Source organism: Bartonella phoceensis (genome assembly GCF_902825145.1).
Lineage (GTDB): Bacteria > Pseudomonadota > Alphaproteobacteria > Rhizobiales > Rhizobiaceae > Bartonella > Bartonella phoceensis.
Genome location: NZ_CADEAD010000004.1, coordinates 1 through 57,671 on the forward strand (window position 1 = coordinate 1; position 57,671 = coordinate 57,671).

Here is a 57,671-nt window from a genome sequence, read left to right on the forward strand (position 1 = left end):
ACAAAAAAAAGGTGGTTACTTGTGGACAGCCCCAGATTCAACCGCAACAAGTATTGCTGGTGTTTTTGCTGCGGGTGATGTAACAGATGAAACATTCCGCCAAGCTATAACAGCGGCGGGAAGGGGGTGTATGGCGGCGTTAGAAGCTGAGCGTTTTCTGGATTTGCAAGCATAAAACTCATTGAAAAAGTAAAAAAGTTAGAGGTAAAATTGTGACGTCACCGTTGGATTGGGATAAACTAAGGGTTTTTCATGCTGCGGCAGAAGCAGGTTCTTTTACACATGCTGCCCAAAAACTTCATTTATCCCAATCAGCTATTTCACGGCAGGTTTCAGCTTTAGAGCAGGAGGTTGGTGTATCCTTGTTTCAGCGTCATGCTCGTGGGTTAATCTTAACGGAGCAGGGTGAAATTCTTTATCGTACAACGCATGATGTTTTGATGAAACTTGAGAGTGCACGTTCACAATTAAGTGAAAGTTGTGAAAAGCCAACAGGGGATTTGCGTATTACATCAACCTTTGGAGTGGGGGCAGGGTGGCTTGTAGAGCGTATGCCAGAATTCCTGAGCCTTTATCCAGATATACGGGTTCAACTCTTGTTTGATGACAAAGAACTTGACTTGACGATGCGTCAGGCAGACTGTGCTGTTCGTTTGCATCAGCCTCAACAGCCTGACCTTATACAAAGAAAACTTTTTACAATTCATATGCATGTTTATGCTTCGGAAAATTATATTGCAAATTATGGAAAACCAGAAATATTGTCTGAGCTCGATACACACCGTATTATTTCATTTGGTGAGCCCGTTCCATCTTATTTATCTGGTTTAAATTGGTTGGAAAAAGCTGGAAGAAGTGATGGATCTTTACGTCTTTCAGCTCTACGAATCAATAATATTATTTCAATCAAGAATGCTATTATGCGTGATCTTGGTATTGCTGTGCTTCCTGATTATATCGTGAATAATGATGAGCGACTCGTGCGTCTTTTTCCTGAAATGGTCGATATTCCTTCTTTTGATACTTTTTTTTGTTATCCTTACGCTTTAAAGAATTTGGCAAAGTTAAAAGCTTTTCGAGATTATATTTTTTTAAAAGCACGTCAGTGGACCTTTTAATTATGGGGTATTTTAAGCTATGTGTTTATTGCATAGCAGATACGCTTAAGTCTTTATTGTACTTTCTCTCATAAAATGACATAGAGTGTTATCTCTTGATTATGTTGCCTCCCATTGCATTTTCTTGAGTGTTCCCTTACGAAAGTCTGCCAGATTGATTTTATCTCTGGAGATTTTCTAGATTTGCCGGGCATTTGTCCGGCTTTTTTTTACCTCTCAATATAGTATATAAAAATGTAGATGTTTTGGAAAATAAAAAAATTCAAGAGTTTTATGGATTTGCAACATTTTTAGGCACATCAAGATATAATGGATAGCTGTGAGTAATATTGGAATTATAATGATTATTATCGAACAAAAAAGGTTTGATGGAACAGCAGAGAATTTATAGGTAGCAAACTTTCTTTAATGCCACAAATTGCGTGAAGAAATGCAAATTTTACAAACGCATCAGGGTGTTTTTAGACGATGGCTATTTAATATGGCTATAAAATCAATACAATTTATACCTTAATAAGGTATGCATCAAAATAAAAGGATGATGCCTTGATTAGGGGCTTAAATAACTAAATGGTATACCTTTTAAAATAGGGGGGAGAATAGAGATGTGCTTTCTACAGATATTATTTTAAAAATTACTTGTATTTTATTGCTTTGATAGCTAAATCTCTCAATCTTGTATATAAGATATTTTTTTATGTATTTTTATCTCTATGTTTTCTCTGTAGAATCCATTTGTCTGCACTGTAACTCAATAACCAATAGGCTTTTAGATGTGCTAATGCTAATATTTGGCAACAAAAATATAACGATAGAAGATGTTTAGCATTTTAAAGAAGGCTATTACAAAAGCGATGGATACGTAAACAAGCTTCCTCAAGTAACTTTTCTGATGTTGCATAAGAAATACGAAAAGCTGGCCCAAGTCCAAAAGCAGATCCATGGACGACAGCGATCGCTTCTGTTTGGAGAAGCGCTGTTACAAAGTCTTCATCATTCGTGATAATTTGGCCATTCGATGTTTTCTTTCCAATGAGTTCTGCACAGGAAGGATAAACATAGAAGGCACCTTCCGGTGTTGGACAGTAAATGCCAGGGGCTTGGTTTAACATGGAAACGACAAGATCACGGCGTGCTTGGAAAATATTTTTATTGTGGGCGATAAAATCTTGTGGGCCATTGAGTGCTTCAACAGCCGCCCATTGTGAAATAGAACTTGGACCGGATGTTTGCTGACCTTGGATAATATCCATAGCTTTAATTAACTCTTGTGGCCCGCCTGCATAACCGATTCGCCAACCTGTCATGGCATAAGCCTTAGAAACACCATTCATGGTGAGTGTACGGTCGTAAAGCTTTGGTTCTATCTCTGCTGGAGTGACAAAGGTAAAATCTTCATATGTTAGATGTTCATATATATCATCGGTGAGGATATAAACATGAGGATGTTCTACTAAAACATCTGTTAGCTTTTTTAATTCATTATGCGTATAAGCGGCACCTGATGGATTTGAAGGTGAGTTAAATATAAACCACTTGGTTTTTGGGGTAATGGCAGCTTCTAGATCTTGCGGTTGAAGTTTATAAGAAAATTCGGCTTTAGTTTCTACAAAAATAGGTGTACCTTTGTTAAGAGTAACCATTTCTGGATAACTAACCCAATAAGGGGATGGAATAATAACTTCATCCCCTTTATTTAAAGTCGCCATCAATGCATTAAAAAGTATTTGTTTACCACCAGTACCAACAATAATTTGTTCTGGTTGGTAAGTAAGATTGTTTTCTCTTTTAAACTTTGCTGCAATTGCTTGGCGCAATTCTGGAATACCAGATATGGGGGTATATTTTGTTTCTCCACGTTGAATGGCTTCAATGGCAGCATTTTTGATATTGTCCGGTGTATCAAAATCCGGTTCTCCCGCGCTCAAAGCAATAACATTACGACCTAGTGCCTTCAAATTGCGCGCTTTTTGGGAAACAGCAATTGTTGCAGAAGGTTTAATACGAGAAAGCCTATCAGCGATAAAAGCCATAACTTCAGTCCTTATATAATACGGGAAAATGTGTATATTCGGAGCTATTCTATAAGAGATTACGCAGTATGCAATAAAAAATTGCAGGAAAATTCTTAAGTTTTGTAGATTTCAAAAAGATTTTAGATGAAGGTGGATAAGCAGTAATGTTTCATTTACAAAAAATAGGGATGTTATCAAAAAAAAATTTTACATTAAAAGTAGAGATTAGTAAAAGGCTTATGGTTTATTGAAAAAAAACTTCTAGTATTCATGTTAAAATTAGATTTTTTTTTTGTTGTTTCGTTTCAGGTAATTTATTTTTTTAAAAATATTAGTTAAATGTAAAATGTTATTTTTCTTAAATGGTGGGACAGCACATTTTAAATATTTATACATTTTGGTGTGAGACAAGGATGAGAGCATCAAGTTTTAGAAGCATTTACTAAGGACGATGTATGTGAATTTGTGATGGTTGATACCTCTTTCCTATGCTCATTCCGCTCATTTCTTTTTGCTCAAACAGAAAAGCACTATATAATTATAATAAATACATTTACAGAGAATGATATCTTACCAAACTCTTCTGCAATAAAATCAACAGTTCAGATATTTTCTCGCAATTTAATAAAAAAATCTTTTTCTTTTTTTTTCTTTTGTAGAATGTTTAAATGATGTTTTAATTCTCTTTTAGCTTAGGGGAATAGGTATATAGGGCTTAGCAAGTTTTATTTCAAATACAGAATTTATGTTGTAGTTTTTTGAAGTTTTATAGGAAAAAGCAATTCACAGTAGTTATGGAAGATTTCAAGAGGAAGGGCAGGAATATTTTGGATTATTGTACAAAGCAGAAATTTAGTGCTTTTTTATAAATAATAAATCCTCGCCTGTGAAGGCGAGGATTTTTTACTAAAACGTAAGATCATTTAAAGATTAAAGTACTGCAAGGTTTCCAGCAGCAAATTTCCCAGAACGACGATCTTGAAGAACATCATAGGAGATTTTTTGTCCTTCATTGAGATTGCTTAGACCAGAACGCTCAACAGCAGAAATATGTACAAATACGTCCGCACTTCCATCACTAGGCTGAATGAATCCGAAACCTTTTGTTGTATTAAACCACTTAACTATTCCTGTAGACATAGGAAACTCCTTAGAATATATAACTGTACTGTGTACAGAGATCAAAAAAACCTCAATACAATTTTAGATCGAAATTAGGTGGGAGAAGTTTCGTCGAAAGTGCAGAATGCACAGGAAAGAAAGTCACATAACCGAAAATTCGATAAAACCTAATATAAAAGTTTTTAGGATGAAAAGCAAGCCTTAATCGGTATTTTTGTACAAATAAAGATTGAAAGAGAATATAGAATATAAGGAGAATATGCTTTTCATGAGAGTAAAAAATTCAGGTGAAATAACTTTGTAGCGAGCGTACCTCAAGGCGCTTTTTTTTGAGTGTTTTGATAGCCTCTACGACAGCTTCGGCTCCAGCTATTGTTGTATAATAGGGAACTTTTTGTATGAGTGCTGCGTTGCGTAATGATTTGGAATCTGAGATAGCACTGGCAGTGCTGGTTGTATTAAAAATCAATTGAATTTGTCGATTACGAATGGCATCTTCAATATGGGGATGCCCTTCTAGAACTTTGTTAATTTTTTTTGCTTCAATATTATGTTCAGTAAGAAATTTGTGTGTTCCACTTGTTGCTAAAACAGAAAAGCCAAGCTCAGCTAAAATTTTTACAGGATTTAAGATACGTTTTTTGTCTTCATCTCTCACAGAAACGAATAAAGTTCCCTCCTTTGGAAGTTCAATACCAGCTCCAAGTTGGGCTTTGGCAAAAGCAAGAGAAAATTCATAATCAAGCCCCATAACTTCGCCAGTTGAACGCATTTCCGGGCCAAGAAGCGTATCGACACCTGAAAAACGAGCGAAAGGAAAAACTGCTTCTTTGACAGCGATATGTTGTTTTTGCTGCTGCGAAGGTAATCCACCATAAGCTTGAAGCGTTTTTTGGAGAGTTTCTCCTGCCATAATGCGTGCGGCAATTTTCGCAATAGGGAGACCAATTGTTTTTGCGACGAATGGAACAGTGCGTGAAGCACGCGGATTGACTTCTAACACATAAATTGTGCCATCTTTAATGGCATATTGTACATTCATTAAGCCACGAACATGAAGTGCTTGTGCTAATGCTTTAGTTTGACGCTCTAATTCAGCTACTATTTTATTTGAGAGCGTATGTACTGGTAAAGAACACGCTGAATCACCAGAATGAATACCGGCTTCTTCAATATGTTCCATAATGCCAACGACCAGAGTTTCCTCTCCATCGCATAGACAATCAACATCAACTTCAATGGCTTCTGTCAAATAAGTATCAAATAAAAGTGGATTTTTACCAAGCAATGTATTGATCTGCCCCGTTTTGTCATTGGGATAACGCGTTTTGATATCTTCTGAAACCAATTCAGGAACATTCTCAAGCAGATAATTTTGTAAGCTACGTTCATCACGGATAATTTGCATAGCACGTCCTCCTAGAACATAAGAAGGGCGTACAACTAGTGGAAATCCTAGTTTATGGGCGATAAAGCGCGCTTGTTCGATTGAATGGGCGATACCATTTTGAGGTTGTGTTAAGTTAAGTTTGAATAACAATTTTTGAAAGCGATTTCTATCTTCTGCTAAATCGATAGCATCAGGTGAAGTTCCTAGAATGGGGATATTATGTTTTTCTAATGCACTTGCCAATTTCAGTGGTGTTTGCCCACCAAATTGAACGATGACTCCAATCAATTCGCCTTTTTTCTGTTCTGTTTCTAAAATAGCGATAACATCTTCTGTTGTTAAAGATTCAAAATAAAGACGATCAGAGGTATCGTAGTCTGTCGAGACGGTTTCAGGATTGCAATTAATCATAATGGCTTCAAAGCCTGCATCACGCAGTGCAAAAGCTGCATGGCAGCAACAGTAATCAAATTCAATACCTTGCCCGATACGGTTTGGTCCTCCACCTAAAATAGCAATTTTTTTGCGTTCAGAAACTTGTGCTTCTGAATGTTCTACATCTGCAAAGGGAACTTCATAGGTCGAATACAGGTAGGCTGTCGGTGAAGAAAATTCAGCTGCACAAGTGTCAATCCGCTTGAAAACGTGCTTAACATTAAGTGCTTTGCGCAAGGCAGCAATATCATCAGGTTCTTTCCCTGTAAGGGTGGCTAGACGCGCATCTGAAAAACCCATAGCTTTTAACATACGTAGATTGTCTGCATCTTGGGGTAATCCATGGATGCGGATACGTTGTTCCATTTCAATGATAGAAGCTATTTGTGTCAAAAACCATGGATCAATTTTACTGATTTGGTGAATTTCATTTAAAGGTAAGCCCATACGCATTGCTTGGGCAATGTAGCGAAGACGATCAGGACTTGGTATTGCAATGGCAGAGCGTATTGAACTCTTTTCATCACCTTCAGCATGTTCAGGGATCGTAATTTCATCAAAACCGGTAAGGCCTGTTTCAAGTCCACGGAGAGCTTTTTGCAATGATTCCTGAAAAGTACGTCCAATTGCCATAACTTCTCCTACAGATTTCATTGCAGTTGTTAAGACAGGTGATGAACCAGGAAATTTTTCAAAGGCAAAACGAGGAATTTTGGTAACAATATAATCAATAGAAGGCTCAAACGATGCTGGTGTCGCTCCTCCGGTGATATCATTTTTTAATTCATCAAGAGTGTAACCAACGGCCAGTTTAGCTGCTACCTTAGCAATGGGAAAACCGGTTGCTTTTGAAGCAAGCGCTGAAGAGCGTGAAACACGTGGGTTCATTTCAATAACAATAAGGCGACCATTTTCAGGATTAACAGCAAATTGTACATTGGATCCTCCTGTTTCAACACCAATTTCACGTAGGACAGCAATTGAAGCATTGCGCATACATTGGTATTCTTTATCTGTTAAGGTGAGGGCAGGGGCTACGGTGATCGAATCACCGGTATGAATACCCATAGGGTCAATATTTTCAATGGAACACGCAATGATACAGTTGTCGTTCTTGTCACGAACAACTTCCATCTCATATTCTTTCCATCCCAAAACACTTTCTTCAATCAAAACTTCTGTTGTAGGAGAAGCTTCAAGTCCACGTTCAATAATTTCATAAAATTCAGAGCGATTGTAAGCGATTCCTCCGCCGGTACCACCAAGCGTGAATGAAGGACGGATAATCGCTGGAAGACCAACAATATCTAATGCTTGAACTGCTTTTGCAGTCGCATGGGCAATATAATGTTGCTTACGGTCGGCTTCTGTTTGTCGCCAGTCACGATCAAGCTCTTCTAGTGCTTGTTCGAGAGCATCACCGGAAAGTTTCGCTTTAAGTTCGTCGCGCATTTTTGTGTGTCGTTGGCGATTCTCTTCTTTAAGCTCTGTTGCATTGGCTAACATAGAGCGTGGTGTTTCCAAACCAATTTTTGCCATTGCTTTACGAAATAAAGCACGGTCTTCAGCTTTATCGATTGCACTGGCATTGGCACCTATCATTTCAACATGATAACGGTCTAAAATACCCATACGTTTTAGTGATAAAGCTGTATTGAGGGCTGTTTGTCCTCCCATAGTTGGCAAGAGAGCATCAGGGCGTTCACGAACGATAATTTGTGCAACTATTTCAGGGGTAATCGGCTCAATATAAGTTGCATCAGCTAAATCTGGATCTGTCATAATTGTGGCAGGATTAGAGTTAACCAAAATAATGCGATAACCTTCTTCTTTTAATGCTTTACAAGCTTGGGTGCCTGAATAGTCAAATTCACATGCCTGGCCAATAACAATAGGTCCTGCGCCAATGATAAGAATAGATTTTATATCTGTACGTTTAGGCATGATTGTTCCCTATAGCAAATATCTGTACACGATTGTCGCAGACAGAATAGATTTTGAGATCAAAGTAGTTTTATAGGTTAAGTGACAAAGAAAGTAAGCACTAAAATACCTTTTCCATGCTTTTTTTCATAGAGTAGAAGATAAATATATTCTTTGCGAATGTGAGAGCGTAACCTTTGATAAAAAACAAGAATGCATAGCACAGCCAGAGTATTCAAGTTCACTATGGGTAAAAAATATAAGCTATTATTTATGGAGCAGTAAAACCTCGCAGAATAAAACAAAAACATCACGTAAAATGACAAACGTGGATTATTTGCCATCATTGCTATGTTTGTCATTATAAATTTTTAAATTACAATTTTTCGTATTTTAGTTTCTATAATCATAGTTAAGTTCAATAAGATGTTGATCATAAATTGATAGAAAAGTCATGAACAAAATTTTCAAGCTTATGACCAGTACTAAACACGCTATTTTATCGATATATAAAGCTAAACGAAAAATATTTTGTTCTATTATAAAACTATAAACAACGATATTGTATCTGTATAGCTTACACAAACTCAAATATTGAGCTTAATAACTTCAGTACATATTTGGTAACGGGGGTATTTCTACCCCACTACCCCATATAGATTATTGAAAAGCTCTTAAAACAACAATTCCTGGTGTTTTTGCGACATAATCCATAAAAGGAGAGTCGACGACTTTTTTGTTTTCTTTTCGTGAAGAAGCATTGCGGAACATTGGACCATCTTCTGTCATAATAAAGAAACCCACATGGGTTACATCTAACCCAGCCAGTTCGCTATAAATACCAATGAAATCACCGGTTTTCAAATGATTTATAACCTCTTCATTAATAAAGTTACTGGGAATATATGCTACATTGCGTTTAACAACCGGTAATCCGGGAAGATAGTTTCCGCCATCAGCTTTTTCATTGAGATATTTTTCAGTGCTTACTGCATTAGGACTTATTTGAGTGGTAATATCAGTGGCCAGTTTATATTCTCTATAAGCCCAGTCAGTAAAAAAGTGCTTCCGATTTAAAAAACTAACATTCCCATCAACATAACGCGTTCGTATGACGTTATTTATGAATTCTGTTTGTGATGTTGATTTCGATAATGCTTCGATATAATCCAGATAAGTGAAACAATCTAATCCTCTAAAGTCAATGACCAGTTTTTCTGGTGTATTTTCTGAGCCATGTAACATGTTTGCTTGGTAAGGTGTCTCTAAAAAAGCTTTAGAGAGAAAGTCAATTATTTCTCCTTTCTCATGGTAATTAGCTTTCGAACGTTTTTCAAGAAGAGTGTTTAGTTTATCTAAAGTGTATGGATCTAGGTTTACTTTAATTGCTTGTTGTTGCTCCATTTTTTTTTCTGGAATATCTTTGTTTTTATCAGAGTTTTGAGCATCACATCCTGTGGCCAACGCTGAGATTAAAATTAATTGGAATATTTTTCGCATTTTATACACCATTTTTAAATGAACACTTCATTGGCTAATCATCATTGAAGGTGGCGTTTCTCCTACGCTTATTAGATTAGTGTTGAGTGAATGATAACATATAATGAGGCATAGTCTAAATCGATATGCACACGGTTTTTAAGGTTACACAAATTACACACGATATGTGTATTTTCTAAGATCGCAGAATAAAAATATTTTCTCTATTAAGCTTAGCGTTTAAAGAAAAAAATGCTCATGCGTATGAAATAAAAAGTTTCATGACTTTTATATGAATTCATATTTTATATACAAAATTTTGCATACAAAAATGTGATGTGTTTTTGGGTAAGCTCTTTTAATGATACTCCTTTAGACTTTATAGTATGTTTGTCTGAAGATGGAAAAACATTGCTAAAAGATTTTTTAAGGATTTTAGTTATCATATATGATACTTAATACCTGGAATTTTTGAAAATGGTGATATCGAAAAGAGAATGTGAACATAAAGCTAATTATGATATTTCTAAAAGTGTTGAAAGTGTTCTATAATTATTGAAATTTTGTTCGTGTTTTATGCGCAATACGGGAAATAATTTCTATGCAATTATCTTATATATTCAGTAAAATGGAACTTTATAGTGTTTCTCTCAGTTTTTCACTTTAGTTATTGTTTTATATAAGAACAATTCATAATATAGAATAACCTTGAACATAAAAGATAGTGAGGAAGCAGTGTGTGTGTGCTATGCAAGATCACAAACTTAATCCGAAGTTTGTTCAGCGTGGGTTCGTTTTAAGTTTTCATCATTTTATTGTTAGATATTATTGCTGTCGCAATTATTAGTCATGTTTTGCCTGAATATTTTGCTCAGTTAACTGGAAAAGATATAAGCGCATCTTCGGTGGCAAGAGGAAAATTACTTGTGGCTTATTCAGCGATGCAATTTTTGTTTGCTCCTATCATTAGCAATTTTTCTGATCGCTATGGTCGCCGTCCTCTTTTGTTGATCTCTATTGTCAGTTTTGCGCTGGATAATTTCATATGTGCTATAGCATGGAGCTATTCTATGTTGTTTATCGGGCGTCTTTTATCAGGCGTAAGTGGTGTTAGTTTTGCAACCTGTATGGCGTATCTTGCTGATATGTCTAATGATAAGATCCGTACACGCAATTTTGGTCTGTTGGGAATCGCATCTGGATTGGGATTTATTTTAGGTTTGTTTCTCGGTGGTTTTTTAGGTCAATTTGGTTCACGTGTTCCGTTTTATTTTGCTGTTGGTTTTTCACTCATTAATTTTAGTTTTTCGTGGATTATGCTTCCTGAAACTCTTTCTAGATGGAATCGGCGTATTTTTGATATTAAGCGTGCAAATCCTTTAGGTGCTTTTTTACAGTTTAGGAAATATCCACAAGTTCTATGGGTATTGCTAGTCTTTTTTCTTTATTGGTTTGCCGAATCTGTATGGCTCAGTATTTGGTCATTTATTGCCAAAGAACGTTATAATTGGAGCATATTGTCTATCGGGGTATCCTATACTGTTTTTGGTATAGGCCAGATTGTTGTAGTAGCGCTCGTTCTACCTTATTTTCTAAGAGATGGAATAATTGGTGTATTGCCTTGGTGGGGCTTGTATTTGCATCAATTGCTATGCTTGGTTACACGTTTGCAATGCAAGGGTGGATGGTTTATTTGGTTTTTGCATGTACAATGCTTGAATACCTTTTTCATGCACCTATACGCGCCATCGCTTCAGCACAGATGTCGGAAAATGTACAAGAGAACTCCAGGGAGCAATGATCTCTACTGTTTCATTGAGTTTAATATTTGGGCCACTTTTTTATATGCTTCTCTTCGAACGATTTACTCATGAAAGTGCGTTGTTTCATTTTTCTGGTGCTTCTTTTGTGGGAGGATTTTGTGTGCTTGCCATTACAACGATAATTTTTGCCTTACGGATACGCTAATTTTTGGGATTTTTAGCTGGTAAGAATATTCTCCAATATTAACGAAAAGACAAACAATCCTTATGAATTTTAAGCAGATCCTCTCTTTTTCTTTTGGGTTTATCAAAGTAGTTTTATGGAGCAGAATTATTATCCGTTATATTAAAAAGAAAATTTCATACATAGAAAAGAATACAATCTGAGGAAAGAAATCGAAAAGATCAAGCCGTTTGTTTATGGTTTATGATAAGGTCACAGAAGTGTTGAAAGAGGTAATGACTATCTTGTGGACCGGGGGAAGCTTCAGGGTGATATTGGACTGAAAAAACTGGTTTTCCAATGATCCGAATACCACAGTTTGAACCATCAAAAAGGGAAATATGTGTTTCTTGAACGTGTTGTGGTAAAGATGCAGCATCTACAGCAAAACCATGGTTCATTGATACAATCTCGACTTTTCCGGTGTTAAGATCTTTAACGGGGTGATTGGCGCCATGATGCCCCTGGTGCATTTTTACGGTTTTGGCGCCAACCGTTAAGGCCAGAAGTTGATGACCAAGACATATACCAAAAAGCGGTAGATTATGATCGATCAACATCTTGATTGTTGGAATGGCGTATTGTGCTGTGGCAGCTGGATCACCTGGTCCATTGGAAAGAAAAATACCATCGGGGTTCATTGCCAGAATTTTTTCTGCACTTGTATGTGCGGGTACAACAGTAATGCGTGTATCTTGTGCAGCCATAAGGCGAAGAATATTGCGCTTAATGCCATAATCAATTGCTATAATATGAAGATTATGCACACTATTTGTGCTATATCCTTTATTCCACACCCATGGTTTTTCATTCCACTGCCTTAATGATTGAGAGGTAACTTCTTTTGTAAGATCGAGATTGACAAGACCAGACCATTTTTGCGCACGTTTTTTCAACGAAGGGATATCAAAATTTCCTTGAGGATTATGCGCGATGACGGCATTTTGAGCACCTTTTTCACGGATAAGAATAGTAAGTGCGCGCGTATCAATACCACATAGTGCAATAATTTTACGTGCTTGGAGCCATTTATTAAAGTTTTTATTGGCACGGTAGTTGGAGGGATGCGTAATGTCTGCCTTAAAAACAGCACCAACCGCACCATGACAGTTAAGAGGTGTGAGATCCTCAATGTCTTCATTATTTGTACCTACATTTCCTATATGAGGAAATGTGAAATTAATGATTTGTTGCGTATATGATGGATCTGTAAGGATTTCTTCATAGCCTGTTATAGCGGTGTTGAAACACACTTCAGCTTCAGCAATGCCTGTGGCACCTGCTCCTTTACCTTCAATAACTGTTCCATCGGCTAATACTAAGAGAGCTGTAGGTTTGCTTACACTCCAAGAGTCATGAGATGGAATAGTTTGTGTCATAGCGTACACCCATAATTTATTCTCTAAAAGGCACAACAATCAACCTTACACAAAAGCACAACCGATGCTGTGTATATTTTGTTCTTATAATGTTTTGCTTAAGGTAGAGAGTATAGGTATATTCTGTGAAGAGGTAAAGTCCTGTTTTTAGATTTTCTAAGATCTGAGCATTGATTATTTTTTATCGTCCATTGCAAGACATATAAAGATTGGTCAAAAACCACTCTTCTGCTTGAGTAAAATGGTTAATTTTTTTTGCGTGGTCAGATTGATATGGCATTCAAAATGTGTTGAGGTACAGAGTAGTGTACATCTTACTTGCTTTGTTAATGGATGCTTAGAGATTGTGATATTTTTTATTATTATGAAGAAAATTTTAAAATGGATGATCATCAGATATAGTCTGTTTTTCACTAAAATACTTTAACAATGTGAAGAGACAACGCGTGTTTATAAAGAATCTTATCATCTTAGAATTAGTAGAGAGAAAACAAGCTGAGAAATGAAAGCTATTCGCAAATTTCTTCTTCATCAGTGCAATAAGAGAGAAAGTCAGCAGTACGCTTTATGGGGTTTTGCTACAAACAAGGCTGAAAGATTACGGGATATCCGTAAGGTTATTAGGGTATGGCTCAAGGAGCGTGATGCAGGATAAATGATTTTTTAAGATTTATAATAGCTTGCATGAAAAATTAAAATGAATCTTACCAGTTTGCAAAGGGTATTTGAAAATGTTTTTGATTACGAGCAACTGATCCAATATACAGTACACGAAGTGCTGATAAGCAATAATTATCTTACAAAAGTGAATGCGAATAAATATTTTGTAGTAAACACGTTATTATTTCTTTTTGCTGCAAAATGCTTAGATCATAAAAATGGCTATAAGTGCTTTAGTCCTTCTAAAAGGATTTATTGCTTGCAATACAAAAAAACTTTTAAAGGAAATAAGGCGGTTAGATAAAACTACTTGATCTGCAAATTTGTATTATATTTTCATGATTATAATAATGTAAGAGGGATTTTAAAAAGTAAAAAGATTCTCTTGATTGAGATGATTTAAAAAGCACCTGAGAAATTAAGTCTTTATTTGTAATATGCTTTTGAGATAAATCGAAAAACTCTACCTCTTTACATTGAGGTATATAAAACCAAGAAGTTGTGTATGATCAAAAAAATAGAGTATCCTTCATTTACGTTGATTTTGTTGTGTAAAGTGGTGAAGCTATAAAAAACAATTCGGTTAATAATAATGGTTTGCCTGCTAATCGCAAACGAGAACGGCGTGCCCACAGTGCATCTTGTTGTCCAATATGAATGTAATCGCGAGTCAACTTATGACTGTTAAACAAATAGTGCCCTAATGGGATAGTGCCCAAATGCATCAATGCTTGATTTTGTTCGGAGAGGGTTTCTTGTGGAATTACAGTACGTCCAAAAAGCCAAGGTTGATTATCTCCCATCAGTATGGCTTCACGGAGCCAATAACGTGCACTGTTGGGGAGATGCTCTGCTTCTTCTTGCAATTGATCCCGCGTAATGAAGCATTCACGTTGTGGCTCGACATCTATACAGGTACAGTATTTTTTCAATCGAAGCGTCATCGAGCCTGACTCCATGAGCCAATCACGGATACTGTCTGGTATGGAAGGATCTTGATCAGAAAGCCATTTTAGAGGCGGTAAGGTGGAATCTCTAGGATCAGACATCGTTTCACTCCACATCTAAAACCGTATTTTATATGCTATGCTGGATACTATAAAAAATACTCTCATTGTAATATAGAAAAGGTAGTAAGATTTTAAATGGAAAAATGTTAAAAGGAATATTTAAGAGGTATCATAAAAGCATGTTTTTGATTAAAATTTTATATACATCGTTAATAAAATTGAGAAGATAAAAGAACTCAACAGGAAAATGAATAAGATATTCTCTTTGTTTTTTTCATGAATATAAGAGAAGATTCTCTTTGTGATCTAAAAAATTCAAAAAGGGTATTGCGGGTTTCTGGTCAAACAATTTTGTTGGTGGAGTACATAGGAATTGAGTGCTACGTAAGAGAACTTTTGAGAAATATTATTGTTTCTGTAATAAGATTACAGTGGTTGTGTTGGTGTTACAGTGAGATGAGCAAAATCTAATTGTGGTCGATCATTTTACTGATCAGAGTTTTGCATATTGGTGTGGTACTGGAGCTATCAGGTATGAGAGACAATGATATTTGAGCAAAAATTGTAAAAAACTAAACCCATATTGCCGAAAATAACACCGTCACCCTTGCTGGTATCAATAGGCTATGATGTCTGAGGAGGAATGGAGCCTTGTAAAGACTATGTTCGTTTTTCGTTTAACGACACAATGATGGTGATGCAGAAAGATTGTAACTCTTAAGCATCTAACCATCATTTCACCCCAAGCTGTAATTCAAAAACTATTATGGTGGAAATATTTAAATTGTTTCATTTAGAACTAAATGGCGCCTTAAAAAAGCTCAATAGAGACTTTATGATCGTATCTTGCGTCCTATCCATATAAGAATGCAGGCGCCTATGAAACCTGAGATGAGATAACCAAGCCAACCAGCAAAGCTCACACCTAGGAGACCAAAGAGAAAGCTGGCTAATGCAGCTCCGATGATTCCTAAGATAACGTTGAGAAATACGCCTGTTTGGCTTTTCATAAGGTATTGTGCTGCCCAACCTGCAATGCCGCCGATAATGATAGCTGCGAGCCAGCCGATATTTGCATTTTCCATAATGCTCTCCTTTGCCTGAACTGTTAATTCTAAGTAGGGTAAGCTTTGTAAAGATCAAGGATCTCTTATTTTTCCTATAGAATGGTACTGCTGGTGCGAATTTTTTTAACAATTGTGCTGTGCGAATTTTCAACACACACAAATATTTTGGGCGGTGGAATATTATATCATAAAGTTACAAATACACGTAAATTTTGTATAACGCTCAAAGGTGCTGAAGTGAAAATCATTTTTTATGAAAGGAAAAAGTATCTGCATAGCTACTTTGCAAGCATAAAAAAGTATGTTTACAGGAAAACCTCCTGACAGTTTGTGTAGCAAGTTTAGAACAAATTAAATGGTGTGACTCAAGTAATCAGCAAAATAGACATTCAAAAATTTGAAAGAAAGGACCCCAATACAATATCGATGTTGTGAGAAATCGTGTTTCTCTTTAATTCTTTATAAGATATTGTGTAGGTCAAATCTGGAAAAACATTCGTATAATATCTGCAATCTCATTAATATTTGCGTTTTTCATGATACATCTTCTTCCTAGATGATATTGTGGAGGAGTGTTCTTTGTGTAAAGGCATTTGAATGTTCACAATCAATATGATCCATTTATTATTTGCATATTCTCAAAGTTAAGATTTAGCTGTTTGTTGTTCACTAGGATTGCGTAGACGAGAACTTTGAAGGAGTCCTTGTTCTTCTAAAATTGGGTAAATCATTGAAGTTAGAAGGGAGTTTATTTGTTTTAGATCGCGTACGGTATCAAGGTGAAGACTAGACGACTCTATATTTTTAAGATCACCTTCACGAAGACGTTTAAAATGCTTTAAACTCATCTCTTTTTCTAAATTTCGCAGCTGATCTTTTTTCTGCACCAATAAATGTGCTGTATGTGTATCACGTGAGACAAGAACATTAAATGCGATATGCGCATTGGCTAGAACGATAGCGTGGAAACGAAGGAGATCATTCCATCCATCGCTGCTAAATTGTAGACCTTTTTGTTGTTTCTTTTTAACCAGCATTAGCATATTATGAATGATAATGTCTCCTGCTTGGTCTAATTTTATACAAGCTCCTAAAAGTTCCTGTGTTTGAAGGGCTTCTTCATCAGATAATTTTTGTCCAGCTAATCGTGCGAGGTAAAGTTTAATTGCGATATGTTTTTTGTCCAATATCGTGTTGAGCTGGTTGAGTTCACGAATGATGTCGGAATCAGGTTTTTCATAAAGTCCCATGATTTTCTCTAGCATGATATCGACAATATCACAGATATGAATAACTTCACGCATAACATTAGAGAGTGCTAAAGTTGGACGTTCAAGAACACTATCATCAAGAGCTGTTTGATCAGATAAATTAAGTGTTTTATCGGTTTGCGTTTTTTTTGTACTTACATAGACGATTTTAGTGGTCAGTTTTAAAACCCATTTCGAAAGCGGGATTCCAGCAAGAAGAATGAAAATATTAAAAATAATATGAGCGTTGATAACTTGAGCAGAAGGGTTACTGCCAAGCCATGTGATTGATGGTTGAAAGAAGAGAAATAAAATAAGGACAAGGATCGAACCAGCCCCACGCATGAGTAAATTTCCCAATGGAACGAGGCGGATATTAGGAGAAGCGTTGCGTGTTAAAAGTGGTGCTATGAGAGAAGAACCAAAATTAACGCCAAGCACCATTATGACACACAGTTGAGCATGGATAAGATCATAGTTGGCAAAATTGACCAGTAAAATGATTCCTGCAATGGATGAATGCAGGATGTAAGTTAAGACGGCTGCTAATAAAAAAGTAGAAATAGGATCTGCTGAAAGATAACTAATGATGTTTGGTAAAATTGCGCTATCACGTAAAGGTTCTGTGGCTGTGCTGATCATTTGTAAAGATAAAATCAAAAGTCCAATACCGATGACAATACGTCCTATTTGACGCCACTCCCGTTTTTCAGTTGTCATGAAAATACAAGTGCCGATCAAAAGACACAATGGCACAATGATAGTGAGGTCGTAGGAGAGAATTTTGACAACGAATGCTGATCCTAATTCTCCCCCACGCACAGCCATCAATCCTGCTAACCCAGTGACAAAACCAGACTCAACAAAAGAAGCAACAAGGAGTGTTATTGCTGTAGAGCTTTGCAAAATCATGGCTGCAAAAAATCCAAAACTTACAGCAAACAATGGTTTAGAGATGACGTGGCGCATTTTGTATTTAAGTTTGTCACCATAGGCACGTTCAACACCTGTGCGCACCATGCGTGTGGCCCAAAGAAGTAAAGAAATAGCACCTGCAAGATGAAGGAGTACCAATGAACCATTCATGATACTTTCTCTTTCTCTGTTGTTATAAATAAGGTTAGTCTAAAAAATTAATGAATTAAGGTTCATCGTTTTACTTTGCTTTCGTTTCTAGGACATGACGAAAATCATAGCCACTTGGATTTTGAAAAATCTTTAGACCAAAACTAGGGAGAATGGAATAAAGGTGGTCAAAAATATCAGATTGAATTTGTTCATACTCTAACCAAACGGTTGTGTTGGTAAAACAATAGATTTCTAAAGGTAAACCATCGGGAGTAGGAGGTAGCTGTCGTGCCATCAGGGTCATATTTTGTTTAATGTTGAAATGATTTTTTAAATAAGCAAAAACATAAGCACGGAAAGTTCCAATGTTGGTTAAACGGCGAGTATTGGCTAACACGTCATGATTTTTATCTAGTTGCGTATTCCATTCATTGATTTCTGGTATTTTTTGTATGAAATAATTTTCTAACAAATTAAATCGGGAAAGATATTCTTGTTCTTCTTTTGTATGAAAACGGATGCTTGATTGGTCAATGAAGAGAGATCTTTTAATACGTCGTCCGCCGGCTTCCTCCATTCCACGCCAGTTCTTAAAAGGATCAGTCACCAGTTTACGAATAGGTACGGTCGTGATTGTTTTATCGAAATTTTGTACTTTAACGGTATGAAGTGCAATTTCAGTCACATCGCCATCTACATCGAGACTAGGAATTTGAATCCAATCACCTACACGTACCATGTCGGTGGATGAAATTTGGATACCCGCAATGAGAGAAAGCAATGTATCTTGGAAAATTAACATGAGAACAGCGGCCATTGCACCAAGACCAGATAAAAGAATAAGAGGTGAGCGGTCAATTAATGTGGCTACCATAAGAATTGCAGCTACAGTAAAAAGCGCAATTTTAGCGATTTGAATATAACCTTTTATTGGTTTTAACCGCGCTGTTGGACGTTGTTCATAAAGGGTATTAATAACATTTAGAAAAGAAGAAATTGCCAGAGCAACAACAAAGATAATAAAGGCGTTTGCAACATTACCTATAATAGTGCTGAGTGCGTCAGGGAGTGTTGGAATAAAATTAATACCTATTGAAAGAGTGAAGGCAGCAATAGTATTTGCTATGTATTGAATGGTATTCTCAATATTAGCAGTTGTCTCCTTAGGGAGCAAAGAAGAAAGCTGTTTTGCTCCATGAAAGAGAAGATTTTGTGCTAAAAAATTGACTAAAAATGCAATAACGATAAGAATAATCAGCCAAGCAATAGATTCTAACAACGGATATTGAACAAAAAATTTGGTCACTTTTTCACTCTCCATTTCTAAAAAATATGCGGTTGAGCCTTTGAATTTTTTTTAACCACTTAAGAGGAAGTGTTGGAATTATGCTCTAAAGTCGTTAAATATGCAAAAAAGAATTTTCAAACTTTGTGAGAGATAATGCGCTTTCCGCCTGATTTCCTTGATGAGCTTCGCACCAGATTGCCAATTTCAACAGTTATTGGGCAAAGGGTGGTGTTTGATCCCAAAAAAAGCAAACCTTCACGAGGAGATTTTTGGTGCTGTTGCCCATTTCATGGTGAGAAGACTCCAAGTTTTCATTGTGATGATCGTAAAGGCCAATATTATTGCTTTGGCTGTGGTGTAAATGGTGATATTTTCACTTTTCTTTGTGAGCTTGATGGGTTGCACTTTTCAGAAAGCGTAGAGCGTTTGGCTGATTTTGCGGGGATAAAATTACCTCTTTTTGATCCACAAAGTCATGAACGTCAACGGGAAAAGGCTGATCTTTATGACGTTATGAGAATAGCCACGGATTTTTTCCAACAGAGCTTACATGAGAGAGAAGGTATGCAGGCGCGTCGTTATCTGGATGCGCGTGGTGTAACGCCAAAACTTGCAGAACGTTTTCGGATTGGTTTTGCTCCTATGAGGCGTACAGCTTTGAAAGAAGCTTTAAGCGCGCGTGGTATTTCACTGAAACAAATGGAAGATTGTGGACTGCTTAAATCGAGTGAGGATAATGCGGTTTCCTATGATCGATTTAGAAACCGTATCATGTTTCCTATTGAAGATTTACGCGGACGTGTGGTGGCTTTTGGAGGGCGTGCGTTAGAGAAAGATGCGCTGGCAAAATACCTCAATAGCCCTGAAACAGTGCTGTTTCATAAAGGAGATATGCTTTACAATGCGGCAGCTGCTCGTAAAAATAGCCGCTTTGTTCATGATGAAAAAGTTCGTTCACTCCTTGTGGTTGAAGGTTACATGGATGTCATCGCGTTAACTAAAGCGGGTTTTGAGGGAGTGGTAGCACCTTTAGGAACAGCATTAACGGAAGCGCAAATTGGGCTTTTATGGCAGATGGGATCTGATCCCATTTTGTGTTTTGATGGAGATGATGCTGGTTTAAAAGCTGCTTTTCGTTTTGCTGATCGTGTATTGCCTCTTTTAAAGGCGGGGGTGTCTGTACGCTTTGTTTTATTGCCACAAGGTAAAGATCCAGATGAAATTATTTCTGCCGGTGGTGCGCAGCTTTTTTCTTCTTTTTTGCAAAAAGCAATTCCGTTGATTGAGCTTTTGTGGTGGCGTGCTACTTATGGAAAGAACTTTGAAACTCCAGAGGCACGAGCAACATTGGAAAAACAACTAAAACAGCAAATTTTTACGATTAAAGATGAAGATATACGGCGTTATTATTTACAGGATATAAAAAAGCGGCTTTTTGATTTTTTTCGTCCCTTTTTTTTGAAAAAAAAAGAAACAGGGCATTATCCTCAGTTCTCCCCAAATAAGGCATTGAAAGATCCATCTTTTTCTGTCCTGGCAAATTCCAATATAGTACGCAATTCTTCGCAATCTATTCCTCTGCGTGAGGCAGTTATTTTATTGATTTTAGCTTACTATCCTGAGTTGTGGTATGAAAATTTTGAAGTTCTTGCCGAATTGGAGTTACAAAACACACAATTAAGATGTTTTCATCAATCCATGTTGGAAATTCTTGGGAAGCAACAGCTTCATGGTAAAGAGACAATGGTTACACTCTTAGAAGAAAGTGGGCAAAACGCTCTATTAGAACGTATGAAACAACTTGTATATCATGTTGGTATGCGTACTGTTGTTGGTGGTAGTCCCATAGAAGATGTGCGTGTTATATTAAAACAAGCCATCTACTTGCATCTTCAAGAATACCACCTACATAAAAGGCTACAAGATATTGAAGAGCAACTTGTGGAAAATCCTAATAGTGAGGTTTTTGATTTGCTTCGTGGGATAAAAAGTGAGTTAGAACAAATGCAAGCAACAGAAGCATTAATTGAAGGATTTGGAAGTTGGTTGGATGAAAAAATAGACGGGAATAAGCAAGATACGATAAAATGATTCGCTTTTTTGATGCGAATCAGTCACCTAATGCGTAAGATGAGGAAGTTTATAGAGCGACATTTTTATAAAGAATGACGACTAGATCTGGGAAAAGCGGGAAATTGATTCTTACTTGTAGGGTGCAGAGATTATCTCAGAAAGGCTGAGAGGTGTCGGGGAAACTTCTGGAGTTTTCCTGCGTTTTTGTGTGAATGAAGGGTGTAACAAAATGTATTTTTTCAAATAGTAATCTCCTTTAGGGGGAGGTGTGTTATGAGAAACTGTTAGTACGCTTAAGTGAAAACGCAAAAAGCTGGTCACGTGGAAGCTGTCGAGTGATCAAGTGGAGTTACGGTATGGCAACAAAGGTTAAACAGAAAGATAATGTGGAAGTAACAAGCCAAGCAAGTTTGGATAGTCCTCTTCTTGATTTTTCTGATGATGCCATTAAGAAAATGGTTAAACTTGCCAAAAAAAATGGTTATGTGACGATGGATGAGCTGAACGCAGTTCTTCCTTCTGATGAGGTTACGTCCGAACAAATTGAAGATATCTTGGCGATGTTCTCCGAGATGGGTGTTAACGTTGTGGACGATGAAGATGAAGTTGAGTCTGAACGTTATGACGAAGAAGTTACCGTAGAGGGTGGTGATTTAGTAGAGGCTTCTAGTCACGCAGTTGCAACGATAACGAATAAACGTGAGGTAACGGATCGGACTGATGATCCGGTACGTATGTATTTGCGTGAGATGGGAGCTGTTGAGCTGCTTTCGCGGGAAGGCGAAATTGCTATTGCCAAGCGTATTGAAGCAGGACGTGAGACGATGATTGCGGGCCTTTGTGAGAGTCCTTTGACTTTTCAGGCTCTCATTATTTGGCGTGAAGAATTGAAAGAACAGCGTATTCTTCTTCGTGAAATTATTGATCTTGAAATGACTTATGCTGGTCCGGAAGCTAAGCAGGTTCCACTTGTTGAACGAAGTGAAATTGATAAAGAGGAAAAAATATCTTCTGGTACGCGCAATATGGAGCGGATTGCGGGAGAGAGAGGCATTGAAGATGATGAAGAAGACGAGGATGATGTTAACTTGTCTCTTGCTGCAATGGAAGATGAACTCTGTCCTCAAGTCATGGAAACATTGGATTTCATTGCTCAAACCTATGTAAAGTTGCGAAAATTACAAGATCAGCATGTTGAAAGCAGTTTAACAGAGAGTAAAGAGGGGGGTCTTTCACCTTCACAGAGAAAAAAATACATTCAATTAAAGAATGAGTTGATTCAAGCAGTAAAATCTCTCTCTTTGAATCAAAACCGTATCGAATCTTTGGTTGAGCAGCTTTATGATATCAATAAAAGGCTGATTCATAATGAGGGTAAGCTCAAACGAATCGCTAACAGTTATGGCATTGGTCATGAGGACTTTTTAAAAGAATACCAAGGGCGTGAATTAGATGCAGATTGGCTGAATTATATTGCGTCTTTGCCAGGATCCGGTTGGCAAGAGTTTTCAATGCGTGAAGCCAAAGAAATTCAAAGTTTGCGTAGTGAAATACAGAACCTTGCACAGGAAACCGCTATTTCCATTAGTGAATTTCGTAGGATTGTTACGCAGGTGCAGAAAGGTGAACGTGAATCAACAATTGCTAAGAAAGAAATGGTGGAAGCTAATCTGCGCCTCGTGATTTCAATTGCAAAAAAATATACCAATCGTGGTTTGCAGTTCCTTGATCTTATCCAAGAGGGTAATATCGGTTTGATGAAGGCTGTGGATAAGTTTGAATACCGGCGTGGATACAAATTTTCAACTTATGCAACATGGTGGATTCGTCAGGCAATTACCCGTTCAATTGCTGATCAGGCACGTACTATTCGAATTCCTGTTCATATGATTGAAACAATTAACAAAATTGTTCGCACATCGCGCCAGATTCTCCATGAAATTGGACGTGAGCCCACACCAGAAGAATTGTCTAGCAAGCTTTCTATGCCATTAGAAAAAGTGCGAAAAGTTCTTAAAATCGCGAAAGAGCCTATTTCACTCGAAACGCCTGTTGGTGATGAGGATGATTCGCATTTAGGTGATTTTATTGAGGATAGAAATGCGTTATTACCGATTGATGCTGCTATTCAGGCAAATCTACGTGATACAACAACGCGTGTCCTTGCTTCATTAACACCACGTGAAGAACGTGTTTTGCGAATGCGTTTTGGTATAGGGATGAATACTGATCATACGCTAGAAGAAGTTGGTCAACAATTTTCGGTTACAAGGGAGCGTATTCGTCAGATCGAGGCAAAGGCACTTCGTAAATTGAAGCATCCTAGCCGTTCACGAAAATTACGTAGTTTTCTTGATTCTTAATAAAGACTTATGCATTTTAAAAAGCACTTTCTTTCTTGATGAATGTAGGTGAAAAGTATATTATGTTACTATTGAAGTGCTTTTTTGAAAAAGATGCATGGGAGTCGTGAATAGTTTAGGCCAAATGTGGTTGTCCAGTATTGCTCTTAGCTTTGATGTTTGTGCTACACTCTGTAAAAACAACAGATACGCAGCGTGATATTATAGGGTGATTCTTCAAAATGAATGTGATACTTCAAGCATTATTCTGCGTGTGACAGTAAGTTTATTAAGGAGTGACGTATTTAAGGGTATCTTATGTGAAGTGCATTGATTTTTTAGTGACAAAGATGGATTTTCTTTTGTTCTATGAGGTCCATTCACACAGGCGATTTATTTCAATACGTCGAGATTTAAAGATTCCATTCAGGTTATGCTGTTATTTTGGATTGTGAAACATTTAAAGTTGCACATTTTGGCTATTTTGTATATTTTACGCAATTCTTTTTCTCCATATAAAGATAATTACTAAAGATAAAATATCCTTATTGAGTTTTTTATAAAAAGATTGTTTTGAGAAAACAGAGTGAATTTAGTCTTTTTTAAGAAACAAAAATTTATGAAATTGTAAGGATTAAATTTTGTGTAGCTTGCTTTTTTATAGATTTGTTTTTATTTTAAGAAAATGCTGCTGATTTTATGAGTAATAAAATTCCCTTTTGGAAATAAAAAAACTAGAAGGAATTTTACTTCTTGAAGTGGGAGATTCTCTGGGGTGGTTATGGGCTTTATTGTTTGCACAAAATAGAAGATGATGATACCAGTGATATTTATACAACCAGTATTGCTTGCCGCCTTTTAGGCAAAGAAATTTGTCAGTGTCGGAGTTATGTTTATCGTCAATAATTGTTCCAAATTGTATAACGTTGGATATTGCGACGATTAAGACATCTCGTTGGTTTCCAGAGAGTTGTGCTTATCGGCTGATTCATATGGGGGTAAAGATCTTTACTGGCAGCATCTATTGGTATCAGGAAATCGTCAGATGGTGCATCAAAAACAACTTTCTGCGCGCAGAAAGATAGAAATTTACGAAGATGAGTTATCATCGGAAGCAACCTACCTCTCTCATATCACTGGTCTCCTTTCTGAAGGCCAATGATATGACTGTTTTACGTAATAACTGATGGCATTGACTTTAATTTATAGCAAATACCACGGTAACATTGACGCTATAGCCCAACTCACCCCCTGAAAAATTTGTATCAGCATAACTTGCAGGTGCCGCTTTGCTCATAAGGCGGGGTCCTGGATAATAGTTATCATTATTTTCATTGATTTCAATAATGTTTCCTAATTTTAAATTTGCTGCTTGTGCTATAGTTTCAGCCTTTTCAATGGCTTCAGCAATAGCTTTTTTCCGTGCTTCTTGATAAAATGGTTTTGTATCGGCGTTGGTAAAGGTAATGCCATTGATTGAGTTAACACCAAGCGCCATTGCTTGATCGAATATTTTACCAGCATTGGAGAGATCACGGATACGCACTGTTAAAGAATTTGAAACATGATAAAATTTTTCATTATTCCTTTTTTCATGATGTTTATCTGGGGCAGATTGATAAATGGATAAGCCTGATGTTTGTAAATCATTTGCCTGTATGCCATTGTTCTTAAAAGCATTTACGATATCATTCATAGATTCATTATTTGCTGCTAATGCTTTTTGCGCAGTTTTGTCCTCTGTAACAACGGCGAGATTGATAATTGCCATATCTGGTTCTGCTTGACTTTCGCCAGTTGCAGTAACTGTAATCGTTGCATTTTTCATTTTGTTTGCTTCGGCATGTAGGGGGAGTGAACTAACGAGTAGTGTGAGTATCACCATCGCTATTTTGATTCTATAGTGATTCAACGAATGGAAAACTATCTTTATCATATCTATTCCTTTATATTTAGCAATTTACTACCTTCTCATTTCTAGGAGTTCTTGTAAAGAAATTAGAGTATTGAAAAAAAAACCAATAGAAAAGAAAAAAAGATGGATTATCATTTAGGTAAGCTCTTGTATCGTGGAGCATTTTAGTTTAGAGAGAAGCAACCTGTGTGGGGCCTGTAGCTCAATTGGTTAGAGCCAGCGGCTCATAACCGCTTGGTTGGGGGTTCGAGTCCCTCCGGGCCCACCATTATAAAATAAATAGGTTATATAGAAGATTCTAGCTTCTGTGTTTTTTGGTTTGTTTTTCTATTTGTCTTGAATGTTCTGTTGTGTGTGGTTTTTTGTCAGCTATTTAATGTCGGGAGGTGTTATGTTGTCTTCAGAAAAGCCAAGATTTTGTTTTTATTTGTGATATTATAGTATTTGCATTGGCTGGTGGGTATTGCTACCTGTTTTTTCAGTTCTAGTGCTGGTTTTCGGATTTCTGGTGTATTATATTTTTTACAAAGGGTGCAAAAAATTCCTTTGTATGTTTATTGACATTTTTTTTGCAAAGATATTTTATCCTGATATGACTAGTTTTAGATCTTTGCGTGTTCAGGCAAAATTGGAAAAAAAATTTTATTTTGATCAGTTGTTTTTTATTTTTGAACAAATAATATTATCTATTAAATTTTTTCGGATTCTCAGAGCTGTGTCATTTTGACTCAATTATAGTACTTTAAGTCTATATAAAAAATAGTCTACAAACGTTTATGTATATCGTTGGGAAAAAAATAATGACATTTGTCCCTGTTTTTTTCGAGCTGAAGAGCGGCTGTGCTTTTTGTAAATGCTTGTACAATTTGTCTACGGGTATCATTAGAGCTTGACCCGTTGTATATTTTTGAGTATCCTTACCTCTTTCACGATGGATCTCTATGTTGGTATTTCGAGGGTACTTTCAGGGGGAGGGTGGTCTTTTTGAAAGGCGTGTCACAGAGTTCTAAGCAGTGCTGTTGTTCATAAGAACTATACATATCGCATTGTAATATATTTGCTTTGCGATAGTGTTTAAAATAGGCTTTTTCGTATTTTCTCACATAGAGGCTGGCAACGTCTTCAGAGATGTCTTCACATTAATTAGTTGTTGGTAGTTAGTTGTTGGTTTGGTTCGCAAGATATGAGTCGTATTATGAGCGTTTTTGATAAAAGTGGTGATGCCAATTTTTTATAAAAAAGTTCGGACCGCGCGATGTTTTTTGTTTCACTATAGTACACAATTAACAGAATCCTATCTGATTGTATGAGACCAGTTTGTACATAATTGCTTCCATACTACCTATTGCAAATATTTTTTTCTAAGGTATGTGGTATGTATGAACGCTTTAACGTTATACAGTTTGACTACATGGAATATAGCTATGAGTAATAATGAAAAATTTGAGGCAGCTTTATCTGATATTATCGTGAAATGGGAGGCTTTGTCGACGGCTCAAAAGCAAGAGATATTGAAAATAGTAGAAAACTTTACAACTGCTGCTCAGTCAATAGAACACTTAAAGCCTCAATCTTCTTTTTATCTCCAGATGAAATCAAAGCAATGAGTTTTAAATCTTCGTCGGAAATATTAAAACCAGTTATTACATATATAGCACTAGCATTTCCAAGTATGTTAAGAATAGCCATCAATTTATCTACAGAGGGCCTTTTTCCTCCATTTATCATTTGTTGTACGTAGTTTTGCCCGCAGCCTGCAGCTTTGCTTATTTCAATCATTGTGCGTCCATCGCTTTTTATCAATTCAATTAAGCGTTGGAACCAATCTTTTTCAGTCTTTTTCATTTTTAGACCTTTACACATTTACGCTATAGCGTTAATATTACACTGCGAATCTGGAATAGATATACAAGGAGCGTAAAATATCCGTGTGTAGCTTTTCGCCTGTGGGTGATAGAGAGTTGTTTTAACAATGACAAAAATTTCCCCATGCACTTTCAGATTCGAATCAATACAAAATGGTTATTTAGTTCCACGATTGTGACAGGATAGGTGCGTATGACCCGGGATGGAAATACGCTTGGTGTGTTCATGAAATACTACCGATAATATACATAGCATCACTATAAATCAAGATATACCCTAACATTGTCATTTGTAAGGAATTTCTGCGTTAAGGTTGTGCGCGGATGGAATTTTGCAGCCTTAAGAAAAGAGTCATGATTGTAAAAAATGTAAATTCATGAGCGTGGAGTACTATTTTTTGGTTTTAATAGATCAGTTACTGTCAGATGATATATAGCATGCGTGTGTTAAGAGACTTTGAAAATATCAAAAAAAGTACTTTTGGTAATTTTATAGAGTGTAGAAGTACTCTTCGTTATGAAGGTAATTGTTGGGGAAAATATCGTATAAGCAGTCAATGCTTTATCAAAGGTGGATGTGCTTTTATTAGATACTATGATTTATAATAGTGCTCGTGTTTGTAATGGTAGCACTATTTATAACAGTGCACAGATATATTGTATATTGCTTGTTTCTGACAATGTGCATGTTTACGGCCATGCCTGAGATTTATAACTGTGGAGATTTTCGCAATGACACAGAAATTCGCATAGTTAACTGCATTCTACAGAGTACAAAAGAGGAAACAAAAACAATGCAGGGGTGGTGTGTGGGGAGCCCATTGCACCGTTAGCGTTGTCTGAAATTATTTGTGTTTTTACGTTTTGTATAAATAAAAACAGGGTAAATAGTTGGCGTGAGAGTATGGATTTAGGTAACTTTCATGGGATTATTTTACGTCATTTATTAGAGTATTTTATGGGAAAAATAAGATTAAGTGTGACTTGTTACACTTGGTATATGCAGTTTTTGGTATTCTTTTTTTAAGGAGGGGTAAACAAAATAAATTGGTCGAGATGATCAATATAACGACAATCCAAGGAGATAAAAATGAGTGTAAATGAAGTTTTATTAGGAGTTATGATTATTATTGTGCTTTTGAGTGGTATTACATTTCGGTTTGCTTTTTATTATCGTGATCAGGTTAAAATTCTTAAAGAAGAGGCAAGAAAGATAAAGCATGATTTCTTAAGGGATTCTATGAAGATGACTGAAGAACGAGATAGGGCAATCAGAGATCAGAGTATGGTCATTAAAAGACGTGATCAAGCAATTGAAAAACTAAAAAAACAAATTAAGCAACACGAAGGAATTATTAAGCAACATCAAGAAGAAATTAAATCTAAAAATGATGTGAAAAGGTAATTTACTCACATTTTGCATCGGATTTGTGTATCAAAAAGTTTTAGTAATTTGGGTTGGTAATGCAATTATGTTTTTGGATAATACTTAAATTTATCGAAAGTAATCGTTGGTGGCAACGTAAAAATTTTTATGGCGATGCACTGGTTTATAGATATACTAAGGTTATTAAGAATACACATATATGATTCTGCAATCGTTTATGAAAATATGACTGTTTGTGGTGATGTACGTGTTGCTGCAAACAATATTGAGGTTGGTCTGTTCATTTGGATAATGAAATATATTATAATAGAATGCTCTCAACAAGCTGGCATAGCAGTGGCAAGAAAAAAGCCTCCTGTTCTTTAGAAGATGAAGCGGTCAAAAAGATAGGAAGAGAAGGGTGTACGCAGAAGATATTAATTATTTGTTAGAACAATCATATTCACAATTATGATCTATGTGTACTCTGTTACGTTCATTACTTGTACGGGACAGATACAAGATGAGGGGGGAGTTTAATTGTCCATTCAACAACAATTCGACTGTTATTCCGGATACAGGCTACAGCATACACAAAGAGCTTTATCTGAATTATTTTTGTATGGTTGAGAACCATACAAAAATCATGCTCCCATTAGAAGAAAATCAGTCGTTTTACTGTTCACCATAAAAACACGATGCTCTATTACAAATATACAAAGTGAAATTTTTACCTTAATGGTAAGAAGCACTAAGAACACAATTCCCTAACGAGGGCTTTACACGTAGTTTCTTTTATCTGCTCAATATTTATCAGGATATCTTGTTTCGTTGGATAACCCTTACTAGAAAAAGCAATTTTTTGTTCATCTCCTGAGATTAAACGCCAGTACCATTGATTGTGAACACCCCGAAATACCTCAAAATACATACTTCCCACCTCATAAAGTAGTCAATAATTGCAGGATAAATATTCAAACACTCTGACTATGAGCATTAAGGTATGTCTCTATAATAAGTAGTCAATGCACTTCCCTTAAATTTTTGTTGTTAAACAATAATTTCTATGAGAACTATACCTTTGTAACAGGAAAATATTTATTGTCAATAAGGTATAAATAGGCATTTTATACTACAAAATACATTTTTAAAATTTAACCACATTTATAGTGAGAAAATTTCTTTTCATTTCTATTATCTGATATGTTCAATTCTTTTACTATAAGAGTAAACTTTACATGATACACCAAATCCCACCAGCATGAAAAAAGTAAGAAACCTTTTTTCATGCTGATAAAACTTGCATCTCTTTTTTCATCCTTTGTGATAAGGATGTCTATTGATTAGCTATAATCTCTTTTTGCGATATGCTGCGAATAAGTAGATCAATGAACAAGCTAAGAGTGTAAGAATTAGCCATTTTCGCTTTCATATCAATCAAAGAGGTTGCAGCTTTCGAGCTAAAGTTATTAGAGAAACCTTGTTTTGACAAATATTGCTGCAACTTTTCATAAGAGCTATCAATTTTTTCTTGATTTAGTTTTTCACTATTATCACCGCTGGCAAGAATCTCTTCAAGACCTTCAATTTTTTTTATAAAATAGTTCCAATCAAAGTCACCTTTAGTATATTCAGTGTCGAACATTTTTCCCTGTCCCGTTAAAAGCCAATTAATATTGACACCGTACAACGTGCGATATGTTTGTAAGACACTAAGATTAGGTTCCCTTTCTCCACGCTCATAAAAAGCAATAGAGTTTTTTGTCATGCTAAAACTTTTAGCGAGCGTTTCACGCGATGGATCCCCTAAAGCAAGGCGTACATAACGTAAACGTTTTCCAAATATAGTTTTTGATTCAGTTTCAGGACGTGCCACGAATTATCTCCCTCAGTAAATCATCATGGTATAGATTTTGACCGATAAAGGCACACTATGTATTAATGCCTCATGATATAATGTCAATATTTAATTTATATTTTTATTTCTCTTTATTTTTTTAATTTTAGTGGATAGGAAGCTATTTTAAATTTATTATATTGCATATTGTTTAAGGTTGGTATTCATTTCAGATAAAATGGTATAATTTCTGATTCTTTTCTTGTTTTTTCTGCAGAAATTTCCATATGGAGGGGTCGCGTATATCTTTTCTGTTTTTGCATTAATAGATGTAATCTTTTGATTCGCACTGCAGGTAAATGAAAAAAATAATTTTTGAGGAATGAATATGGCCCTATTAGGCTATTTTAGGTGGGCTTTTTTTTTCACAGTTGTAGGCATCTTAATAGGGGGGGCTATTGGTTGGTTTGAAACGAGAAGTGTTACTGGTTTTTTAAAATACTTTTTTGTTTGCTGTGTTTTAGGAATTTTAGAAATTTCTTTATCTTTTGATAATTCTATTATCAATGCTCGTATTCTTGGGAAAATGGATCCATTATGGCGCCGTCGTTTTCTAGTATGGGGTATTTTAGTGGCCGTATTTGGGATGCGGATTGTTTTTCCGTTGTTGGTAGTTACTGTTGCGGTTGGGATTAATCCAATTGCTGCAGTAAAATTAGCTATATGGGAACCACATCAATATGCTGCAAGCTTAACAGATGCGCATGTGGGGATTGCGGCTTTCGGAGGAACTTTCCTTATGATGGTTGGTTTGAAATATTTTTTTGATCCTGAAAAAGAGGTGCATTGGTTTACTTTTATAGAAAAAATTGCTCAGAAGTTTGGTGCTCTTATTGGCATTGATATCGCAATCGTTGTGACTTTGATACTACTCTTTTCAGGACAGATCGCAACAGAAGAGAAAATAACTTTTTTACTTGCTGCTCTTTATGGGCTTTTGACATTTATAGGAGTCGAAGCAATCAGTTCACTTTTGGATGCTCCCAAAACGTCTCTCATTACAGTCGCTAAAGGAGGGGCTGGTGCCTTTCTTTATTTAGAAATTCTAGATGCTAGTTTTTCTTTCGATGGGGTTGTTGGTGCTTTTGCCTTTTCACACAACCTTTTCGTTATCGCAATTGGTCTTGGTATAGGGGCGTTTTATGTTCGCTCTATAACGATTATGTTGGTCGAATCAGGGGTATTGTTGCATTATCGTTATCTAGAGCATGGTGCTTTTTATGCTATTTTGGTGCTGGCAGTGATTATGTATCTGCAAACTATCATATCAGTTCCTGAAGTCCTCACAGGATTAGTGGGTGTGTGTATTATTGGCATGGCATTTTATTCTTCTCTTCGTTTTAACCGCCATCACTTCGATGAACATATTGTACCTAAGTAAATTAAAAATTTCTTATGTGCTATAATAGCAGGATGGAAAAAGATATTCTAAGAAGCCATGAGGAGTTCTATACCAGATTCATTCATAGTTTTAAGCATTGTGTTAAGAGATCCGTTTAGATCAATACCAGCACAGGCGTTTAATGAAACACTGACTTTAAAGCCGCATTGTATGGCATGAAGTGCAGAAAATCCGACACAAAAATCTGTTGCTAAGCCACACATGGCTAGTTTTGTGAAACCATGTTCTTTGAGGTAAACTTGTAAGCCTGTTGGTGTTTTTTGGTCATTTTCAAAAAAGGCAGAATAACTATCAATTTTTTTATTATAACCTTTTCGAAGGATAAGTTGTGCCTTTTCAACTTTGAGAGATGTGTGAAGTTCCGCTCCTTTTGTTCCTTGTATGCAGTGATCAGGCCACAGTATTTGCGAACCATAGTCAAGATCGACAGTATCATAGGGCTTTTTATCAAGGTAGGAAGAAGCAAAGCTGCAGTGATTTTGGGGGTGCCAATCTTGGGTTAAAATGACATGATCAAAATGGTCTATGAGATTATTGACAACGGGTAAAATGATATCACTTTGTGGTACTGCAAGTGCTCCACCTGGTAAAAAGTCATTTTGAACATCAATGACGATTAAAGCTTTTTTTTCCATAAATATATTCCTGTAGGAGACTTACTTTTATGATACCTTTAAGAAGCTATATTTTCTCTTGAAGTTCTGAGATAATCTGGTGGATATTGGTATTATCGTTGTAATTATCAAGCCAAAAAAGAGGAATAGATAAGTTTTTACGATTTGCCTTATAGTTTTTTACGAATTGCAACCATTTCCCAATGGGAAGTGCACTGTAGTCACTCATTGCTACATGTTGGTGTAACGCTTTCATGATTATCAAGCTTGGAACATCAGATCCCATACGGCGGCGGTCATTTTCTAAACGCAGCTTGAGCCACATTAATGCAAGGGGTGAAGTCCATTGTTTTCCATGGCATAAAATTGATGAAAAAAGGGAAGGATTTTTTACTGCGTAATGTAAAGCCCATAAAGCAAAGCAAGAAGGAGCATAGAGAATTGGTTTTCTTGATGTTACCATATTACATTGATAAGTTGGCTTAATACGGTAAAAGCATAATATTGTATCCGATACGGAAAAGAGAGGCAATGTTTGATAGTAGGTTTCAGGTATAGCTAAAAAAAATTTCTCTTTATTCTTTGAAGGAGCGTTTTTTTTCATTAAGAACCTTAGTAGGGCTTGTGAGATTAGAAGAAATGTATCAATATTACAGTGAGAAGCTTTTGATGTAACGTGAGTGCTCTGTACCGCATAGTGAAAAGAAAACAAAAGCACTCTTCTAAAAGTCCTAACCTTTAGTATCGCACAAATATAAAGAGAAATTCATGGCACGTCAATTTATCTATCATATGGCTGGGCTTAACAAGGCTTACGGCAATAAGAAAATTTTGGAAAATATCCATCTGTCTTTTTATCCAGATGCAAAGATCGGTATTTTAGGGCCGAATGGTGCAGGTAAGTCAACCATTTTACGTATTATGGCTGGGCTCGATAAGGAATATACGGGAGAAGCATGGCTTTCTGAAGGAGCACGTTGTGGCTATCTTCCACAAGAGCCTATTCTTGATACAAATAAAGATGTGCAGGGCAATGTGATGGAAGGTGTTGCCGATAAACAGGCCATTGTTGAACGTTATAACGCGTTAATGATGAATTATAGTGAAGAAACAGCTGATGAAAGCGCACGTCTTCAAGATATTATCGACAGCCAGAATCTTTGGGATTTAGAAAGTCAAGTGGAAATGGCTATGGCTGCTCTTGGTTGTCCACCAGCCAACGAGAATGTAATGAAGCTTTCAGGGGGCGAGAAGCGGCGTATTGCACTCTGTAAATTACTTTTATCAAAACCTGATTTATTGCTTTTGGATGAACCAACAAACCATTTAGATGCCGAAACGACAGCGTGGCTTGAAAGGCATTTGCGTGAATATCCAGGTGCAGTGCTTTTGGTAACGCATGATCGTTATTTTCTCGATAATGTAACGGGTTGGATTCTAGAAATAGATCGCGGTAAAGGTATTCCTTATGAGGGAAATTATTCTGCCTATTTGGGGGCAAAAGCGAAACGTTTGGCTCAGGAAGGTCGCGAAGAGGCTGCTCGTCAGCGTGCATTGTCACGTGAGCAAGAATGGATAGCTTCTAGCCCAAAAGGGCGGCAAGCAAAATCAAAGGCTCGGATTAAAGCTTATGATGAGTTAGTTCAGGCTGCACGTGAGCGTCGTCCTGGAGAAGCGCAAATCATTATTCCTATTGGAGAAAGATTGGGGCAGGTTGTCATTGAAGTTGATAATCTCTCTAAGGCATATGGTGAGCGTGTGTTAATTGATAGTCTCTCTTTTAAGCTTCCTGCTGGTGGCATTGTAGGAGTCATTGGTGCTAATGGTATGGGAAAGTCTACTTTGTTTAAAATGTTGACGGGGCAGGAACGGCCGGATTCAGGCCACATACGCATCGGGGAAACAGTGCATTTGAGTTATGTTGATCAAAGTCGCGATTCGTTGGCGGGCGATAAGACGGTTTGGGAAGAGATTTCTGGTGGAAATGACATTATTAAATTAGGTAAATATGAAATGAATAGTCGCGCCTATTGCGGTGCGTTTAATTTCAAGGGTACAGATCAACAGCAAAAGGTTGCAAATTTATCAGGAGGCCAGCGTAATCGTGTACATTTGGCTAAACTTTTAAAGGAAGGAGGCAATGTTCTTCTCCTTGATGAACCAACAAATGACCTTGATACTGAAACACTCGGTGCATTGGAAGATGCATTGGAAAATTTTGCTGGTTGTGCAGTTATTATATCGCACGATCGTATGTTTCTTGATCGATTGGCAACGCATATTTTGGCTTTTGAAGGTGATGGGCATGTCGAATGGTTTGAAGGTAATTTTGCTGAATATGAGGCTGATAAAATCCGTCGTTTTGGTGCTGATTCTCTCAATCTGAAGCGTGTAAATTATAAGCCACTTACACGCTAAAATTTCTTATTTCATTCGAACTCTATCTCAGAGAAGGGTGGTTGGTGTTATCTGCATTTTTAAATAGAGAGTATGTGCGATATATTGTAAATTTTTTACCGTTCTTAGGTAAAATAGAATATAGAATTCTGATTATTTCTTTCACGTGATATGTTATCATATTTTATATTCTGTTGAATCGTCTAAATACTTATTCATCATCAAGTTAGTACAATGGAAAGCTCTAAGTTTTCATAGGCAGTTTTGCGTTTGCAATACAAGACTCTTCATTATGATTGGGAAAAATAGTGGGGGAGGGGGGAGGTGTTTGTTTCTCAGAAATTGCTTGTTTTCATATTATCAGAAAACAATAAGAATAGCAGTCATGCAACTCTATGCCTTCTTTTTGATTTTCTCTTCATGAGAATAGGTATTTAGCTGAGTTAGGGAGTATTGATGAAAAAACTAGTAAGTTTGGATGCAACGATTGAGCTGCTGAAAACGATAGCAGAAGAAAATCGTTTGCGTATTCTAGCGCTGTTGTGTCGCGAAGATTTAAGGATTTCTGATTTTACTTTTATCCTTGGTCAGTCGCAATCGTGTGTTTCGCGGCATTTACGTTTATTGTATGAGGCATGGTTGATTACATGTTATCAGAAAGGGGGAGAGACTTATTTTAAGTTTTGTCATAGCTGTTGTTGTAAAGACATTATCATAGCTGTTGTTTCAGCTTTGCCAAAGCATGATGTGATATTAGCGTATGATTTGGCATGTTTGATGGATGTTAAAAAACAACACCAAAAAATGAGGAGAGAGAGTTTTTTACAAAATACAGCGCAATGGGATGCATTACGGTTATCGTATATTGCAGATCACGTGGTGGAAAACGCTTTACTCGAAATTATTGGTGATAAACCATTTGAGACTATGCTGAGTGTTAGTATAGATAAAAGTTCTATCTTAAAATTGTTTTCAGATTTTTATAGATATGCGGTTGAAGTTATACTCGATAGCAATATTTTGCATCTCTCTGTTGGAGATACAACTTTCGATTTGATCCTTTTTCATTGGGCTTTACATTTTCTCGAGGATCCTGAGATGGCTCTTTATGAGGTGGCTCGTATTTTGCGTCCTCATGGGTGTTTGCTGATTGTAGATTTTGTTGCACATGAAGTTGATTCTTTACATTCTAACCATACGCATATGCATCTTGGGTTTTCAGATTCACAAATAGAACAATGGGTTAAAAATGCAGGGCTTGTTCTAGAACAGACAATTTGTCTTGCTCCTATGCAAAAGAAAAATAATGAGGATCTAGTGGTGACAATTTGGTTTGCACGTGATCCGCGTCTATTGATAGATGATATTAAAGATAAAAAAGTAGATTTTGCATAATCATATTTGTTAACGTATTTCCTTCTCTGTCTTTTCTGAGTCATTATGTAGCACTTGTATAAAACCAATGTTTATTAGTGATTTGTGTTATTTATTACCTTAGCTCTATTATGAGTTTTACGTAACATTTCACAATTAGCCCTGTTGGTTGCTTCCCCTTTACTCCAAGCGGTCACATGATCTGTATCCATGTCGGCAAGTTTCCAAATTTTATTTTATTGGCATTGTCACTGATTGCATATAGCGGGCAGTTTGAAATACCATTCACTTCGGCATTGGCGGTTTGTTTGACATAGGTTGATTTTTTGATAGCTTCATTAAATGCTCTTACATCGAGTAATTTTTTATCCATCATATCGCCTTAATACATATTCAAAATTTCTTTACAGTTTTTGACATAAGGGTCTGCATATAGGGTTTTTACTTGCTCACTAATGGTTTGCAGATTGTAAGGTTTAGATTTGTAGGTTTCATATAGTCGCCCCCATTATAACCCCTGCATTTTTTTCTCAACAGTAGTAAAAATCCGTGATACCCAGTCAATTACGGTATTAAAATAGGCTTTTCATCCGCTGATGTTGTCATTACTACAGCGATGACTCATACCGCCACCTGCATCGTTACGGCTGCCCCATTCAAGGGCGGTGGCTGAAGAGTCTTGGCGTAAAGCTGACCCTCGCACATAGCTCGCCCATTTGTTAATATGATGCCGTTTTGTTGCTAAATTCGGCTTTCGCTAGGGCTAAAAATTTTCCTGAATAGACAGCGTTAATAATTCTTGTTCATTGAGTGATACGCCTGCATGATGGTTTTAAACCAGTTTTTAATTTCGATTTCTTCACCATTACACACATATACTAAAAGATTGGTTTTATTAATCGAAGCTTGCTGTTCAGGTGGTAGTAAGTTGAAATATTGCGGGGTCTTATTGTTATCCATGATGGCAAATTTGTTGCCAACAAATCGCCCGATACTGGTAATGTGTTGCTGTTCGTTTAATACCTCATAAATACCATTCCCTGTTTGGTTAAAATACGACAAGCCCCATGGGTAGCCTTTTAGGATAGATTCAACAATGGTAACATCACGTTGACCATCAGCGTAGATATAATTGCTTGGTATTCAGTTTGAATGGTAAGTTTGCCTGATAAGCAAAATAAACCTTTACCTTCAAATTCGTTGTAGGTAAATCCATGACAGATATCGGCAATGGTATGGGTCTTAAACGTGGTTTTCGTAAATTATCCTTATTATTTCCCTTCAGATGCTTCATCAGCGACAACGTTTAACATTAGTTGAATTATAGAAATACAATCAAAGGCATTTTTAATTTTAAATTTTCGCTATTTTGCGGTGTTAGACTTATTGAAATTATTTGACTACATAGAACTATAATATGATATCGTGTCATCAAGCATCATTTCTTTGGTAGCTCCACCGACAAAATAGACAGCCAAATCTCGTTTCAAAAATAAATTATCAGACAAAATATTGTTCACTTAAAAAATTAACTTTAGAAGCACTGTAATCTATACTACCTTTATTATTTTTAACGAACTGTCCGTTACTGTAATTAAGACTAAAAAGAAAACGCAAATAAAAATCTTTATCCATTTCTATAATTTTAACATGGTTAGTATACGTACTAATATATCAAAATCTTTTAGTATATCCTCTGCTATCGGTTTAAATGGAAAAGAGGAGCGTATCTTTACTGTTTTTACGGCTTGATGTTCACTATCTGATTGGTTTTTCCATCTTTTGATAATCTTTATATCAACTTGATCGATAGAATTATTTGAACTATCTATTTGTATAGAAACATTTTTACTTATATTGTAGCGATTAAGCATAGCATAGTAAAGTATAATTGCTTAGTAATAAGGCTACACAAGCCTTTTAACTGAATTTCTCTTCAGTTTTTTGTATCACCTGACGAATTAGCGGAATTAAAATTTATATTGCTTAAATGCTTTTTTACGATTTCAACGATATTTTGAGGATTTTGATTATCAGGTGTAAACACAATACGCTGCACTCTAAATGGTAGATTCTTGAAATAATTACATTGGATCGTGTGATTATTGTCAAATAGCATTTTCCCATCATTATAATCTATATATTCAATATACAATTAAGCACTCTCATTATTCTGCTTGTATGAGGATTCGTGAGTACATTCGATTACCCTTAATATAAGCACGGTCTAGCTTACCATTCCAATCGGCAACAGCTAAATTACTTAATAATCCATTTTTGACATCTAAATCCATATCAATAATTTTAAATTGTTCAGGGTTGTGTTTGTCTAAAAAGCTAATAGGCACACCCATAATACCTTTATAATCGCTTGGTGTAGCGATAGTTACGGGTATCTCAATGGCGTTGTAATTATCGTATTTTTGATAAGCATTTTTTCCTTAAATTTTCTTATTAAATTTAAGATTTTCTGCCATTGTCATCAGTTGCAAGGGTTGATGTCGTCTACCATGGTCGATATTTGTAAACCAACGAATGCCTTTTACGCGAATATATTTATTCCCCTCGTCATCAATTCTGAAACCTGCCGCTTCAAGTGAGTAGCTTTCAGGCACTCTAAACTCTCTATCACCACTATTAATAGTTGCACCTAACCCTGCTTCATTATTTTTAATGAGCGAAAATATGTCTTTACAAGTAATGGCGTTCATATTTCCAATAATGGAAAATGGTTTATCTACTTCCACTATCCATGCCAAAAACTCACGAAATAGCGAAAAGGGTGGATTAATGATAATCATATCCGCTTCATCTCGTAAGGCTTTGATTTCATCTGTTTTAAAATCCCCTGTGCCATTAAGGTAATGCCATTGCAAATCCTTAATATAGACTTTGCCGTCATGGTTACTGTCTTGATCAAGGATGAATATTTTACCCTGTTTTACCGATTTGTCTTTGTCATAATTCGGGTTTTGAGTTTAAAATAAAGATGGCTGATAATCAGTTTGTAAATCTTTACTGGTATGTGCGTAACTGGTGCTAATGAGTTTTTTTAAGCCAAATCGTTCAAAATTTTGAGCGAAATACTTGGTAAAGTTGCTCCAATCGGGATCGTCACATGGTAGAAAGACAATTTGACCTCGAAAGACGTTAGCGTCATAATCAAGGTAGGCTTGCATTTCCTTTTCAATATCGTTGTATTGTGTGTAAAATTCGTCCTTTTTAGCATTTTTGGCTTTAGATAAGCCACTATTTTTACTTTCAAGATGTGCGTCATTATTAAACATATAAAAACCTTCTCACGAAGATCAACGCAAAACTATCGTTTATAAAAAATGTTGTTAAATCAAACGAATTTCATTGCACCCAATCGCAGTCAAAATTTGCAACATAAAATCCGCCCCAAAAGCCCCACGAGAAATCTTATTACTAAGATTCTGTGGGGTTTCCTCAATACCTAAGTCTTTTAACTTTTTTGCCACATCAGCATAGCTAAGGTTTCTAAGGACAATTTCCGCTTTAACAATGCCTTTGGCTTTATTTCGCCATTCATCGCTCTTTAAGTGTTTCATATCGTATTTTCTCACTATTTAAAACATATAATCATTATAAAAGATTATAGACCTATCGTAAAAATTTGTTATAAGGCGTATAATCATCACAAACGATGATTAACAGGCTTAAATTATGGTCCAACACTTTTTACTAACACAGCCCATGCTTGCAGTATGTCATCACGAGCCATCGCTCGGTTAAGTGATGACAAATGCCATGTCATGCTGTGTGAATTACGTTGGAGTAGTACAGAAATCGTGATTTTCCCGAAATGCCAAGTACAACATACAGCCTATTACATTGCCAGACGTAAAAATGGTAATGTAAGCATCGCAAACATCACTTTAATGTAACATCAAACACTATCTTTACTCACCATAAATTGCCATTGCAAACGATTCTTTTTATTTGTGCCATTACGTCAATACCGGTGAAAGGTATATTAATTCTACAGCTATCTTGAGACCTAGATGTTCAGTACAAAACTGCTTTTATTCTAGTCTATAAAATCCGTGAATTACTCCAAGCCTAAAAAGATTTTTTGCTAAATAGTGAAATCCACATGGATGGTTGCTACGGCCACTCAAGTGGGCGTGAGGCAAATAAAAAGATTGATGGGGTTGAGGGGTATTTAAAGGTCAATGAGAATCTCGATAAGCATTGTATCATCGTTATGCATAATTGCCTATACTACAGTGAAATCCTAGCCAATCCACAACTCCTAGGGGCTAAAATAACATATACCTTTGTGGCATTGAGTAAAAACTACAAAACCGTATCAGACCTTACGAAGCCGTATATCGAACATAATAGCACCATTCACACGGAAGAACGTCCATCTTATGATAATTTACGGATTGACTTTGACTGCAAGTATGTCAATCACAGCTAAGGGTAGTGCAGTGATGATGGTTATTACCAACAACTTTGCCGAAAGCTATTTTAGCCGTTTTAAGCGACTGTATTATAGCCAAGTACAAAAAATCGATAATATCTATCTCGGTGACTATGCCAATGAAATTGCTTATCATGAGGACACTTACAAAATGAGCAATGAGGTGATTTTACATGATGTGCTATGCAAAGACTTAACTATACCACCATCGAATGATTTTAAGGGTTATTGGCAAGGTAAACATCGTCAATCTGAACGGTTGGTAGCTTAATTAATAGTTGGATAGGGGAGTAACATGACAAGCTATGCTCAAAGTGCCATTATCACTAAAATCAAGCGGTTAGAGAATGAACGAAAGCAAGTCATGACTCATTTGCATTTACTGGATGATAATATCGAAATATTGGCTAAATCACTTGATGTTTTGATTTTGACTACCGGTCAAGATAATATGACCGCTCATGATACTGAAAACTTTAGCTACAGACCAAAATTAAGGGTGTTTTGTAAGGTAAGCTGAAGGTGTATTTGCTCATTATTTTTAAGAACAATCCCAAAACTGGTTTTACCACATTCGATTTGACAGGGCAGATAATGAAACTAGATAACATGGACATTTTGTCGAAGGACAAGCACGTTAAGGCAGTAAAGTCGGTACTTTATAAGTTAGAAAAGACAGGAATTGTGGTAAAATCTAAGGACAATAAGGGTGAAATTATATTGCGGTAGGATTAATTTGCAATAGATAAAAAATAGGCAGAATGACCGACTTTATCATTTAACTAGCTTTGTGCAGGTGGTATACAATGGTGAGTTTCTGAATGAATAAGCGCAAAGAGAGAGTTTTAGTGCTTCAATATGTGGGCGCATGGGCTGTATGATGAAAGGTATTCTTATAGCGAGGCGGTGTCTAGGATGGTTAGTTTGTATTGAGACAGTATTTGTTGGTTAATATATTGGTTTATAAATATAATTTATTGTTTTGCAAATTAAAGGAGAATTCTAGGTGTAGGGGTCTTTTCTTATTTTAAATCCTCTGGTTTACATTTTAAAAATTATTTGTTTGTATGCCACAAGAGAAATTAGTGTACGGATAAAAATCATTTGAATAAGTGAATAAATATATCTCTTATAAATCGTTGAGATGCAAAAATAGCCGGAATATTGGAAGCAAGTAATATAATGTGGGACTGAGTTGTGGCTTCACTCAGTATAAAGATGGGTAGTTCTACATGATCTTCTATTTTATTTTTCACAAATAGGATTGGGAGATGGGATGAGAAGCGAGGTGAGATCTTTTAAAAGCAAAGAGATGGGCGCATAATACAATAGTATATGGTTCTTTAGAAGGGATGTGATTCCTTTAAGAAAAATCGATAGCAAAAAAGCCTACTCTTTTCTTAAAAAATAACAGTATATAAAAGTTTTCGAATACAGAAATTATAATTTTATCATTTCCTCGGGTGGTTATTTATGTCGTAGAGATTGGAAGAAATTCTCTGCAATGATTGTTATCTATGATGCGCATTGGAATTTATTGCTGGTTATCAATTAATTTGTAGCTATCTTAAGTTACAATTAATGGGTGATTCGAAACAAATTACATTTAGAGCTTCGATTCCTGTGGAGATAACTGTGGAATAAGTAGATCGCTGCTTTTATGCATTTCGCCTTTCATAAGGGGAGCTCTTGTGAAGCATTTGTATTTTAAAACTTTCACGGTTACGCGATTTTTTGAGAAAAATTTTGAAAATTATGATGATTACAGATTCTCTTTATTGATGCCTATAGAATAAAATTGCTTCAAATTGGATCATTTTGAGTATTTTTTGCCTAAATTTTTCCATTTTTAAACGATTTATAATTTTTTTCTGTTTTTTTGCAGGGAATATGATAAGAATTTCTTGTTGTTTAAAACATTTTATTCCATAGCAAGGATATTGTATCAGCTGACTTAGTGGCTGATGCGAAAGACGATCGGGGAACCTCCTCCCCCCCCCCCCGCGTGGATCCCTTAGATTGTCTGGCCTGGCTGAGGTTTTCCTCAGTCGGGCTTTTTGGAATCTAGATTTATAGTTTATGAAGTATCACTAAGGGGAAAAATTTTTAGGTACTGAGGTTTTTTTCATGGTTTTTTTTTGTATAAGGGGAAATTTTAAAGCTTTTTTGAAGGATGCTGTTCAAGTGAGGAAGTGATAATTGAAAATTCAGCAAATTCTGTAAGGGGAATTTTTTGTGTGCAGGATGCTAAGGTAGAAGATGATGGGGTTTTACGGGCATCGTATTTTTCTCATTCTATTTGTGTTTTTGGTTTTTTTCGTTAGTCTTTTTGCTTTTCGGAATCCTTCTGTTTATCAGTTTTTATTTAACCGGTCTTTTTCTTCTCGTCAGGTTGATATTACAGAGGGAGAGCTTTTAGAGAGATTAGCGGTGTCTTTTCCTGATATTATAGTACAGCTCTCTAGGTTGAGTCCTGAACAACAAAAGAAATTTATTGAGAGGGTGCGTCGCGATATAGTTGCTGCTGCTTCCGCGAGTGGTCAGAGCAATGAGCAGGCTCAAAAGGTTGGAGAGTCTGTTGTGAGAATTTTATCGAAAGCGATTTCTCATCCTTCCATTGCTGACACTTATTTTTAATTATACGTTTACGGTTTTAAAGGCGCTTTCACATTTTTGGGGGGACCTTGAAAAGCGTGCAGGAGGGGTACTAATCATTTTATTTGAGATCATAGAGTGATAAAGATATTACATTGAAGTTTCCTGCAATGAAATACTGTGGTATATTCACGCATATTTATGAGTTTCCCATACATAATGATTGTTTTTGATAGATGACTTGTTTGGCATAAAGTTTTTTTACGGAAATATTTATAAAGCAAATAGCGAAAATTGATGATGGTTTTTCTTCCTAAGAGAGCTTTTACGGTATAGAGACCATTTGGTGAAGGTGTCCTAGCTTGTGTTACTTTTGCGATTATGGAACTTGTGTAAATAGAGATTTTAAGAATAAGCTTTAAAAAACATCACAAGTATTTTGAATGCTGTTTTTGTTTGTTAAAGTAATATATTTTATATTGTTAGCATAAATGAATAGAGTATATCATCTTTTTATTACGTTTAAAATTTCATTATATTTTCTTTATTGTTCGATATCTTATAAGATAAAAAATATATAATAAGAAATTTGAGTAATTTTCTTTTTTTACAAAAAATTGTCTTAATATTTTCATTTTCAAGCCGTTCTTTAGCTTTTTTTCTATGTAAAATCCGCACAAAAAGCCGTTGCGGCTAGGATTTGAGAATGTTTTAGTGAAGAGAAAGAAAATGCGATTTTTGAAACTCATTTTAAATACAGCATTTGCTGTATTTTTTGTGTTTGATATAAGTTGGGCTCATACCATATTAAATGTTGTAGCCTCAGATAAAAGCTCTACGACTATTGCAGCTAAAGTTCCTACTCGTCCATATGAATCGCTTATTCAGAAATTTGCGAATGAGTATAATGTTCCCGTTAATTTGGCACATGCTGTTGTAAGAGTTGAAAGCAATTATAAGGCACGTACGAAGGGAGCTGCTGGTGAAATAGGTCTGATGCAGATTAAACCATCTACTGCACGAGGATTGGGTTTTAATGGTACTGTGCAAGATCTTTACGATCCTGCGACCAATCTTAAATATGGTATGCGTTATTTAGCGCGGGCATATAAACTCAGTGGTGGAAATACATGCGGCACGATTCTGAAATATAATGCAGGTCATGCTGCAAAAAAAATGAATTCTATTTCGGCAAAATATTGCTTAAGAGTAAAAACTTATCTGGCCTCATTAAAGTGAGGTATTTGCTATAAAATTTTTTGAAGGCTATTTTCACCTGGTGAAAAATATTTTATAATATTATGTCAGTCGGCTGGGCAGCCGCGCTTGTCTTATGCTGAAAGGTGGCAAGTGAGGAAAGTCCGGGCTCCAGGGAAAAACGGTGCCGGGTAACACCCGGCGGAGGCGACTCTAGGGAAAGTGCCACAGAAAGCAAACCGCCTATTTTATAGGTAAGGGTGAAAGGGTGGGGTAAGAGCCCACCGCGCATTCAGTAATGAATGTGGCAAGGTAAACCCCACCGGGAGCAAGACCAAATAGAAATGACGCGCAAGGCTTAACCTTGCAGCCAGTTTCCAGGCGAGTCATTCGGGTAGGTTGCACGAGGCGGGTGGTAACATCCGTCCCAGATGAATGGTTGCCATGTAGAGTGTAAGCTTTACTATACAGAACCCGGCTTATAGGCCGACTGATTTTCCGTGAGTGAATACAACTTTATAGCATATCGTACAGAAATTTTTCCTATAAAATGTATATTTTAAAGGTGTATACTTAAAAAACGAGCGTTTTAAAAAATCATAACATTTTTTTAAATATAGTCCGTTAGGATATGCATCGGGTTAACTTTGACTTTATTCTCTTTCATTATGGGATATGAGAGTTAAGGTTTTGGTTATTCTGACGTCAGTTGCTTTTAGAGAACTGTTGGTTTTAAAAAACATAAATCAAGACGGATTATTTTGACGAAAAAGAGTCACAGAGCTGAACGCCATATTCCAGTGTTGTTGCAGCCAGTTTTAGCTGGGCTTGCACCATTGGTTGGGGCAAGAGTGATTGATGGTACCTTTGGTGCTGGTGGTTATACACGTGCTTTGTTAAAGGCGGGGGCGCAGGTTATTGCTCTTGATCGTGATCCTCACGCTATTGGTGAGGGACAATCGCTTGTTGATGAATTTTTTCCACGGCTTCGTTTGGTGCAGATAGAGTTTTCACAGTTGGATCGTGTTGTTGAAGAGAAAGTGGATGCCATTATTTTGGATATTGGTGTTTCTTCAATGCAGATTGATGAAGCTGAGAGAGGGTTTTCTTTTCACAAAGATGGCCCATTAGATATGCGAATGTCTCAGTCTGGTTTTACTGCTAGTGATGTCATAAATAGTTTAAAATGTAGTGATTTAGAAAGAATATTTAAGATATTAGGAGAAGAACGTTATGCAGGCCGAATTGCACGGATGATTGAAAAGCGCCGCTGTATTCAGCCTTTTTTACGTACAGGTGATCTTGCATATGCCATTGAAGCGTTGGTGGGACGTAAAAGTGGAGATCGTATTCATCCTGCAACGCGTGTATTTCAAGCACTTCGCATTTATGTTAATGATGAAATTGGTGAACTTGCGCGTGGCTTATTTGCTGCTGAACGCGTTTTAAAAGCAGGAGGCCGTTTGGGGGTTGTAAGTTTTCATTCTCTTGAAGATCGTATGGTCAAAAGATTTTTTTCGGCGCGTTCAGGAGAGCATATGAGATCGCGCTATCTTCCTGAAATAGAGACAGCTCCAGCAACGTTTTTTCCTTTGTTTAAAGGGGTGATCACTGCAAATAAAGAAGAGATTCAGAAAAACCCTCGTTCGCGATCTGCGAGGTTGCGTGTTGGTGTACGCACCGAGGCAGAGAGTCTTGCTGCAGATATGAAATTATTTGCTTTAGCAGAGATTGCCAGTTTTGAAGGCAGCAAGAAATGACAGTTTTTCGCACATTTGATATGATTTTAGTATTGATTATGATTTGTATGGCAGGTCTTACTTACAAGGTAAAGTATGATGTTCAAAAACGGATAAGCGAAATCCGTCGTCTTGAACATGAAATTGCTGCAGCGAAAAATACGGTAAGCTTACTTTATGCTGAATGGGCGGTGATGATAGAGCCTTCACGCATGCAAAGACTTGCGAAGCGTTATCAAAAAGAGCTTGGTTTAGAGATCATCCAACCTCGACAAGTTGTAGAGTTTGAAGATATTCCTGTACGTGTACATGATCAAATTGAAGAAGTGATTAAACAAAATATCTTGGAGGAGGGACAGGATATTCTAGCGAATGATCGTGATTCTCAGATGAATGGCGTTATTCAAAAAGGCATGCGATGATGAAATCATACTTTCTGTTTTCGCAAAAAGAAAAGCGTTTAAAAAAAACGTTGGATGTTCATAACTTTCCTGTTCGTCGCTCGTATTCTAGTCGTCTACGCTTGCTTTTTTCTTTGCTTTGTTTCCTGATTTTGTATGGCATTATGGGGGCTTGTCTCATTTCTTATGGACTTGAAGGTGGACAGATTGAAGAAGCAAAAGGACCAACAGCCTCTCAGTTGACTGCGCGACCTGATATTATTGATCGTAATAACCGTTTATTGGCCACGGATATTAAAACTTATTCGCTTTTTGCCGAACCGCGACGCATTATTGATGTGGATGAAACGATTGAATTACTCTCAACAGTTTTACCCAATCTCAATTGGCAAGAGACTTATAAACGCCTCAAAAGAAAGTCTAGTTTTTCTTGGATTCAACGTGGATTAACGCCAACACAAAAGACGCAAATTATGGCTCTTGGTATTCCTGGGATTGGTTTTCGTACTGAAATCCGTCGTTTTTATCCAAGTGGACCTGTGGTTTCGCATATTCTCGGCATTGTTAATATTGATAATCAGGGTATAGCTGGTATGGAAAAATATATTGATGATGCCGGCTTGAGTGCTCTGCGTGCTGCTGGTCTTGCAACGGAAGAATCATTGAAGCCAGTGCAACTTTCGATTGATGTGCGACTTCAGACAATTGTGCATGATGAACTTGTTCAGGCAATGAAGCGTTATAAAGCTATTGCAGCAGGAGCTGTTATTTTAAATATCCACACTGGTGAAATTCTTGCTATGGCCTCTCTACCAGATTTTGACCCTGGAAATCCTGTTGAAGCTTTGAAAAGTGATCGCTTCAATCGAATGACTGCAGGAACTTATGAAATGGGATCTATCATTAAAAGTTTTACTACTGCAATGGCACTTGATTCAGGTCTTTTTCATTTAAAAAGTGTTATTGATGCTTCAAAACCTCTTCAAGCAAGCCAAAATTATTTTATTCGTGATTTTCATGGAAAAAATCGCCCTTTAACACTTTGGGAGGTATTTGTTTACTCCTCTAATATTGGTTCTGCTAAGGAAGCATTGGCGGTAGGGCTTGACGGACATCGTGATTTTTTAAAACGGCTCGGTTTACTTGATCGATTGACAACAGAATTGCCTGAAGTTGCTCATCCTGTCGTGCCACATCATTGGAAGGATATCCATTCTATGACGATTTCTTTTGGACATGGGATGGCAACAACGCCTCTGCAAACAGCAGTAGGTGCTGCTGCTCTCATGAATGATGGTTGGTGGATTGCTCCCACCTTTTTGAAACGCACGAAAGCAGAAGCGTTGAAAGAGGCAAGGCAGGTTTTAAAACCGAAAACGAGTCAAGATATGCGTTATCTTTATAAATTAAACAGTGATATTGGTTCTGGACGTAATGCAAAAGTAGAAGGTTATCGGATTGGTGGTAAAACAGGAACAGCTGAAAAAGTTGAAAATGGAAAATATTCTAAAACAAAAAATTTTAATAGTTTTCTTGCGGCTTTTCCTATTGAGAATCCTTCTTATGTTGTTTTAACAATTATCGATGAACCTCAGCCTGAAGAAGGACAACGTTCAGCAACAGCAGCAATGAATGCAGGACCGATGCTTGCTAATATCGTTCGCCGTTCAGCAAGTTTTTTGGGAATAAAACCAGATTTTGAAAAAGAATATGAGCCTATTTTGAGCACAAAAGATAGTTCAAAATTTGTTAGAAAACGGTAAATTAATATACAAGGTGTGCTATCATGTTGTTTGGAACAGTTTTTAAAGAATGTATCGAAGATGAAGCCCTGTCTTCAATGGAAATAACAGGAATAACTGCAGATTCTCGACAAGTTTTGCCGGGCTACGTTTTTGTAGCTGTTCAAGGAAATCAAGGTGATGGCAAACACTATATCAATGATGCACTAAAGCGTGGTGCACGAGCAGTCGTTACAGATTGTAATGTTGTTTTTGAGGGGTTATCTGTTCCTGTTTTATGCGTTGATGATGTTCGTCGCAGTTTAGCGATTGCAGCTGCACGTTTTTATGATTCGCAACCTGAAACTGTTGTTGCTGTGACAGGAACAAGTGGTAAGACATCTGTTGTTTCTTTTATTCGGCAAATTTGGACTTATGTTGGATTATCTGCTGCCAGTATAGGAACGCTAGGCGTTATTTCTCCTCACCGGAATGATTATGGTTCTCTCACAACGCCTGATCCAGTCATTTTACAGCATCTCCTTTCTGAAATTGCCAATGAAGGTGTTACACATGTAGCGCTTGAAGCCTCTTCGCATGGACTTGATCAAAGCCGGCTTGACGGAGTACGTTTAACTGCTGGCGCCTTTACCAATTTAGGGCGTGATCATATGGATTATCACACATGCGTAGAAGACTATTTACGTGCTAAGATACGGTTGTTTGATACGCTTTTACCTCAAGATGCTCCTGCTCTCATTTTTGCCGACGATGTTTATTCACAAAAGGTTATCAATGCTATTACACACGCACGCCGTCGTGTTTTGACAATTGGGCGCAAGGGCCAATTTATTACCATTAATCGTATTGAGCATCAACGTTCAAAACAGTATGTTGAGTGCCGTGTGGAAAACGATATTTATACATTTGATTTGCCTCTAGCTGGAGATTTTCAAGTCATCAATGCGCTGATGGCGGCGGGACTAGCAATTATAACAGGAGTCTCACCTGATAAAGTGTTTCGTGCGCTTGAAACTTTGCAGGGGGCACCTGGTCGTCTAGAATTGGTTGGAAAGACAGAAAATAATGCTCCTGTTTATATAGACTATGCCCATAAACCAGAAGCTTTAGAGCAGGTATTGCTTTCTGTTCGCCCCTTTACGCAAGGGCGTTTAATCCTTGTTTTTGGTTGTGGGGGAGATAGAGATCAGGGAAAGAGATCTTTGATGGGCAAAATTGCGGAAGATAATGCTGATATTGTTATTGTAACGGATGATAATCCTCGTACAGAAATACCAGAAAAAATTCGCCAGGATATTTTACAAGCAGCTCCAAGAGCCATAGAAATAGCAGATCGTGGTGAAGCTATTACTTATGCGGTTGGGCTATTGAAAGCAGGGGATACACTCATCATTGCTGGAAAAGGTCATGAGAATGGTCAGATTATAGGGCAAGAAACATATCCTTTTTCAGATCGGTTGAAAGCAATTAGCGCTTTGCAGGAGTGTAATAAGTGACAGCTTTATGGGATAAACAAACACTTGTCATCACAATGGGTGGCTTTGGGATAGGGCATATGCCAGAAACTTTTTCTGGGGTTTCTATTGATAGTCGTACTCTCACAAAGGGTGATATTTTTTTCTGTATTAAAGGGCACAATCTTGATGGTCATGATTTTGCTGCACAAGCTTATGAGCGCGGTGCAAGCGTTCTTGTCGTTGCGGAAAATCGTTTGGCTGACATGAAAAAAATATCCGCTCCACTAATTGTTGTTCCTGATGTTTTGCAAGCCTTAGAAAAACTTGCGCAAGCCGCACGTAGGCGCTCAAAGGCTAAAATTATAGCATTAACAGGATCGGTCGGAAAAACAACAACAAAAGAAATTCTCAAACAAGTACTTACAACGGCTGGTAAGGTTCACGCTAATTTGGCTTCTTTGAATAATCACTGGGGAGTGCCGCTCACTTTGGCGCGAATGCCTGCAGATAGTGATTACGGTGTCTTTGAAATTGGTATGAATCATAAAGATGAAATTCGTCCTTTAGTAAATTTAGTCCATCCGCATGTTGTGCTCATTACACATATTTCTGCGGCACATATGGGTTTCTTCAAAAATCTTGAGGAAATTGCAGATGCGAAAGCTGAAATTTTTGAGGGATTAACCCCAGAAGGTACTGCTGTTTTAAATGCGGATGATGATTTTTTTTCTTATTTAGTTCAAAAAGCAAAGCAATGGGGTGTAAAAAGAATTTTAAGTTTTGGTGAGAATAAAAACTCTGATTATCAGGCCAGAGATATACGTCTTCTAGCAGATTCTTCGTCTATGGTTTTACGTATTTTGGGGCAAGATAAGGAGATTAAAATTGGTGCTCCTGGACGACATATTGTACAAAATATTTTAGGTATTCTTGCTGTTTGTCATGCTATTGGTGTTGATTTGGAAGCTGTTTTGCTTTCTTTGAGCTGTTTTTCTCTTCAAAAGGGGCGTGGTGCTCGTTATCAGCTCTTTTTGCCAAGTGGAGGCGAATTTCATTTAATTGATGAAAGCTATAATGCGAATCCTGCATCTATGCGTGCAGCTCTTAATCTTCTTGCTACAGGGCCAGTTGGAGTGGATGGTAGGCGAATTGCTATTTTGGGCGATATGCTGGAATTGGGAGTTTATAGTGAAAAATTCCACCGTGATTTAGTAAAGCCGGTTTTTCTTTCTGGGGCTAATCCAGTTTTTTTATTTGGTGAGGCCATGAAGTTTTTAGCTACTGATTTGTCCGCATACGTTAAGGTTCATTATGCTGAAAATGCCGAAAAAATTTTACCGCTTATTTTTGCAGAAATTTCCAGTGGAGATTTGCTTATGATTAAATCGTCCCGTGGTCTTTATTCATCAGATATTGTGAGGGCACTGCTTGGTCGCTATAAGGTGGTTTCTCTCTAATTTAGATAGGTTTTTTGTACTATGATGCTGTTTTTATCTTCGCTTAGTGATTGGCTTCCGGGAGTCAATGTTTTCCGTTATATTACTTTTCGCACTATAGCAGCTATGCTCACATCGGGGCTTATTGTATTTTTATTTGGCCCTAGTATTATTGCCTCTCTTAAATTACGGCAGGGAAAAGGACAGCCAATTCGTGCTGATGGGCCTCAGACACATTTTAAAAAAGCAGGAACGCCTACCATGGGCGGATTGATGATTTTAACGGGCATTGTGGTATCAGCGCTCTTATGGTGCAATTTATCGAATATTTATTTTTGGATATCGCTTTTTGTTATGCTTTCTTTTGGGGCAATTGGTTTTTATGATGATTATCTTAAGGTGACAAAACAAACGCATAAAGGATTTTCTGGTAAAGCACGGTTAAGTTTGGAGTTTTTTGTTGCGGCAATTGCTGCTTTTGTACTCTTACAAGTTGGCTCATCTGGATTATCTTTGCCTTTTGTGAAAGAGTATTTTATCAATTTGAGCTGGTTTTTTATACCTTTTTCAGCTTTTGTCGTTGTAGCAACGGGTAATGCGGTTAATTTAACTGATGGTCTTGATGGGCTTGCTATTGTACCTGTGATGGTTGCGGCCTTGTCTTTTGCTTTAATTGCTTATCTTTCTGGTAATATCAATTTTGCTGATTATCTCCAAATTCATTATGTATCGGGCACAGGTGAATTGGCTGTCTTATTAGGAGCTGTTGTTGGTGCGGGACTTGGATTTTTATGGTTTAATGCACCACCCGCGGCTATTTTTATGGGGGATACTGGTTCGTTGGCTCTTGGTGGGCTGTTAGGTATTGTCGCTGTAGCAACCAAGCATGAAATTGTTTTGGCTTTTATTGGTGGGCTTTTTGTTTTAGAAGGATTTTCGGTTGTTATTCAGGTTGGTTATTTCAAATTAACAAAAAAACGTGTGTTCCTTATGGCGCCAATACACCATCATTTTGAGAAAAAAGGATGGACTGAAAGCCAAATCGTGATACGTTTTTGGATTATTTCGATTGTGCTTGCTTTGATTGGTCTTTCAACACTTAAATTACGGTGAGATTTTGATTTCTGTTACGTGTTATAAAGATCAAAAAGTTGCACTGTTTGGATTGGGACAATCAGGATTATCAGCGGCGCAAGCGTTGATGCGTGGTGGTGCAGAAGTGGTTGCTTGGGATGAGAATCCTTCCGGTGTACAAGAAGCTTTTCGGCAAAATATTCCAACGAGAGATCTTCGTTATGAAGATTGGTCTGACTTTGTTGCATTGATTTTAGCGCCTGGTGTTCCTTTAACGTATCCTAAGCCTCATTGGGTTGTTGAGAAAGCACGTCAAGCGGATATAGAAATTATTGGTGATATTGAATTATTTGTCCGTGCACGTAACCATTTTTTACAACACTATGGTTTTTGTGATCAAGATGTTCCGTTTATTGCTATTACGGGCACGAATGGAAAATCAACAACGACAGCTTTGATTGCTCATTTATTGGACCAAATGGGTTATGATGTGCAGATGGGTGGGAATATTGGAACTGCAATATTGACGCTTAAGCCGTTTGTTAAAAAACGTATTTATGTGATTGAATGTTCATCGTTTCAAATTGATCTTACGCCCTCTCTTCAGCCAACTATTGGAATTTTATTAAACTTGACACCTGATCATATTGATCGTCATGGGAGTTTTGCGCATTATGTGCGCGCCAAAAAACATTTAGTTGATCAGGCTTTTCGTGCTTTTATTTCAGTAGATGATGCTGCCTGTCAGGATTTATATCAGCAATTGCTTGATAAAGGTTGTCACGTTGAGGCAATTTCCAAGGAACATTTTGTTAAAAATGGTTTTTATGCGGATGGGACTAAACTCTTTTCTGTTTGTCAAGGACGGCGTCATATGCTCGCAGATCTCGCATCTATGACCGCATTGCGCGGCAGTCATAATGCGCAAAATACTCTTATGGCGTTAGCAACATTGCAGGCGTTAGAAATAACAGATTCACATATAGAAAAGCATTTAGCAAGTTATAAAGGGTTGGCACATCGTATGCAGCAGGTGCGTAAAATGGGATCAATTCTCTTTATCAATGATAGTAAGGCTACAAATGCAGACGCTACAGCTCCTGCACTTTCTGCTTTTCATAATATTTTTTGGATTGTTGGAGGGCAGGCAAAAGAAGGTGGGATTGATCCTCTTAGAGGGTTTTTTCATAAAATTCGCAAAGCTTATTTAATTGGAAGTACAGCGGAAGAATTTGCTAGCGTTATTGGCTCTGCTTTTTCTTTTTCTATGAGTTTAACTTTGGAAAATGCAGTACGCGAAGCTGCTGCTGATGCAATGTATTGCAAGGCGAAAGAGGTTGTTGTGCTTTTTTCACCTGCTTGTGCAAGTTATGATCAATTTAAAAATTATGAAATGCGTGGGGAAGCATTTGTTTCTTTTGTTATGCAGTTAAAAGAAACATAAATTTAAAAAAGCGTTTTCACGTTAATGTTCCAGAATCTTTTTTCGTGTAATTCAATTTTTGAAGTGTTTTGCCAAAAAGTAGGGAACTCTATCACTTTGAATAGAATTATGAAAAAGATAAGGTGGATATGATGGTTACGCGTGCAGATAGAGATCCAATTGCGAATTGGTGGTGGACGATTGATCGCTCTATTTTTGCTGCCTGTTTGATTTTAATGGGGATTGGCATTATGCTGTCTTTTGCTGCGAGCCCTACTATTGCAAAAAAAATCGGAATAATGGATAGTTTTTATTTTGTTCGCTGGCATATCATTTTTAGTATTCCTGCGTTTTTTACAATGGTTACTGTTTCTTTTTTCTCACTTCGTAATATTCGCCGTTTATGTGCCCTTTTGCTCATTGTAACGCTTGCTCTTATGGTTGCAACCTTGTTCTTTGGTCCAGAATTAAAGGGCGCACGACGGTGGATTCCTCTTTTTGGTTTTTCTATACAAGCTTCAGAGTTTATGAAGCCAGCTTTTGTGGTAATGTCCGCTTGGCTTTTTTCAGAACAAATACGGCATAGGGGTATTCCTGGCTATACACTCGCTACTGTACTTTATGCTTTTTGTTGTGTGCTTCTTATTCTACAGCCTGATATTGGTCAAACACTTTTAATCAGTGCAACATGGGGCGGTTTGTTTTTTGTAGCTGGTGTGCCTCTTACGGTTATTTTCCTTTTTATTATTATAGGCTTAGTGGGAATTGTTTTTGCTTATTTTTCTCTTCACCATGTACGTGAACGTATCAATGGCTTTTTGACAGGTGAGGGCGATACTTTTCAAGTGGATGTCGGACGTGAAGCTATTTTGAATGGTGGCTGGTTTGGACAAGGTCCGGGAGAGGGAACAGTGAAACGTATCATTCCTGATAGCCATACAGATTTTGTGTTTTCTGTTGCTGCTGAAGAATATGGTATTATCCTTTGTTTTTTCATTATGATGCTTTTTGGTTTTATTGTTATGCGCTCATTGTATATAGCATTGAATACGCGTGATTCATTCATACGTCTTGGTATTACGGGTATAGCGATGATGATAGGCTTTCAATCCGCGATTAATATGGCTGTTAATCTTCATTTGATACCCCCAAAAGGTATGACATTGCCATTTATTTCTTATGGCGGTTCTTCTATGGTGGCGATTGCATTTTCAATGGGAATTTTGCTTAGTCTGACACGTCGCTGGCCAGAAGCCCGCCTTTCAGCTTTTTCTTCTCCTTCTATTTTGGATACTTCTTATGACTGATAAAAAGGTTATTGTTTTGGTGGCTGGTGGTACAGGTGGTCATCTTTTTCCTGCTGAAGCACTCGCTGTTGAATTAAGGGGGCGTGGATATGATGTTCATTTGGCAACGGATAAAAGGGCGCAATGTTTTGTACGCTGCTTTGATGAAGAGCACACACATATCATTTCATCGGCAACATTTACGCAACGCCACCCTTTTACGTTTATAAAAACGTTTTGGACTTTGTTAAAGGGTATGAGGCAATCATTGGTGCTGTTTTATAAGCTGCGTCCCGTTCTTGTCGGTGGGTTTGGGGGATATCCTACCATTCCTCCTCTTGTTGCAGCTGCTTTAATGCGGCGTATAACATTTATTCATGAGCAAAATGCCGTTATGGGGCGTGCTAATCGGGTGTTGGCAGCTTTTGTGTATGCAATAGCAGGTGGTTTGTTATCGCAAAATAATAATTACGCTCATAAAACATTTTTGACTGGAAATCCTGTGCGTGAGGCTGTTCTCAAAGCAGCAGAAATTCCTTATCATCCTTCTGTAGGTGAAGAACCATTTCATTTCTTGGTTTTTGGTGGGAGCCAAGGGGCTTCTGTTTTTTCACGAATTGTTCCAGAAGCAATTGCTTTGCTGGATGATGAGATACGTCAACGTCTACGAATTGTTCAGCAAGTTCGCAGTGAAGCTGAAGAGTTAAGAGAAATCTACCATAAGATGGGTGTGCAAGCAGAAGTTGCTTCCTTTTTTGATGATATGGCTGAACGTATAGCACAGTCTCATTTTATTTTATCACGTGCGGGTGCTTCATCGATTTGTGAAATCGCTGCGATTGGGCGTCCTGCTTTGCTTATTCCCTATCCTCATGCTTTAGATCACGATCAGGCAGAAAATGCAGCATTGCTTGCTGCTGTGGGAGGTGCTCAAATTGTATCAGAAAAAGATTTAAACGCACAAAGACTTTCTTCTCTTTTAACGGAAGCCTGTTGTGCGCCACATTTATTAGAAAAACAAGCACTTGCTGCAAAAAAAGTTGGACAACCTCGTGCAACCAGTCGTCTTGCAGATATGGCTGAAGCGTTTATTGCAGGGCGATCATTGTCGGAAGTTAAAGAGGAGTTTCTTGATGAAAATGCCGCTTAATATAGGTGTTATCCATTTTGTTGGAATCGGTGGTATCGGTATGAGTGGAATTGCGGAGGTTTTTCATAATTTTGGCTATCAAGTTCAGGGATCAGATCAGGTTGATAGTGCAAATATTGAACGTTTACGGGAAAAAGGAATTACCATTTATATAGGTCATAGCCCTGAAAATTTAGGAGATGCAGAGGTTGTTGTTTTTTCTACTGCCATTAAAAAAACAAATCCTGAATATATTGCCGCAAAAGAAAGGCATTTGCCGCTTGTGAAGCGTGCGGAAATGCTAGCAGAGCTCATGCGGTTTCGTCACGCGATTGCTGTTGGTGGTACGCATGGTAAAACGACTACCACATCAATGATAGCAGCACTTCTTGATGCAGGCCGTTTTGACCCTGTGGTGATTAATGGCGGTATTATTAATGCTTATGGCACGAATGCTCGTATGGGGGAAGGTGATTGGATGATTGTTGAAGCTGATGAAAGTGACGGTACATTTTTAAAGTTGCCTGCTGATATTGCCGTTGTTACCAATATTGACGCTGAGCATTTGGATCATTACGGAGATTTTTCTGCTCTGCGCAAAGCTTTTCGTCAATTTGTAGAGAATGTTCCTTTTTATGGTTTTGCTGTTTTATGCCTTGACCATCCAGAGGTTCAGTCTTTAGCCAGCCGTATTGATGACCGTTGGGTGATTACTTATGGTGCAAACCCACAAGCGGATGTTCGTTTTCTTAATCTTTCGATGGATGGCCAGAAAACACATTTTGATGTTTTTATTCGTTCGCGGAAGACAGGGAGAAAGACTGAGTTGCAAAATTTGACTTTACCAATGTCTGGACGGCATAATGTTTCTAATGCAACGGCGGCGGTTGCCATTGCCCATGAGCTTGGCATTTCAAATGAGTCTATAAAAAAAGGCTTAGCAAAATTTGGTGGAGTAAAACGACGTTTTACGCAAACAGGAACTTGGCATGGTATTGAAATATTCGATGATTATGGTCATCATCCTGTTGAAATAAAGGCCGTTTTACGTGCAGCGCGTGAAAGTGCGAAAGGGCGCGTAATTGCCATTGCACAACCACATCGTTACTCACGTTTGTGTAATTTGTTTGATGATTTTGCTGCTTGTTTTAATGATGCAGATACAGTGCTGATTACACCCGTTTATGCAGCTGGTGAAGAGCCAATTGCTGGTATTGGTGCTAGAGAATTGGTCGAGCATATTAAGATGGCCGGTCACCGTGATGTGCGTTTGATTCGTTGTTTAGAAGATGTTGTTTCGGTTGTCT

45 protein-coding genes, 1 tRNA gene, 1 other RNA gene and 3 pseudogenes (1 of these 50 running past the window's edge) are annotated in these 57,671 nt (G+C 37.1%); 31 read left to right on the top strand and 19 right to left on the bottom strand.

Going from position 1 to position 57,671, the window contains the following annotated elements:
* Together J7R07_RS08390 and J7R07_RS05450 are read left to right on the top strand one after the other, a co-directional pair.
* Nucleotides 1-175 (top strand): annotated as a pseudogene (locus J7R07_RS08390) (thioredoxin-disulfide reductase); the annotation flags it as partial.
* A 37-nt stretch (nt 176-212) separates the two neighbouring features.
* Nucleotides 213-1,118, top strand: a complete 906-nt coding sequence (locus tag J7R07_RS05450) for a LysR family transcriptional regulator (RefSeq protein WP_208435886.1) — start codon at nt 213-215, stop codon at nt 1,116-1,118.
* Nucleotides 1,119-1,948: 830 nt separating this feature from the next.
* On the opposite strand, the gene J7R07_RS05455 is transcribed toward J7R07_RS05450, so the two are convergent.
* From J7R07_RS05455 to J7R07_RS05470, 4 genes are all read right to left on the bottom strand, one after another.
* Complete coding sequence (locus J7R07_RS05455) at nt 1,949-3,151, bottom strand: pyridoxal phosphate-dependent aminotransferase (RefSeq protein ID WP_208435887.1); 1,203 nt, start codon at nt 3,149-3,151, stop codon at nt 1,949-1,951.
* 912 nt (nt 3,152-4,063) lie between these two features.
* Nucleotides 4,064-4,273, bottom strand: coding sequence for a cold-shock protein (locus J7R07_RS05460; protein WP_208435888.1), 210 nt, complete (start codon nt 4,271-4,273; stop codon nt 4,064-4,066).
* A 265-nt stretch (nt 4,274-4,538) separates the two neighbouring features.
* Complete coding sequence (gene carB / locus J7R07_RS05465; protein ID WP_208435889.1) at nt 4,539-8,024, bottom strand: carbamoyl-phosphate synthase large subunit; 3,486 nt, start codon at nt 8,022-8,024, stop codon at nt 4,539-4,541.
* A 639-nt stretch (nt 8,025-8,663) separates the two neighbouring features.
* A complete protein-coding gene (locus J7R07_RS05470) occupies nt 8,664-9,503 on the bottom strand; it encodes a DUF1460 domain-containing protein (RefSeq protein WP_208435890.1) in 840 nt (279 codons plus the stop codon).
* A gap of 794 nt (nt 9,504-10,297) precedes the next feature.
* Here J7R07_RS05470 and J7R07_RS05475 point away from each other — a divergent pair.
* Nucleotides 10,298-11,356: an MFS transporter gene (locus J7R07_RS05475; RefSeq protein ID WP_246464861.1), complete on the top strand. Its 1,059-nt coding sequence runs from the start codon at nt 10,298-10,300 to the stop codon at nt 11,354-11,356.
* 294 nt (nt 11,357-11,650) lie between these two features.
* On the opposite strand, the gene carA is transcribed toward J7R07_RS05475, so the two are convergent.
* Nucleotides 11,651-12,847, bottom strand: a complete 1,197-nt coding sequence (carA, locus tag J7R07_RS05480) for a glutamine-hydrolyzing carbamoyl-phosphate synthase small subunit (RefSeq protein WP_208435891.1) — start codon at nt 12,845-12,847, stop codon at nt 11,651-11,653.
* 502 nt (nt 12,848-13,349) lie between these two features.
* Between carA and J7R07_RS05485 the strand changes: the two genes are divergently transcribed.
* Nucleotides 13,350-13,502: a hypothetical protein gene (locus tag J7R07_RS05485; protein ID WP_208435892.1), complete on the top strand. Its 153-nt coding sequence runs from the start codon at nt 13,350-13,352 to the stop codon at nt 13,500-13,502.
* 538 nt (nt 13,503-14,040) lie between these two features.
* Here the strand turns inward: J7R07_RS05485 and ubiC are convergent.
* The 4 genes from ubiC to J7R07_RS05505 all read right to left on the bottom strand — a co-directional run bounded on the left by ubiC (nt 14,041) and on the right by J7R07_RS05505 (nt 19,208).
* Nucleotides 14,041-14,556 carry a chorismate lyase gene (ubiC, locus tag J7R07_RS05490; protein ID WP_208435893.1) on the bottom strand — a complete coding sequence of 172 codons (516 nt, stop codon included), beginning with the start codon at nt 14,554-14,556 and terminating at the stop codon, nt 14,041-14,043.
* A 794-nt stretch (nt 14,557-15,350) separates the two neighbouring features.
* Nucleotides 15,351-15,602, bottom strand: coding sequence for a GlsB/YeaQ/YmgE family stress response membrane protein (locus J7R07_RS05495; protein WP_208435894.1), 252 nt, complete (start codon nt 15,600-15,602; stop codon nt 15,351-15,353).
* Nucleotides 15,603-16,228: 626 nt separating this feature from the next.
* Nucleotides 16,229-17,920: a Na/Pi cotransporter family protein gene (locus J7R07_RS05500; protein WP_208435895.1), complete on the bottom strand. Its 1,692-nt coding sequence runs from the start codon at nt 17,918-17,920 to the stop codon at nt 16,229-16,231.
* A gap of 70 nt (nt 17,921-17,990) precedes the next feature.
* Complete coding sequence (locus tag J7R07_RS05505; RefSeq protein WP_208435896.1) at nt 17,991-19,208, bottom strand: mechanosensitive ion channel family protein; 1,218 nt, start codon at nt 19,206-19,208, stop codon at nt 17,991-17,993.
* A gap of 135 nt (nt 19,209-19,343) precedes the next feature.
* Between J7R07_RS05505 and dnaG the strand changes: the two genes are divergently transcribed.
* The 3 genes and pseudogenes from dnaG to J7R07_RS05520 all read left to right on the top strand — a co-directional run bounded on the left by dnaG (nt 19,344) and on the right by J7R07_RS05520 (nt 24,767).
* Nucleotides 19,344-21,281, top strand: coding sequence for a DNA primase (gene dnaG / locus J7R07_RS05510; protein ID WP_208435897.1), 1,938 nt, complete (start codon nt 19,344-19,346; stop codon nt 21,279-21,281).
* A gap of 338 nt (nt 21,282-21,619) precedes the next feature.
* The gene (gene rpoD / locus J7R07_RS05515; RefSeq protein WP_208435898.1) at nt 21,620-23,626 is read left to right on the top strand and encodes an RNA polymerase sigma factor RpoD; all 2,007 of its coding nucleotides are present in this window, start codon (nt 21,620-21,622) and stop codon (nt 23,624-23,626) included.
* A gap of 678 nt (nt 23,627-24,304) precedes the next feature.
* Nucleotides 24,305-24,767, top strand: a pseudogene (locus J7R07_RS05520) (CxxCxxCC domain-containing protein).
* 36 nt (nt 24,768-24,803) lie between these two features.
* Here J7R07_RS05520 and J7R07_RS05525 read toward each other — a convergent pair.
* Nucleotides 24,804-25,541, bottom strand: coding sequence for an SIMPL domain-containing protein (locus J7R07_RS05525; protein ID WP_208435899.1), 738 nt, complete (start codon nt 25,539-25,541; stop codon nt 24,804-24,806).
* Nucleotides 25,542-25,711: 170 nt separating this feature from the next.
* Here J7R07_RS05525 and J7R07_RS05530 point away from each other — a divergent pair.
* Nucleotides 25,712-25,788 (top strand) — tRNA-Ile (locus J7R07_RS05530).
* 1,156 nt (nt 25,789-26,944) lie between these two features.
* Nucleotides 26,945-27,127: a hypothetical protein gene (locus J7R07_RS08395; RefSeq protein WP_246464862.1), complete on the top strand. Its 183-nt coding sequence runs from the start codon at nt 26,945-26,947 to the stop codon at nt 27,125-27,127.
* Here J7R07_RS08395 and J7R07_RS05535 read toward each other — a convergent pair.
* On the bottom strand, nt 27,051-27,365 hold the full coding sequence (locus J7R07_RS05535; protein ID WP_208435900.1) for a helix-turn-helix domain-containing protein: 315 nt from the start codon (nt 27,363-27,365) through the stop codon (nt 27,051-27,053). The genes J7R07_RS08395 and J7R07_RS05535 overlap by 77 nt on opposite strands.
* Nucleotides 27,366-28,475: 1,110 nt before the next feature.
* On the opposite strand from J7R07_RS05535, the gene J7R07_RS05540 reads away from it, so the two are divergent.
* Nucleotides 28,476-28,790 carry a hypothetical protein gene (locus J7R07_RS05540; protein WP_208435901.1) on the top strand — a complete coding sequence of 105 codons (315 nt, stop codon included), beginning with the start codon at nt 28,476-28,478 and terminating at the stop codon, nt 28,788-28,790.
* A 129-nt stretch (nt 28,791-28,919) separates the two neighbouring features.
* The gene (locus J7R07_RS05545) at nt 28,920-29,138 is read left to right on the top strand and encodes a hypothetical protein (protein ID WP_208435902.1); all 219 of its coding nucleotides are present in this window, start codon (nt 28,920-28,922) and stop codon (nt 29,136-29,138) included.
* 364 nt (nt 29,139-29,502) lie between these two features.
* On the opposite strand, the gene J7R07_RS05550 is transcribed toward J7R07_RS05545, so the two are convergent.
* Together J7R07_RS05550 and J7R07_RS05555 are read right to left on the bottom strand one after the other, a co-directional pair.
* A complete protein-coding gene (locus tag J7R07_RS05550) occupies nt 29,503-29,682 on the bottom strand; it encodes a YegP family protein (protein ID WP_208435903.1) in 180 nt (59 codons plus the stop codon).
* A gap of 405 nt (nt 29,683-30,087) precedes the next feature.
* Nucleotides 30,088-30,627 carry a helix-turn-helix domain-containing protein gene (locus J7R07_RS05555; protein ID WP_208435904.1) on the bottom strand — a complete coding sequence of 180 codons (540 nt, stop codon included), beginning with the start codon at nt 30,625-30,627 and terminating at the stop codon, nt 30,088-30,090.
* Nucleotides 30,628-30,976: 349 nt separating this feature from the next.
* Between J7R07_RS05555 and J7R07_RS05560 the strand changes: the two genes are divergently transcribed.
* Entirely contained in the window at nt 30,977-32,029 is a 1,053-nt protein-coding gene (locus tag J7R07_RS05560; protein ID WP_208435905.1) for a DUF475 domain-containing protein, read from the top strand.
* Nucleotides 32,030-32,076: 47 nt separating this feature from the next.
* Here J7R07_RS05560 and pncA read toward each other — a convergent pair whose 3' ends face one another.
* Complete coding sequence (pncA, locus tag J7R07_RS05565) at nt 32,077-32,685, bottom strand: bifunctional nicotinamidase/pyrazinamidase (protein ID WP_208435906.1); 609 nt, start codon at nt 32,683-32,685, stop codon at nt 32,077-32,079.
* Between the two features lie 46 nt (nt 32,686-32,731).
* On the bottom strand, nt 32,732-33,268 hold the full coding sequence (locus J7R07_RS05570) for a hypothetical protein (protein WP_208435907.1): 537 nt from the start codon (nt 33,266-33,268) through the stop codon (nt 32,732-32,734).
* A 164-nt stretch (nt 33,269-33,432) separates the two neighbouring features.
* Here J7R07_RS05570 and ettA point away from each other — a divergent pair, with 164 nt between their 5' ends.
* Nucleotides 33,433-35,082, top strand: a complete 1,650-nt coding sequence (gene ettA / locus J7R07_RS05575) for an energy-dependent translational throttle protein EttA (protein ID WP_208435908.1) — start codon at nt 33,433-33,435, stop codon at nt 35,080-35,082.
* A gap of 435 nt (nt 35,083-35,517) precedes the next feature.
* A complete protein-coding gene (locus tag J7R07_RS05580; RefSeq protein ID WP_208435909.1) occupies nt 35,518-36,456 on the top strand; it encodes an ArsR/SmtB family transcription factor in 939 nt (312 codons plus the stop codon).
* 172 nt (nt 36,457-36,628) lie between these two features.
* On the opposite strand, the gene J7R07_RS05585 is transcribed toward J7R07_RS05580, so the two are convergent.
* The 4 genes and pseudogenes from J7R07_RS05585 to J7R07_RS05610 form a co-directional block, all read right to left on the bottom strand.
* Nucleotides 36,629-36,811, bottom strand: a complete 183-nt coding sequence (locus J7R07_RS05585) for a hypothetical protein (protein WP_208435910.1) — start codon at nt 36,809-36,811, stop codon at nt 36,629-36,631.
* A 413-nt stretch (nt 36,812-37,224) separates the two neighbouring features.
* A complete protein-coding gene (locus tag J7R07_RS05590; RefSeq protein WP_208435911.1) occupies nt 37,225-37,497 on the bottom strand; it encodes a hypothetical protein in 273 nt (90 codons plus the stop codon).
* A 1,106-nt stretch (nt 37,498-38,603) separates the two neighbouring features.
* Nucleotides 38,604-39,722: pseudogene (locus J7R07_RS08400) on the bottom strand (adenine-specific methyltransferase EcoRI family protein).
* Between the two features lie 54 nt (nt 39,723-39,776).
* Nucleotides 39,777-40,007, bottom strand: a complete 231-nt coding sequence (locus J7R07_RS05610; RefSeq protein ID WP_208435913.1) for a DUF6471 domain-containing protein — start codon at nt 40,005-40,007, stop codon at nt 39,777-39,779.
* Nucleotides 40,008-40,552: 545 nt separating this feature from the next.
* On the opposite strand from J7R07_RS05610, the gene J7R07_RS08600 reads away from it, so the two are divergent.
* The 17 genes from J7R07_RS08600 to murC form a co-directional block, all read left to right on the top strand.
* Nucleotides 40,553-40,882 carry a transposase gene (locus tag J7R07_RS08600; RefSeq protein ID WP_425489185.1) on the top strand — a complete coding sequence of 110 codons (330 nt, stop codon included), beginning with the start codon at nt 40,553-40,555 and terminating at the stop codon, nt 40,880-40,882.
* A complete protein-coding gene (locus J7R07_RS05620; RefSeq protein WP_208435915.1) occupies nt 40,866-41,156 on the top strand; it encodes a transposase in 291 nt (96 codons plus the stop codon). Before J7R07_RS08600 ends, J7R07_RS05620 begins: the two co-directional genes overlap by 17 nt.
* A 24-nt stretch (nt 41,157-41,180) precedes the next feature.
* On the top strand, nt 41,181-41,405 hold the full coding sequence (locus J7R07_RS05625; RefSeq protein ID WP_208435916.1) for a hypothetical protein: 225 nt from the start codon (nt 41,181-41,183) through the stop codon (nt 41,403-41,405).
* A 74-nt stretch (nt 41,406-41,479) separates the two neighbouring features.
* Complete coding sequence (locus J7R07_RS08520) at nt 41,480-41,614, top strand: hypothetical protein (RefSeq protein ID WP_281384547.1); 135 nt, start codon at nt 41,480-41,482, stop codon at nt 41,612-41,614.
* Nucleotides 41,615-43,147: 1,533 nt separating this feature from the next.
* Nucleotides 43,148-43,522 carry a hypothetical protein gene (locus J7R07_RS05630; RefSeq protein ID WP_208435977.1) on the top strand — a complete coding sequence of 125 codons (375 nt, stop codon included), beginning with the start codon at nt 43,148-43,150 and terminating at the stop codon, nt 43,520-43,522.
* Between the two features lie 687 nt (nt 43,523-44,209).
* Nucleotides 44,210-44,719, top strand: coding sequence for a lytic transglycosylase domain-containing protein (locus J7R07_RS05635; RefSeq protein WP_208435917.1), 510 nt, complete (start codon nt 44,210-44,212; stop codon nt 44,717-44,719).
* 65 nt (nt 44,720-44,784) lie between these two features.
* Nucleotides 44,785-45,175: RNase P RNA component class A (gene rnpB, locus J7R07_RS05640), an RNA gene on the top strand.
* A 263-nt stretch (nt 45,176-45,438) separates the two neighbouring features.
* Complete coding sequence (gene rsmH / locus J7R07_RS05645) at nt 45,439-46,437, top strand: 16S rRNA (cytosine(1402)-N(4))-methyltransferase RsmH (protein ID WP_208435918.1); 999 nt, start codon at nt 45,439-45,441, stop codon at nt 46,435-46,437.
* Complete coding sequence (ftsL, locus tag J7R07_RS05650; protein WP_208435919.1) at nt 46,434-46,838, top strand: cell division protein FtsL; 405 nt, start codon at nt 46,434-46,436, stop codon at nt 46,836-46,838. The genes rsmH and ftsL overlap by 4 nt, the downstream gene beginning before the upstream one ends.
* Entirely contained in the window at nt 46,838-48,580 is a 1,743-nt protein-coding gene (locus J7R07_RS05655; RefSeq protein WP_208435978.1) for a peptidoglycan D,D-transpeptidase FtsI family protein, read from the top strand. The genes ftsL and J7R07_RS05655 overlap by 1 nt, the downstream gene beginning before the upstream one ends.
* A gap of 23 nt (nt 48,581-48,603) precedes the next feature.
* A complete protein-coding gene (locus J7R07_RS05660; protein WP_208435920.1) occupies nt 48,604-50,055 on the top strand; it encodes a UDP-N-acetylmuramoyl-L-alanyl-D-glutamate--2,6-diaminopimelate ligase in 1,452 nt (483 codons plus the stop codon).
* Nucleotides 50,052-51,473 carry a UDP-N-acetylmuramoylalanyl-D-glutamyl-2,6-diaminopimelate--D-alanyl-D-alanine ligase gene (locus J7R07_RS05665; protein ID WP_208435921.1) on the top strand — a complete coding sequence of 474 codons (1,422 nt, stop codon included), beginning with the start codon at nt 50,052-50,054 and terminating at the stop codon, nt 51,471-51,473. The genes J7R07_RS05660 and J7R07_RS05665 overlap by 4 nt, the downstream gene beginning before the upstream one ends.
* 21 nt (nt 51,474-51,494) lie before the next feature.
* Complete coding sequence (gene mraY, locus J7R07_RS05670; RefSeq protein WP_208435922.1) at nt 51,495-52,565, top strand: phospho-N-acetylmuramoyl-pentapeptide-transferase; 1,071 nt, start codon at nt 51,495-51,497, stop codon at nt 52,563-52,565.
* Nucleotides 52,566-52,569: 4 nt separating this feature from the next.
* Nucleotides 52,570-53,970, top strand: coding sequence for a UDP-N-acetylmuramoyl-L-alanine--D-glutamate ligase (gene murD, locus J7R07_RS05675; RefSeq protein WP_208435923.1), 1,401 nt, complete (start codon nt 52,570-52,572; stop codon nt 53,968-53,970).
* A gap of 131 nt (nt 53,971-54,101) precedes the next feature.
* Nucleotides 54,102-55,256 carry an FtsW/RodA/SpoVE family cell cycle protein gene (locus tag J7R07_RS05680; RefSeq protein ID WP_208435979.1) on the top strand — a complete coding sequence of 385 codons (1,155 nt, stop codon included), beginning with the start codon at nt 54,102-54,104 and terminating at the stop codon, nt 55,254-55,256.
* Nucleotides 55,249-56,385: an undecaprenyldiphospho-muramoylpentapeptide beta-N-acetylglucosaminyltransferase gene (gene murG / locus J7R07_RS05685; protein WP_208435924.1), complete on the top strand. Its 1,137-nt coding sequence runs from the start codon at nt 55,249-55,251 to the stop codon at nt 56,383-56,385. Before J7R07_RS05680 ends, murG begins: the two co-directional genes overlap by 8 nt.
* A protein-coding gene (gene murC / locus J7R07_RS05690) for a UDP-N-acetylmuramate--L-alanine ligase (RefSeq protein ID WP_208435925.1) crosses the window boundary here: on the top strand, nt 56,369-57,671 show its 5' portion. The gene runs 125 nt beyond the window's last position; only the first 1,303 of its 1,428 coding nucleotides appear in the window; the start codon lies at nt 56,369-56,371; the stop codon falls past the right edge of the window. Before murG ends, murC begins: the two co-directional genes overlap by 17 nt.

What these genes read in the sequence shown, in the direction of transcription:
- J7R07_RS05455 (WP_208435887.1), bottom strand. Translation starts at nt 3,151, where the DNA reads ATGGCTTTTATCGCTGATAGGCTTTCTCGTATTAAACCTTCTGCAACA.
- J7R07_RS05460 (WP_208435888.1), bottom strand. Translation starts at nt 4,273, where the DNA reads ATGTCTACAGGAATAGTTAAGTGGTTTAATACAACAAAAGGTTTCGGA.
- carB (WP_208435889.1), bottom strand. Translation starts at nt 8,024, where the DNA reads ATGCCTAAACGTACAGATATAAAATCTATTCTTATCATTGGCGCAGGA.
- J7R07_RS05470 (WP_208435890.1), bottom strand. Translation starts at nt 9,503, where the DNA reads ATGCGAAAAATATTCCAATTAATTTTAATCTCAGCGTTGGCCACAGGA.
- carA (WP_208435891.1), bottom strand. Translation starts at nt 12,847, where the DNA reads ATGACACAAACTATTCCATCTCATGACTCTTGGAGTGTAAGCAAACCT.
- J7R07_RS05485 (WP_208435892.1), top strand. Translation starts at nt 13,350, where the DNA reads ATGAAAGCTATTCGCAAATTTCTTCTTCATCAGTGCAATAAGAGAGAA.
- ubiC (WP_208435893.1), bottom strand. Translation starts at nt 14,556, where the DNA reads ATGTCTGATCCTAGAGATTCCACCTTACCGCCTCTAAAATGGCTTTCT.
- J7R07_RS05495 (WP_208435894.1), bottom strand. Translation starts at nt 15,602, where the DNA reads ATGGAAAATGCAAATATCGGCTGGCTCGCAGCTATCATTATCGGCGGC.
- J7R07_RS05500 (WP_208435895.1), bottom strand. Translation starts at nt 17,920, where the DNA reads ATGAATGGTTCATTGGTACTCCTTCATCTTGCAGGTGCTATTTCTTTA.
- dnaG (WP_208435897.1), top strand. Translation starts at nt 19,344, where the DNA reads ATGCGCTTTCCGCCTGATTTCCTTGATGAGCTTCGCACCAGATTGCCA.
- rpoD (WP_208435898.1), top strand. Translation starts at nt 21,620, where the DNA reads ATGGCAACAAAGGTTAAACAGAAAGATAATGTGGAAGTAACAAGCCAA.
- J7R07_RS05525 (WP_208435899.1), bottom strand. Translation starts at nt 25,541, where the DNA reads ATGATAAAGATAGTTTTCCATTCGTTGAATCACTATAGAATCAAAATA.
- J7R07_RS08395 (WP_246464862.1), top strand. Translation starts at nt 26,945, where the DNA reads ATGAGTAATAATGAAAAATTTGAGGCAGCTTTATCTGATATTATCGTG.
- J7R07_RS05535 (WP_208435900.1), bottom strand. Translation starts at nt 27,365, where the DNA reads ATGAAAAAGACTGAAAAAGATTGGTTCCAACGCTTAATTGAATTGATA.
- J7R07_RS05540 (WP_208435901.1), top strand. Translation starts at nt 28,476, where the DNA reads ATGAGTGTAAATGAAGTTTTATTAGGAGTTATGATTATTATTGTGCTT.
- J7R07_RS05545 (WP_208435902.1), top strand. Translation starts at nt 28,920, where the DNA reads ATGGCGATGCACTGGTTTATAGATATACTAAGGTTATTAAGAATACAC.
- J7R07_RS05550 (WP_208435903.1), bottom strand. Translation starts at nt 29,682, where the DNA reads ATGTATTTTGAGGTATTTCGGGGTGTTCACAATCAATGGTACTGGCGT.
- J7R07_RS05560 (WP_208435905.1), top strand. Translation starts at nt 30,977, where the DNA reads ATGGCCCTATTAGGCTATTTTAGGTGGGCTTTTTTTTTCACAGTTGTA.
- pncA (WP_208435906.1), bottom strand. Translation starts at nt 32,685, where the DNA reads ATGGAAAAAAAAGCTTTAATCGTCATTGATGTTCAAAATGACTTTTTA.
- J7R07_RS05570 (WP_208435907.1), bottom strand. Translation starts at nt 33,268, where the DNA reads ATGAAAAAAAACGCTCCTTCAAAGAATAAAGAGAAATTTTTTTTAGCT.
- ettA (WP_208435908.1), top strand. Translation starts at nt 33,433, where the DNA reads ATGGCACGTCAATTTATCTATCATATGGCTGGGCTTAACAAGGCTTAC.
- J7R07_RS05580 (WP_208435909.1), top strand. Translation starts at nt 35,518, where the DNA reads ATGAAAAAACTAGTAAGTTTGGATGCAACGATTGAGCTGCTGAAAACG.
- J7R07_RS05585 (WP_208435910.1), bottom strand. Translation starts at nt 36,811, where the DNA reads ATGATGGATAAAAAATTACTCGATGTAAGAGCATTTAATGAAGCTATC.
- J7R07_RS05610 (WP_208435913.1), bottom strand. Translation starts at nt 40,007, where the DNA reads ATGAAACACTTAAAGAGCGATGAATGGCGAAATAAAGCCAAAGGCATT.
- J7R07_RS08600 (WP_425489185.1), top strand. Translation starts at nt 40,553, where the DNA reads ATGGATGGTTGCTACGGCCACTCAAGTGGGCGTGAGGCAAATAAAAAG.
- J7R07_RS05620 (WP_208435915.1), top strand. Translation starts at nt 40,866, where the DNA reads ATGTCAATCACAGCTAAGGGTAGTGCAGTGATGATGGTTATTACCAAC.
- J7R07_RS05625 (WP_208435916.1), top strand. Translation starts at nt 41,181, where the DNA reads ATGACAAGCTATGCTCAAAGTGCCATTATCACTAAAATCAAGCGGTTA.
- J7R07_RS08520 (WP_281384547.1), top strand. Translation starts at nt 41,480, where the DNA reads ATGAAACTAGATAACATGGACATTTTGTCGAAGGACAAGCACGTTAAG.
- J7R07_RS05630 (WP_208435977.1), top strand. Translation starts at nt 43,148, where the DNA reads ATGGGGTTTTACGGGCATCGTATTTTTCTCATTCTATTTGTGTTTTTG.
- J7R07_RS05635 (WP_208435917.1), top strand. Translation starts at nt 44,210, where the DNA reads ATGCGATTTTTGAAACTCATTTTAAATACAGCATTTGCTGTATTTTTT.
- ftsL (WP_208435919.1), top strand. Translation starts at nt 46,434, where the DNA reads ATGACAGTTTTTCGCACATTTGATATGATTTTAGTATTGATTATGATT.
- J7R07_RS05655 (WP_208435978.1), top strand. Translation starts at nt 46,838, where the DNA reads ATGAAATCATACTTTCTGTTTTCGCAAAAAGAAAAGCGTTTAAAAAAA.
- J7R07_RS05660 (WP_208435920.1), top strand. Translation starts at nt 48,604, where the DNA reads ATGTTGTTTGGAACAGTTTTTAAAGAATGTATCGAAGATGAAGCCCTG.
- mraY (WP_208435922.1), top strand. Translation starts at nt 51,495, where the DNA reads ATGATGCTGTTTTTATCTTCGCTTAGTGATTGGCTTCCGGGAGTCAAT.
- J7R07_RS05680 (WP_208435979.1), top strand. Translation starts at nt 54,102, where the DNA reads ATGGTTACGCGTGCAGATAGAGATCCAATTGCGAATTGGTGGTGGACG.
- murG (WP_208435924.1), top strand. Translation starts at nt 55,249, where the DNA reads ATGACTGATAAAAAGGTTATTGTTTTGGTGGCTGGTGGTACAGGTGGT.